The sequence below is a fragment of the Bacillus sp. FSL W8-0102 genome (assembly GCF_038007225.1).
Taxonomy (GTDB): Bacteria; Bacillota; Bacilli; order Bacillales; family DSM-4216; genus Bacillus_O; species Bacillus_O smithii.
Genome location: NZ_JBBOWT010000001.1, coordinates 2,429,631 through 2,487,301 on the forward strand (window position 1 = coordinate 2,429,631; position 57,671 = coordinate 2,487,301).

At 40.6% G+C, this 57,671-nt stretch carries 48 protein-coding genes and 10 pseudogenes (2 of these 58 cut by a window edge); 19 read left to right on the forward strand and 39 right to left on the reverse strand.

The genetic code is table 11. The annotated features are described in order from the left end of the window. From N1I87_RS11625 to N1I87_RS11655, 7 genes and pseudogenes are all read right to left on the reverse strand, one after another. A protein-coding gene (locus N1I87_RS11625; RefSeq protein WP_270584767.1) for an IS110 family transposase crosses the window boundary here: on the reverse strand, window positions 1–110 show its 5' end (the start). The gene continues 1,174 nt to the left of window position 1, outside the view; only the first 110 of its 1,284 coding nucleotides appear in the window; the start codon lies at window positions 108–110; its stop codon lies off the left edge, out of view. Window positions 111–424: 314 nt separating this feature from the next. Then, on the reverse strand, window positions 425–976 hold the full coding sequence (locus N1I87_RS11630; RefSeq protein ID WP_340397187.1) for a peroxiredoxin: 552 nt from the start codon (window positions 974–976) through the stop codon (window positions 425–427). Window positions 977–1,343: 367 nt separating this feature from the next. Continuing rightward, window positions 1,344–2,658 (reverse strand): annotated as a pseudogene (gene ltrA, locus N1I87_RS11635) (group II intron reverse transcriptase/maturase). Window positions 2,659–3,349: 691 nt separating this feature from the next. Then, complete coding sequence (locus N1I87_RS11640; RefSeq protein ID WP_340396510.1) at window positions 3,350–4,075, reverse strand: ABC transporter permease; 726 nt, start codon at window positions 4,073–4,075, stop codon at window positions 3,350–3,352. After that, on the reverse strand, window positions 4,059–4,928 hold the full coding sequence (locus N1I87_RS11645) for an ABC transporter ATP-binding protein (RefSeq protein WP_340396509.1): 870 nt from the start codon (window positions 4,926–4,928) through the stop codon (window positions 4,059–4,061). Before N1I87_RS11645 ends, N1I87_RS11640 begins: the two co-directional genes overlap by 17 nt. A 413-nt stretch (window positions 4,929–5,341) precedes the next feature. After that, a pseudogene (locus N1I87_RS11650) lies at window positions 5,342–6,612 on the reverse strand (IS110 family transposase). A gap of 124 nt (window positions 6,613–6,736) precedes the next feature. Next, a pseudogene (locus N1I87_RS11655) lies at window positions 6,737–6,814 on the reverse strand (DUF2178 domain-containing protein); the annotation flags it as partial. Window positions 6,815–6,934: 120 nt separating this feature from the next. Between N1I87_RS11655 and N1I87_RS11660 the strand changes: the two are divergent. From N1I87_RS11660 to N1I87_RS11690, 7 genes and pseudogenes are all read left to right on the forward strand, one after another. Then, window positions 6,935–8,116 (forward strand): IS701 family transposase, encoded by a 1,182-nt coding sequence (locus tag N1I87_RS11660; protein WP_040037972.1) that lies wholly within the window; start codon window positions 6,935–6,937, stop codon window positions 8,114–8,116. 25 nt (window positions 8,117–8,141) lie between these two features. Then, window positions 8,142–10,652 (forward strand): type 2 lanthipeptide synthetase LanM, encoded by a 2,511-nt coding sequence (lanM, locus tag N1I87_RS11665; RefSeq protein ID WP_341101871.1) that lies wholly within the window; start codon window positions 8,142–8,144, stop codon window positions 10,650–10,652. Then, entirely contained in the window at window positions 10,640–11,746 is a 1,107-nt protein-coding gene (locus N1I87_RS11670) for a medium chain dehydrogenase/reductase family protein (protein ID WP_340396161.1), read from the forward strand. Before lanM (N1I87_RS11665) ends, N1I87_RS11670 begins: the two co-directional genes overlap by 13 nt. Window positions 11,747–11,878: 132 nt before the next feature. Continuing rightward, window positions 11,879–13,156: pseudogene (locus tag N1I87_RS11675) on the forward strand (IS110 family transposase). A 600-nt stretch (window positions 13,157–13,756) separates the two neighbouring features. Continuing rightward, on the forward strand, window positions 13,757–14,197 hold the full coding sequence (locus tag N1I87_RS11680) for a transposase (RefSeq protein WP_340396505.1): 441 nt from the start codon (window positions 13,757–13,759) through the stop codon (window positions 14,195–14,197). A 15-nt stretch (window positions 14,198–14,212) separates the two neighbouring features. Then, window positions 14,213–14,449 carry a transposase gene (locus N1I87_RS11685; RefSeq protein ID WP_341101876.1) on the forward strand — a complete coding sequence of 79 codons (237 nt, stop codon included), beginning with the start codon at window positions 14,213–14,215 and terminating at the stop codon, window positions 14,447–14,449. Window positions 14,450–14,508: 59 nt separating this feature from the next. Next, entirely contained in the window at window positions 14,509–14,787 is a 279-nt protein-coding gene (locus N1I87_RS11690) for a hypothetical protein (RefSeq protein WP_341101879.1), read from the forward strand. Between the two features lie 358 nt (window positions 14,788–15,145). Here the strand turns inward: N1I87_RS11690 and N1I87_RS11695 are convergent. The 4 genes and pseudogenes from N1I87_RS11695 to N1I87_RS11710 all read right to left on the reverse strand — a co-directional run. Further along, window positions 15,146–15,325: pseudogene (locus N1I87_RS11695) on the reverse strand (IS1634 family transposase); the annotation flags it as partial. A gap of 113 nt (window positions 15,326–15,438) precedes the next feature. After that, complete coding sequence (locus N1I87_RS11700) at window positions 15,439–16,998, reverse strand: IS1182 family transposase (protein ID WP_270584763.1); 1,560 nt, start codon at window positions 16,996–16,998, stop codon at window positions 15,439–15,441. 289 nt (window positions 16,999–17,287) lie between these two features. Beyond that, window positions 17,288–18,772, reverse strand: a pseudogene (locus tag N1I87_RS11705) (IS1634 family transposase); the annotation flags it as partial. A 304-nt stretch (window positions 18,773–19,076) separates the two neighbouring features. Continuing rightward, window positions 19,077–20,109, reverse strand: a pseudogene (locus tag N1I87_RS11710) (transposase); the annotation flags it as partial. Window positions 20,110–20,426: 317 nt separating this feature from the next. On the opposite strand from N1I87_RS11710, the gene N1I87_RS11715 reads away from it, so the two are divergent. Next, window positions 20,427–20,666 carry a helix-turn-helix transcriptional regulator gene (locus N1I87_RS11715; protein ID WP_340396508.1) on the forward strand — a complete coding sequence of 80 codons (240 nt, stop codon included), beginning with the start codon at window positions 20,427–20,429 and terminating at the stop codon, window positions 20,664–20,666. Further along, entirely contained in the window at window positions 20,656–20,958 is a 303-nt protein-coding gene (locus N1I87_RS11720) for a DUF2178 domain-containing protein (protein WP_341101882.1), read from the forward strand. The genes N1I87_RS11715 and N1I87_RS11720 overlap by 11 nt, the downstream gene beginning before the upstream one ends. Before the next feature lie 41 nt (window positions 20,959–20,999). Here the strand turns inward: N1I87_RS11720 and N1I87_RS11725 are convergent, their stop codons facing one another. The 11 genes and pseudogenes from N1I87_RS11725 to N1I87_RS11775 all read right to left on the reverse strand — a co-directional run bounded on the left by N1I87_RS11725 (window position 21,000) and on the right by N1I87_RS11775 (window position 32,662). Continuing rightward, window positions 21,000–22,181 carry an IS701 family transposase gene (locus tag N1I87_RS11725; RefSeq protein WP_040037972.1) on the reverse strand — a complete coding sequence of 394 codons (1,182 nt, stop codon included), beginning with the start codon at window positions 22,179–22,181 and terminating at the stop codon, window positions 21,000–21,002. A gap of 97 nt (window positions 22,182–22,278) precedes the next feature. Next, window positions 22,279–22,629 carry a hypothetical protein gene (locus tag N1I87_RS11730; protein WP_341101885.1) on the reverse strand — a complete coding sequence of 117 codons (351 nt, stop codon included), beginning with the start codon at window positions 22,627–22,629 and terminating at the stop codon, window positions 22,279–22,281. Next, window positions 22,610–24,790, reverse strand: a complete 2,181-nt coding sequence (locus tag N1I87_RS11735; RefSeq protein WP_340396163.1) for a peptidase domain-containing ABC transporter — start codon at window positions 24,788–24,790, stop codon at window positions 22,610–22,612. Before N1I87_RS11735 ends, N1I87_RS11730 begins: the two co-directional genes overlap by 20 nt. Further along, on the reverse strand, window positions 24,787–27,717 hold the full coding sequence (gene lanM / locus N1I87_RS11740) for a type 2 lanthipeptide synthetase LanM (protein WP_340396164.1): 2,931 nt from the start codon (window positions 27,715–27,717) through the stop codon (window positions 24,787–24,789). Before lanM (N1I87_RS11740) ends, N1I87_RS11735 begins: the two co-directional genes overlap by 4 nt. A 392-nt stretch (window positions 27,718–28,109) precedes the next feature. After that, window positions 28,110–29,390, reverse strand: a pseudogene (locus tag N1I87_RS11745) (IS110 family transposase). Between the two features lie 106 nt (window positions 29,391–29,496). Further along, a complete protein-coding gene (locus tag N1I87_RS11750; protein WP_340396165.1) occupies window positions 29,497–29,694 on the reverse strand; it encodes a class II lanthipeptide, LchA2/BrtA2 family in 198 nt (65 codons plus the stop codon). A gap of 60 nt (window positions 29,695–29,754) precedes the next feature. Further along, on the reverse strand, window positions 29,755–29,952 hold the full coding sequence (locus N1I87_RS11755; protein ID WP_340396166.1) for a plantaricin C family lantibiotic: 198 nt from the start codon (window positions 29,950–29,952) through the stop codon (window positions 29,755–29,757). 240 nt (window positions 29,953–30,192) lie between these two features. Continuing rightward, entirely contained in the window at window positions 30,193–30,459 is a 267-nt protein-coding gene (locus tag N1I87_RS11760; RefSeq protein WP_340396167.1) for a hypothetical protein, read from the reverse strand. 29 nt (window positions 30,460–30,488) lie between these two features. Further along, window positions 30,489–31,289, reverse strand: coding sequence for an erythromycin esterase family protein (locus N1I87_RS11765; RefSeq protein WP_340396168.1), 801 nt, complete (start codon window positions 31,287–31,289; stop codon window positions 30,489–30,491). A gap of 407 nt (window positions 31,290–31,696) precedes the next feature. Then, window positions 31,697–31,972 carry a hypothetical protein gene (locus N1I87_RS11770; protein WP_340396169.1) on the reverse strand — a complete coding sequence of 92 codons (276 nt, stop codon included), beginning with the start codon at window positions 31,970–31,972 and terminating at the stop codon, window positions 31,697–31,699. Window positions 31,973–32,227: 255 nt separating this feature from the next. Further along, window positions 32,228–32,662, reverse strand: coding sequence for a hypothetical protein (locus N1I87_RS11775; RefSeq protein ID WP_340396170.1), 435 nt, complete (start codon window positions 32,660–32,662; stop codon window positions 32,228–32,230). A 133-nt stretch (window positions 32,663–32,795) separates the two neighbouring features. On the opposite strand from N1I87_RS11775, the gene N1I87_RS11780 reads away from it, so the two are divergent. Further along, window positions 32,796–33,464 carry a helix-turn-helix domain-containing protein gene (locus N1I87_RS11780; protein ID WP_341101893.1) on the forward strand — a complete coding sequence of 223 codons (669 nt, stop codon included), beginning with the start codon at window positions 32,796–32,798 and terminating at the stop codon, window positions 33,462–33,464. Between the two features lie 99 nt (window positions 33,465–33,563). Here the strand turns inward: N1I87_RS11780 and N1I87_RS11785 are convergent, their stop codons facing one another. The 9 genes from N1I87_RS11785 to N1I87_RS11825 form a co-directional block, all read right to left on the reverse strand. Continuing rightward, the gene (locus N1I87_RS11785; RefSeq protein ID WP_341101896.1) at window positions 33,564–34,694 is read right to left on the reverse strand and encodes an N-acetyldiaminopimelate deacetylase; all 1,131 of its coding nucleotides are present in this window, start codon (window positions 34,692–34,694) and stop codon (window positions 33,564–33,566) included. A 114-nt stretch (window positions 34,695–34,808) separates the two neighbouring features. Continuing rightward, complete coding sequence (gene dapD, locus N1I87_RS11790; protein WP_327797571.1) at window positions 34,809–35,519, reverse strand: 2,3,4,5-tetrahydropyridine-2,6-dicarboxylate N-acetyltransferase; 711 nt, start codon at window positions 35,517–35,519, stop codon at window positions 34,809–34,811. A gap of 139 nt (window positions 35,520–35,658) precedes the next feature. Next, entirely contained in the window at window positions 35,659–36,549 is an 891-nt protein-coding gene (locus N1I87_RS11795; protein WP_003354395.1) for a LysR family transcriptional regulator, read from the reverse strand. Between the two features lie 44 nt (window positions 36,550–36,593). Continuing rightward, on the reverse strand, window positions 36,594–38,084 hold the full coding sequence (locus N1I87_RS11800; RefSeq protein WP_003354394.1) for an MDR family MFS transporter: 1,491 nt from the start codon (window positions 38,082–38,084) through the stop codon (window positions 36,594–36,596). A gap of 134 nt (window positions 38,085–38,218) precedes the next feature. After that, entirely contained in the window at window positions 38,219–38,665 is a 447-nt protein-coding gene (cbpB, locus tag N1I87_RS11805) for a cyclic-di-AMP-binding protein CbpB (RefSeq protein WP_327803223.1), read from the reverse strand. A gap of 474 nt (window positions 38,666–39,139) precedes the next feature. After that, complete coding sequence (locus N1I87_RS11810; protein ID WP_327797574.1) at window positions 39,140–39,391, reverse strand: YkuJ family protein; 252 nt, start codon at window positions 39,389–39,391, stop codon at window positions 39,140–39,142. Window positions 39,392–39,773: 382 nt separating this feature from the next. Then, on the reverse strand, window positions 39,774–40,013 hold the full coding sequence (locus N1I87_RS11815; protein ID WP_003354389.1) for a hypothetical protein: 240 nt from the start codon (window positions 40,011–40,013) through the stop codon (window positions 39,774–39,776). Window positions 40,014–40,085: 72 nt separating this feature from the next. Further along, window positions 40,086–41,297, reverse strand: coding sequence for an EAL domain-containing protein (locus N1I87_RS11820; RefSeq protein WP_341101900.1), 1,212 nt, complete (start codon window positions 41,295–41,297; stop codon window positions 40,086–40,088). 384 nt (window positions 41,298–41,681) lie between these two features. Then, window positions 41,682–41,897, reverse strand: coding sequence for a hypothetical protein (locus N1I87_RS11825; protein WP_340404812.1), 216 nt, complete (start codon window positions 41,895–41,897; stop codon window positions 41,682–41,684). Between the two features lie 283 nt (window positions 41,898–42,180). On the opposite strand from N1I87_RS11825, the gene N1I87_RS11830 reads away from it, so the two are divergent. Further along, the gene (locus N1I87_RS11830) at window positions 42,181–43,047 is read left to right on the forward strand and encodes a metallophosphoesterase (protein WP_445285715.1); all 867 of its coding nucleotides are present in this window, start codon (window positions 42,181–42,183) and stop codon (window positions 43,045–43,047) included. Between the two features lie 82 nt (window positions 43,048–43,129). Here N1I87_RS11830 and N1I87_RS11835 read toward each other — a convergent pair whose 3' ends face one another. Together N1I87_RS11835 and N1I87_RS11840 are read right to left on the reverse strand one after the other, a co-directional pair. Beyond that, window positions 43,130–43,498, reverse strand: coding sequence for a hypothetical protein (locus tag N1I87_RS11835; protein ID WP_341101906.1), 369 nt, complete (start codon window positions 43,496–43,498; stop codon window positions 43,130–43,132). Window positions 43,499–43,579: 81 nt separating this feature from the next. Beyond that, entirely contained in the window at window positions 43,580–44,938 is a 1,359-nt protein-coding gene (locus N1I87_RS11840; RefSeq protein ID WP_341101908.1) for a YeiH family protein, read from the reverse strand. A gap of 469 nt (window positions 44,939–45,407) precedes the next feature. Between N1I87_RS11840 and ssuE the strand changes: the two genes are divergently transcribed. The 5 genes from ssuE to ssuD all read left to right on the forward strand — a co-directional run bounded on the left by ssuE (window position 45,408) and on the right by ssuD (window position 49,943). Further along, a complete protein-coding gene (gene ssuE / locus N1I87_RS11845) occupies window positions 45,408–45,902 on the forward strand; it encodes an NADPH-dependent FMN reductase (protein ID WP_341101910.1) in 495 nt (164 codons plus the stop codon). A 192-nt stretch (window positions 45,903–46,094) separates the two neighbouring features. Beyond that, on the forward strand, window positions 46,095–46,850 hold the full coding sequence (locus N1I87_RS11850; RefSeq protein ID WP_048623053.1) for an ABC transporter ATP-binding protein: 756 nt from the start codon (window positions 46,095–46,097) through the stop codon (window positions 46,848–46,850). Window positions 46,851–46,880: 30 nt separating this feature from the next. After that, the gene (locus tag N1I87_RS11855; RefSeq protein ID WP_328201902.1) at window positions 46,881–47,870 is read left to right on the forward strand and encodes an aliphatic sulfonate ABC transporter substrate-binding protein; all 990 of its coding nucleotides are present in this window, start codon (window positions 46,881–46,883) and stop codon (window positions 47,868–47,870) included. 26 nt (window positions 47,871–47,896) lie between these two features. Next, window positions 47,897–48,742 carry an ABC transporter permease gene (locus tag N1I87_RS11860; protein ID WP_445285716.1) on the forward strand — a complete coding sequence of 282 codons (846 nt, stop codon included), beginning with the start codon at window positions 47,897–47,899 and terminating at the stop codon, window positions 48,740–48,742. 61 nt (window positions 48,743–48,803) lie between these two features. Next, a complete protein-coding gene (gene ssuD / locus N1I87_RS11865; protein WP_341101916.1) occupies window positions 48,804–49,943 on the forward strand; it encodes an FMNH2-dependent alkanesulfonate monooxygenase in 1,140 nt (379 codons plus the stop codon). A 145-nt stretch (window positions 49,944–50,088) separates the two neighbouring features. Here the strand turns inward: ssuD and bioC are convergent, their stop codons facing one another. The 3 genes and pseudogenes from bioC to N1I87_RS11880 all read right to left on the reverse strand — a co-directional run. Beyond that, the gene (gene bioC, locus N1I87_RS11870) at window positions 50,089–50,910 is read right to left on the reverse strand and encodes a malonyl-ACP O-methyltransferase BioC (protein WP_341101920.1); all 822 of its coding nucleotides are present in this window, start codon (window positions 50,908–50,910) and stop codon (window positions 50,089–50,091) included. Beyond that, window positions 50,907–51,632, reverse strand: coding sequence for an alpha/beta fold hydrolase (locus N1I87_RS11875; RefSeq protein ID WP_003354378.1), 726 nt, complete (start codon window positions 51,630–51,632; stop codon window positions 50,907–50,909). Before N1I87_RS11875 ends, bioC begins: the two co-directional genes overlap by 4 nt. Then, window positions 51,629–51,883, reverse strand: a pseudogene (locus N1I87_RS11880) (aminotransferase class I/II-fold pyridoxal phosphate-dependent enzyme); the annotation flags it as partial. The pseudogene N1I87_RS11880 and the gene N1I87_RS11875, both read right to left, overlap by 4 nt. 125 nt (window positions 51,884–52,008) lie before the next feature. Here N1I87_RS11880 and N1I87_RS11885 point away from each other — a divergent pair. Beyond that, window positions 52,009–53,190: an IS701 family transposase gene (locus N1I87_RS11885; protein WP_040037972.1), complete on the forward strand. Its 1,182-nt coding sequence runs from the start codon at window positions 52,009–52,011 to the stop codon at window positions 53,188–53,190. Window positions 53,191–53,256: 66 nt separating this feature from the next. Here N1I87_RS11885 and N1I87_RS11890 read toward each other — a convergent pair. Further along, window positions 53,257–54,180: pseudogene (locus N1I87_RS11890) on the reverse strand (aminotransferase class I/II-fold pyridoxal phosphate-dependent enzyme); the annotation flags it as partial. Between the two features lie 427 nt (window positions 54,181–54,607). Here N1I87_RS11890 and N1I87_RS11895 point away from each other — a divergent pair. After that, the gene (locus tag N1I87_RS11895) at window positions 54,608–55,075 is read left to right on the forward strand and encodes a YkyB family protein (RefSeq protein WP_341101924.1); all 468 of its coding nucleotides are present in this window, start codon (window positions 54,608–54,610) and stop codon (window positions 55,073–55,075) included. A gap of 343 nt (window positions 55,076–55,418) precedes the next feature. Here the strand turns inward: N1I87_RS11895 and N1I87_RS11900 are convergent, their stop codons facing one another. Together N1I87_RS11900 and corA are read right to left on the reverse strand one after the other, a co-directional pair. Next, a complete protein-coding gene (locus N1I87_RS11900) occupies window positions 55,419–56,324 on the reverse strand; it encodes a chemotaxis protein (protein WP_270583472.1) in 906 nt (301 codons plus the stop codon). A 61-nt stretch (window positions 56,325–56,385) separates the two neighbouring features. Beyond that, on the reverse strand, window positions 56,386–57,378 hold the full coding sequence (gene corA, locus N1I87_RS11905; RefSeq protein ID WP_270583471.1) for a magnesium/cobalt transporter CorA: 993 nt from the start codon (window positions 57,376–57,378) through the stop codon (window positions 56,386–56,388). 112 nt (window positions 57,379–57,490) lie between these two features. Here corA and N1I87_RS11910 point away from each other — a divergent pair, with 112 nt between their 5' ends. Then, on the forward strand, window positions 57,491–57,671 hold the beginning of the coding sequence (locus N1I87_RS11910) for an aminotransferase A (RefSeq protein ID WP_341101928.1). The gene runs 980 nt beyond the window's last position; 181 of the gene's 1,161 nt are visible here — the first part of the coding sequence; its start codon is at window positions 57,491–57,493; its stop codon lies beyond the right edge, outside the window.

Below are 57,671 nucleotides of genomic sequence, written 5' to 3' on the forward strand. Positions count from 1 at the left end.
CCTCGATCATCCTGAGCTCGAGCGACGTGTTTGTCTTTGGCGATATCAATGCCTACAATTAATGTTGATGGTGTAATTTGCGAGATTTTACGATTTTGCGTATAATTCATCTTGAGTCCTCCTTGGTAATTATTAATTCGGGGTCAATGCATTGACACCCTGTACTATACCAAGAGGGCTCTTTTTGTTTCAAACCTCAAATTTCTTCATTACAGGAATAGCTCCTTATTCATTTTGAAAAAAGGCCTAACGACTTCGGTTAGGCCTCCTTCCAATCACGATCCTGCTTCCCATTTGCAAATCATTCCTCTTACTTAGAAACCGGCTGTCGTTTCCAATCTACCGGAAGAATTCAAGCTAGAAAGGTGTTCAGACGAATGGGGAAAGCTGGATTAACTCTCTTATTAGTAGTTAAAAGCTAAGCTTATTTTACTTCCAAAGTAGCTTGACCTGGTTTCCAGTTTGCAGGGCACAATCCACCAGTTTGAAGTGCTTGAAGCACACGGAGTACTTCATCGACGTCACGGCCGATATTGTTATGATGAACTACTTGATATTGAAGTTCACCTTCAGGATTGATGATGAAGAGACCACGAAGAGCGACACCTTCTTCTTCGATTAGAACACCATAATCACGAGCTACTTTTTGGTTATGGTCAGCTGCAAGTGGGTATTTGATTTCTCCAATTCCATTTTCGGAACGGTCAGTATTAATCCAAGCTAAGTGAGTATGGACAGTATCAGTAGAAGCACCGATTACAACAGCATCCAGATCTTCAAATTCATCATAGCGGTCAGAAATGGCTGTAATTTCTGTTGGGCAAACAAATGTGAAGTCCATTGGGTAGAAGAATAAAACAGTCCATTTACCGTTTTTCATGTTTTCTTCCAAGCTAACTTTTCCAAATTCTTTGTTTGGCAATACTGCTTCCATTTCAAAACGCGGAGCTTGCTTCCCTACTAATCGTTCTGCCATGATACAGATCCCTCCATTTGATTTTAATATATTGTTTATTGAGAAAGTAACGGGGATATTCTCAATTACTTTCTCCTGATTACACTTGTCATTATAATAAATAATACATTGCTAGTCAATTAAAATAAGTATAAAAAAGAAATAATTTTAATCGGAAGAAATTCTCCTTTTTTATTGTGTCCCATTAAAAGGAAAACTACTCCATGAACGATTGGAATTGATTACTATTTTCACTTTAAGTTTATCATGTTTTTTTAGCGGAACAAAATATTATGCCTTTCATTACAAAAGAAGCTTTTTTAACCATTATGATATGGAAGCACTTCTATTTAAACTTGAAAATGGAATGTTAAAAATACGCCTTCATTTAATCAAGTAGGAGGGGGTGACTAACCCCCGACCTCTCACACCACCGTACGTACCGTTCGGTATACGGCGGTTCAATTAAGTTTGACGTAGTGCTTGATATCTTTCGAATAGACCAATAGGAGTTGTCGAGGGTTTTATGTAGAATGGGACTGCAGGCAATCCGCCAGTATTTCTTGCGTGTATTGCCCCATTCGAATGCTTTATGACTTGGAACACCTAATCCTTTGAGTTTCCGAACTCTTGTTTTCGGGGTTTTCCATTCTTTCCATAAACACATCCGAAGCCTTCGTCTAATCCATTCATCAAATTCTTTGAACTTACTTGGTGTTTCTGCCAAGGCAAAATATCCGCACCACCCCATTAAATATTTGTTCAGTTTCTCAATCCTTTTCTCCATTGGATACGGTTTCGACCTTGATGTGATTTCACGGATCTTGTTCTTCAAACGTTTCACACTTTCGTTCGCAATCCGTACCTTTGGAGTCTTATTGAGTGTGAAGCTGAAACCGAGAAACTTCCGTTTCCAAGGACGGTCTACCGCCGATTTCTCTTTATTTACCTTGAGCTTTAACTCCTCCTCTATAAAGTTCGTAATGGAGTTCATGACACGAACTCCTGCTTTCTTTGTTTTCACATAGATGTTACAGTCATCCGCATACCGGACAAACTTATGTCCACGTTTCTCAAGCTCCTTATCCAATTCATGAAGCATGATGTTTGATAAAAGTGGACTAAGCGGACCACCTTGTGGCGTTCCCATGTCCGTTTCCATTACTACTCCATTGATCATCACGCCTGATTGAAGATACCGGCGGATTAACTTCAGTAGAATTCGATCTTTGATCGTTTTCGCCAAGATCCCCATCAGTTTGTCGTGATTCACCTTGTCAAAGAATTTCTCTAGGTCTATATCGACTACCCAACGATATCCTTCTTTGATATAACCCTTTGCTTCCCTACCGCATCATGTCCCCTTCTACCTGGGCGGAAACCATAGCTATGGTTCGAGAAGGTCGGATCAAAGATTTTCGTCAACACTTGGGCAATCGCTTGTTGAATGAAACGATCGGTCACGGTAGGAACCCTAGTAGCCTTACTCCGCCGTTCGGTTTCGGGATTTCGACTCGACGAACGGGTAAGGGCTTGAAGGTTCCCTCTCTCAACGACTGTCGAATGGATTCCCAATTTTCGTAGAGGTGTCTTCGTAGGTCTTTTACGGACATGCCATCTACTCCGTGACTTCCTTTATTCTGTTCGACTCGTTTCAGTGCCGCCAGGAGATTTTCCCGTAACCAAATCATTTCCATCAACATTGATATCCTCTCCACGTGAACGAATTCTTCTATTTGTGCCATCTTCTGCTCCACCCTCTTGAAGTCCCCCGTGGGATTCACCACTTCCTCTCTTCAAGTAAGTCCTATCGGATTGTCTGCTTCCACACAGAAGATGAACGCCTAGCGATTCGTTCTCCTTAATTGTTCAGTCCTTCCTCTTCCATCTCGAGCTTGAAAGAGTACTATGACTTCTGCTCACTTCTGACTGTTCAGCTATCTATCACTAGATAGGTTACCAAGGTTACTTGGCGTGCCAGCCAGACCTCCCCGGGTAAGAGTGTAATCTTTCCTTCCATCCATCTGCTTCATTTACTCTGTATCACCTTCGGCAGAAAGGGGTTTGTTTTGTTGTGCAAACTCACCCAGTGATACCTAGCCTCATATGAAGTTCGTGTTCCGAGAGACCTTAAAGTTTGCCGCTCGCTTCCTTCAGATTCCGCGTCACCACGGACACCCTCTCGTTAAGCTAACTGCTACTTCTGCCTTCGCAGCTCGGGACTTTCACCCTATAGATTACACCCATGCCGGGCGCACGCAAAGAAAGTCGAAGAGAAAGATTTCGCTCTTCGACTTTTCACCATGGGGAGAAGTTGAAAATTTGTTTAAAGTAGCCTGGCTTTCAGTAAAAAAAGGGGCGGTCTAGACTCTTTTAAAACTTTGCAACAAAATCTTATATTTCAATTTTTTTGCTCTTATTTAGAACGAGTACAAAAAGTACGATTAAGGTGAAACAACCAATGAAGTACTGTAGAAGCGAAAGTGGGTTTGAGCCAACCATAACTGGATAGAAGTAACCAGGAAAATTTTCGATTAAGCCTGAAAGAAATTCGTTATGAATATTCTCCAAAATATTTGCCAAAATATTAGGAAGAAAAAGTAGCATTGCTGTCAAAATTGCATAAACTGCACCACTCCGAACATCATATAATAATAAAATATATCCGAACAAGAAATAAGTCAGCACTAGAAGAAAGACATTAACAAAGAATCCTAGAAGGAAGGAAACCTTCAATTCTCCAGGCACTCCAAGTTGTTTTGTAACTAGAAGTAAACATATTCCCAATGCTACATAAAGTAAACTCACAAATAATGCAATAACGACATTGGCCAATACATAGTTTTTTCTGTTTTGTTTTGAGTTGTTAATCAACGAGATTGTCTTAGATGAGTAATCCCTATTGACAAAGTAAAGTGGGTGTAATACCGCCGCGAACATCCCCAACATACAATAAAAATTGGAGACATGTTTAATGTAAAACGGCGTAGTTTCTGTTAAGATAAAGTAACTCATAATTAATGCTGGTCCGATGGCTCCTAACACTCCAACAGCCAAATGGCCCTTTTTAAATAGTTCTTTTAAATTGTAACTAACATATTTTTTAATATTTAATTTCATGATATTCACCTCTGAATTTGCTCATATAGACATTACGAAGCGTTTTTTTCTCAGCAGTAAAATCAATTAACCTTATTCCCAACCGATTCAAAAATTGAAAAATATCAGAATTCTCTGCTGTCGTTTCAATTTGAATTGTTCTTTCACTTGAGTGGATGATACTTCCGAACTCTTGATACTCGATGAATGTTGCTAAATCAGTAGGATTATCAAAAACTAATTTTAGAATATACGGACTCCTCTTACTAATTTGTTGTTCTCCGAGAATAGTGCCTTTTTCTAAACACAAGACTCGATCACAGATTGTTTCAATATCTTCTAGCTTATGGCTGGAAATCAAGACACCGACATTCCACTCATTAGCTATTTTTCTTAATTGCTGTAATACTTCAAGGGATGTTTCTATGTCCATACTGTTTGTTGGTTCATCCAATACAACGTAACTTGGTTTATTCAATAGACTTATAACAATTCCTAATTTCTGCCGCATTCCCAAAGAATATTCTTTCACCTTTTTATTCAATACATCAAATAATTGTAGACCCTTTAGAAGTTCCTCGTATTCGCTAAGTTTGAATTTATTTCCATAGATTTCCGAAAAATAGGATAGATGCGCTAACCCGGTTTTATTACTGAATAGTTTGGGTTCCTCAATCAAATATCCGACATGATTATTGTCTTCAACAGATCCATCAAATGTCTGAATTGTTTGAGCAATGATCTTCATAAGTGTACTTTTTCCAGCACCATTACTTCCAACTAAACCAACGATTTCTCCTTGTTTAAAATCAAAAGATATCTCTTTTAAAACTACAGAGCCACTATATTTTTTGGTAATTGAATTTACACGCATTTTCCAATCCTCCCTCTAGAAATAAATGATTTTCTCCAACATTCTCGTTCATTCTCACAATTTCATGGTCATTTGTTCGAAGTTTCCTCATGGGCCTTGGCAAGAACCCCCTCTTTCGGAATTTTCCGATGCATTGGAGGGCGGCTATCTAAAACTCCTCTAGAGGAGTTTTCAGAATATTTTTTGATCGCGCGTTTTCTTTCTCCACACGATTCATGGCCGCTTACCCTCCCATGTCTCGCGGGTTCATTTCCTCACATTCCTGCGTTCGGCGTGTCCATGAGGTGGAGGCCGAAAATGCTCCTATGCGGGGTCTATGCCCTAATGGAATTAATACGGTTCGGCTCTGCGCTTCGATTGTGTTCCCATGTCCTTAGGGGTCGAACGACTTTGTTGTGACTTGCCTTTTAACTTTAGGCGGCTTCCTGCATCGAGAGTTGAGGCATGTCTTGAAGCAATTTTTCACAGTCAAACTGGAAACGTTTGGTGGCCATGGCATAAAACACACGAATCAGTTTACAGCTTAGGGCGATGAGCGATTCTTGTTTTTTGAGCGGGTGATCCAGCCGCGTCGTGTAGTACTGGTGCAGGGCTTTAAAGGCCGGGTTATGCACCACTAGCGGACGAACAACAAGGTATAAGGCTTTACGCAGTCTTTTTCGCCCACGCTTGGTGATTTTAGTCTGCCCTTTGAATTTCCCGGATTGATGCAAGGTTAAGGTCAGCCTAGCAAGGTTTTGGATTTGACGCGGGTGCTCATAACCCGCGATGTCTCCAATCTCACAGAAGAAGGTCGCCACAGTCAGCACACTGACACCCTTCATTGCGATCATTTCTTTGGCTCCTGGAATCGGTTTGACCAACTGCTCAATCTCTTCATCGATGTCGGCAATACTTTCTTGAAGGTGCTCATACTGTTTCAATAGACTTTGGAATTCGCGTTTGGCCATTTGTGTTCCGACGGTCAATCCGACCGAACGCTCGGCGGCTTGTCGCAGTTCGTTTGCCTTTTTGATGCCAACGCCCCGCTTGACGATCAGTTTCCACTGCTCGCCGACATGGCTGTGATCTCGTCCGGCAGTGGAAAATGGGTGAGTGTATACAATGCTGTTTTGCCATCCAAGTCTTTAAAAACGGTACGGAATTCTGGAAAATAACGATCCAGCCAGTTGTCAATTCGCCCCTCGGTGATTTGCAGATCATTGGACAGCTGATCGCGAATTTTAAGGCCTTCGCGCAGTTCGGCATAGACGCCTTCCTGCAAGCTTGGTACGGCGTATCGGCCGTCTTTGATCATTTGGGCGATGACGTAGGCATCTTTCGTATCCGTTTTGGTGGGTGAGTTGTCATCCAGCTCTTTGGCTTTTTTTACATACATCTGATTCACGACGACGAACGGGATTTCCTTGGCTCTCGCGTAATACGCAAGATTGAACCAGTAGTGTCCGGTCGGTTCGCAACCGAGGATGACATGTGTTTTTTTATAGGCTTCCTGATTCTCGGACACCCATGCCAACAGTTGCTCAAAACCGGTTATGTTGTTTTCAAAGATCAGTCGCTTGCCAAATTCATAGTCGCGGTCATCAACGACCCTGGCAACGTGTTTTTCCTTTGCAATGTCAATTCCGACAACCAATGTTTCCGGTGTGATTTGCTTCAACTTCTTATTGCGGTTATAATTCATTTCGAGTCCTCCTTGGTTTTCTAATTTCGGAGTCGATACATTGACATCCTGTACTATACCAAGAAGGCTCATTTTTGTTCAAACCTCAAATTTCTTCATTACAGGAATGCTCCTATTTAGTTCTTTAGTTTAAAAAATCTTTTTTATATCGAACGGCTAGATAGATTGCTGATGCGAAGAATGCAAGAGAATATTTAAATAACTATAGATGAGCAAATTCGCTAACATAAATTTACAACCAAACAAAAAAAGAGACATGAACCCGATTCCTTGATTAGAATAGATGTGTCACCAAAACTATTCACAAGGAGGTTCATGTCTCATGAATAGATTAGCACATCATCAAGGAATCCACAAGTTTTTCACGATGTTGGGGTTGGCACTTTATTTTTCAAAACCTGTCATGAAGCATCTCGTTCATATCGTGGATGCGCTGACCACCAAAGGATTTGCGGGAACATTGACCGATCTTCATCATTGGAGCTTTCATCCGAACCACCGCACGACACTCAGCCATTTTTTCACGAAAAGCCCTTGGGATGAAGAGACGCTGCTTCGCAAACTTCAACAGTGGATGCTTCGTCGTGTCGAACGCATCGCCAAACAGGAGAATCAACCCCTTTTTGTTTCGATCGATGATACGATTTGCCAAAAAACCAAGCCTTCGTCACAGGCAACGCACGCCATTCAAGGGTGTGATTGGCACTATTCTCACACAGAGAAAAAGTCGATCTGGGGACATTCTCTCGTTTGGCTCATGGTTCATACGATGACCCAGGCTTTTCCCTTTGCGTTCCGCCTCTACGACAAGGCGGCTGGGAAAAGCAAGGGGGAACTCGCGATCGAGATGCTTTCTTCTTTGGATGTACACCGTCCTGTTTATGTGCTGATGGACTCTTGGTATCCATCGCAAACGCTCGTGGAAGCTTGTCTGAAAAAGGGATTCCACGTAATCGCAATGCTCAAGGCCAATCGGCTTCTTTATCCAAAAGGCATTGCGGTTCAGGTGAGGGAGTTTGCCCGCTACATCGAACCGAAAGACACTCACCTCGTCACGGTGGGAGAAGAGCGTTATCGGGTTTATCGCTACGAAGGCTCTCTCAAAGGTCTCGATGATGCCGTGGTGCTGCTCGCTTGGAAAGCCGATCAGCCGATGACATCGGAACATCTTCACTGCGTCTTGAGCACCGACCGGGATCTAAGCGATGAAGAGATCTTGCGCTACTATGCCCAGCGTTGGTCGATCGAATGTTTTTTCCGTCAAGCGAAAGACCAGCTGAAACTCGATGGATACCGCGTTCGCGGACGTCGGGCGGTGAAACGCTACTGGATCTTGGTGCAGCTTGCTTACGTGTACAGCATGTTCGAGTCGAACAGCGATTTTTCTGATGGGCTCGATCTTCTGCGCAAGAGAAAAGGACATAGCCTCGTGGAGTTCATTTACCGTGCAGCGAAACAAAATATTCCCATTGATACCGTGAAAAAACAGCTCCACGTGGCATAAGGGGTACCCTGTTTGTCTCTTTTACATGGTAATTATTGTAATTAAAATTGCTCAACTACAGTTTTTAAGAAAAATGGTCACACAAACAGTGAAAAATACTTGTTCTTTTATCGAAGATGTGTGCGTCAATTTTAGCAGAGATGCTACTTTACTCTTATCAGAAGGTTTAATTAGCAGAGGATCAAAATTACAAACTATTACGCCTCTTGAATCCGATCCTCACAATGGTTCAAAAGTTGTTCTTTGCTTTGAATTTAAACCGTCGAAAAAGATTCTATATAAGCCTCGGTCTTTAGAGATTGATGTTTTAATAGATAGACTTTTTTCTGATATTCTAAAATTTGATTCTTTACAGAACCATTCACCAGTTGCCCAAACAGTTAATCGGGGTGAGTACGGTTGGCAGGCGTTTGTGCAGCGTACACCCATAAGCCAATCAGAGGCCGGCAGTGCTTATTATAATCTCGGTTTATGTGCGGCGGTGTTTAGCTGTCTTGGATCAACAGATTTACATGATGAAAATATCATTTTTAATGGGGTATTTCCTAATTTTGTAGATTTAGAAACTAGTTTACAACCAGCATACGATCGTACATGTAATTCACTCGATGGATTAATGGGAGAAATGCTTTCCTATTCAATTGCTAATACGTCAATAATTCCAGCTAAACTACCGACGATTCCGCGCAAGGTATTGATTGGCGCTATTAATACACCCTATCCACAAAAAACTAATGAAATGGTTTTTTCATTGAAAAATCCAGGAACTGATGCTGTGGATATAGCCAGGGAAAAGCTTACTGTTACTCGAACAACTGTACCAATCATGTTAACTAGTAATCAAGCACCCGATCCACTTCCATTTCAAGAGGATTTTCTCAACGGTTACTCAGATGGGTATGAAAAGATGATGGACAAACGAGAGCAAATTTATTCTATATTTACTGATATTCAATGTTTAATTAGAGTAATTAATAGACCTACAGTTCAGTATTACTTTATGCTTGATGCATGCCTATTTCCAGAAAATTTAGTTGACGATGCCACAATAAATCAAGTGCTAAAATATCTAAAACCACCTAAGTTGATTAGAGATTCTGAAATAGCCAAGAGTATATTAGAAGAAGAAATCCGTTCCATAAAAAATGGAGATATTCCATATTTTTCTATAAAAGCAAATGATAAACGTTTATATTCAGGGGACTTTATTTCAAATGAGATATTTGATGTGTCACCGGAAAATAATGTAATAAGACGGTTAGAGAACCTTTCACAAAAAAGATTATTACTTGATAAACGCTTTATTGCAGAAGGATATTCTGATATTAGAATACATGAGGCAGAGCATAAAAAAGTAGATGATTTGGGATATCAATCTCCTCTCTTTTCAAACGTCTTGCGAAAGGTGACAAAAGATAATCCTAATCCTTTGATTGAATTAATAAGTTCTTTGTCAATTACTACCAAAATAGATAATCCTGAAACTGGATGGATTGGAGGAGTGTATGGAGATATCCCTATATCCTATGACTCTAGTTCTCTTATTTCGCTTCATGATACTGGGGGTATTCTATTCCTCTTGGAGCACCTGACAGAGTATGAAAAAATAGCTAATCGTTCCAAGTACACTAATCTTTATAATCAGGCCAAACGAGGTTTAAAATCCCTTTGTAGTGCATTTTCTTCACAATTAGAATCTGCACCAATATCAATAATTTCAGGATCTAGTTCCTTGGATTTTATATTTAACCATAATAGGAATAGAGTAAAAGAAATAGAACAAGTTGTGTCTCAAATTCAATCAGAGAATATTCCGCGTGGCGATGTATTTATTGGTCCGATAGGTATAGGTCTCATGTTAGCATCATTTTCGGATACGCCGTATCGGGTTCTAAAAAATTTAGAACATAAAATTTGCAATGAAAGCCCATCGAGTATGTTATCTAGTGATGGAATTGCACATGGCAATTTAGGAGTTATATGGGCACAATTTAGATTATCTTATGCTTTAAAAAATATTGAAGGATGTAAGTATTTTTTTAAAAAGGCTTCACAAATATCTTTTCCAAATACTGTTAATACTGCGGGTTGGTGTAACGGAAATGCTGGCTTGTTAATGGTTCTAGCTGAAATGGCAAGAGCATTAAACGAACAATTAAATCTCTATGAAATAGCGAAGAAATCAACAGCATTACCAGAAAATGGACCTATAGATTTATCTATATGTCATGGGGCTACTGGGGTACTTCAATCTCTACTATTTGCATATGAAGCTACCGGGGATTCGTGGTATCTATCACTTGCAAATCAGTATTGGGAAACTGTATTGGATTTAGCTAATAATCATGGATTTTATACTGGAGAAAAGAATAGAGACTATCTTCTGGGATACTTTCTCGGTTGGAGTGGAGTAGCTGATTCTGCTCTCCTGTTAAAGATGTATAATAATGGTGACTCTGCTTGGTTTCCACTTAATCTAAGCTCTGTATCATATCAACGAAGTATATATAAGGAGGATCTTGAGTGCGCTCATTAGTGGCAATTAATCCGAGTAAGAAGAAGTCAACGGATTATATAGAACTAGGAATTGTTAAGTTTGGACAAGTAGATATACTGTTTGGAACAGTTGAATTAGAACAGCCTTTTTTCGATACTGAAAATCCGAAGAATCATGAATATGTATTAGTAAAAGTGACAGCTTTTTCATGCAATTACCGTGATAAAGCCATATTACTTGAAAACTACAATTCAATCAAGGGTTCTGATCGATTGTTTGTTCCTTTTGGATCAGAATTTAGCGCAATTATTGTTGCCGTCGGTAGGGACGTACATGAATTTAAGGTCGGAGATCGTGTTATGTCTAATTGTTCATACCCTGATAGCGGAAAACAAGGAATTTTACCCGGTGTAGCTACAAATTTTGCATCGTTGGGTTGGTTGCGTCTCCATAAGAATAAGATCATAAAAGTACCAAAAAGCCTAAGTGATAGTGAAGCCGCCTGTTTTTCTTTGGGATCCCAAACCGCGTCAGCGATGATAAGACGCTCTGGAATACTTACGAATGGTGGGAATCCGTTAGTATTAAGTGCACGGTCAAACACATCACTGTTTATTATTCAACAGTTACTCTCTCATGGCATCACTCCTCTTTGTTTATCAACGTCAGAGTGGAGTGATGAAGAAATACAAAAAGTATATCCTAGCCGCGTAGAATTAGTAAGTAACGCTATTAATAGTACATCAAATGATATCGTCAAGCAGAAGATTACTTATGTTTTTGATCCGTTTTTCGATATGAATATCGGCTATGCATTATATTACTTACAAACTGGTGGGACATATGTTACTTGTGGTTTACGAGATCAACATCCACTATTGTCCAGTGACACACCAAGTGATACGGGGCCTGTGGTCAGAGGAGCATTAGAAATGAGTATTGTTAAGAATGTTTCTATTTTGGGAAATTGCCTAGGTTCAAAAGAAGATTTAGAAAGAGCAATTCAGCTACAAAATAGAACGGGGACAAGAATAATCATCGATAAGGAATATCAACTAGAAGAAGGTGTAGATTTTGTACAACGCTCTTTTTTTGATTCCTCCCGATTTGGCAAATGTGTTCTGATTCTTTAAAAATAACTTGTTATAGGAGCATTCCTGTTAGAAGGTTTTCGGGGACTTGAACAAAAAGAGCCCTCTTGGTATGATGCGGGGTGTCAATCTGCTAGTATTGACCCCTAATTTGTTAACCAAGGAGGACTCCATATGAATTGTATAGAAAATCAAAAAATTAATCAAGTCACTGAAAAAACCTTGTCGTCGGTATCGACATTGCGAAGCGTACACATTTCGCTTGTTTTGTGGATGATCGTGGTCGTGTGCTTCAAAAATCATTCTCTGTATCCCAATCTCGGGATGGATTTGAGTCCTTCTATCAACGAATATTAAGGGCCATGAAGGATCATGACAAAACAGAAGTCTTAGTTGGAATAGAACCAACACGTCATTATTGGCTCAATCTCGCTTATTTCTTGGAAGAGCGTGGGATACCCCTCGTTATAACAAATCCAATGCATGTCAAACGTTCTAAGGAATTAGATGACAATCTTCAAACGAAGAATGACCGTAAAGACGCATTAGTGATCGCAAGACTCTTAAAAGATGGACGCTTTAGCTATCCGCGTATTTTAAAAGAAAAAGAAGCTGAACTCCGAGTAGGATCTACTTTTCGAGGGAAATTGACAGAGGAGCTAGGTTCGGTCAAAAACATGATGATCCGATGGTTGGATCGCTATTTTCCTGAGTTCACTCAAGTTTTTCCGTCATTCGGAAAGATGGCCTTGGCCGTACTTGAATGTACTCCATTCCCGAGTGATCTTCACCAGAAACAACCTGATGAGGTATTGGACATTTACCGAAAGGTAGAGGGGTTAAAATCTCCTCAAAGACCAAAAGCGACACAACTCATTCAAGTCGCGGTTCAATCAATTGGAGTAACAGAAGGACGTGAGATGGCCCGTTTTGAAATCGCCACACTCGTTCGTCGTTACCACCAGTTAGAACAAGAAATCGAAAGCATTACTCAGACATTAGTTGAACTTGTCAAAACATCTGTAGAATATGAATGGCTTACAACAGTTCAAGGATTAGGGGATACGACCATTGTCGATCTTTTAGCTGAAATCGGAAGCTTTTCACACTATAAAGGATCCACGCCAACTAATAAAACTCGCGGGATTAACATTACGTGAAAATTCCTCTGGTCAGCATCAAGGTCAAAAGCGTATTTCCAAACGGGGAAGAAGAAAGCTACGTTCCCTCCTTTTCCGAGTGATGATGCCGATGATTCGCCATAATGAAGCCTTTAAAAAGCTACATGAGTATTACACAAACCGTAAGGTGAATCCGTTACGCAAGAAGCAATCCATTGTGGTTCTATGCGGAAAGCTATTAAAAGTGTTACATGGAATCTGTACCAAGCACAAAGTGTTCGACGCACAGCGAATGATGAAGGATATCCCTAGTCTCGCAGAGGCTATGTAAAGTTCTACATCTTCTTAACAGACCTAGACAACAGGATGACACGGAGAAGCTGGCATTATTTTTTCCCATTCGACCTTGAGTCCCTTAAGGAGCTTCGCTAGCCTCTGTCTTATGACTAGACCGAACGAAGGAATGTAGGCACACAGATGCCAAGAGACATGGGAGGGTACGTCATCATAAGTTACGCAGAGATCCATTGTGCATCACATCATTCTCTAGCACTACTTACCATTATTACCCAGTAGTGACCGCGTAGCGTACCCATAGGATGGAATAGTTTCACATAATATAAAAATATTGTTAGTATGCGTGTCGAAAATTATTTTTTTGACACCCCACCAACGGGTTAAACCGTTGATATATCAACATTTATAGAGGGAGGGATTTCTCGTATTAACAATAAAATGGATTTTACTAATTTTTTTATCTACAGGAATTGGTACATTTGTAAACCAGATAATGGAGAATATAAATATAAACATTTGGGTATCTAGAGGTACTGGTTGTCTCGTTTCAGTAATCGTCGCGCTTCTTTTATACAAATATTTCATTATTGTAAATTAGCTCTTTATCCTAGTCTATGTTAGGGGCTTGCGTGCCATGTGGAATACCCTGCTTGCCGGTATCATCTTTCAACATGACAGCGACGCCAAGCTACTTCGCGAACTGTCCCGAAACGGACAGCTGCAGGCGATGTCTGGTTTCAAAGGAAAGGCCCCCACCCCTTGGGCGTTTAGTCGATTCTTGAAACGCGTGTTGGATGAGGCATCGGAAGTGGAGGCGATTTTTGATCAATTAGTCGAGCATGCCAAAAACCTCCTGCCGGATTTCGGCAAACGACTGGCCATGGACAGTAAAGGCATCGATTCCTTTGCCTCAAGAAAGAACAAAAATGAAAAAACAGACGGTCGTCGGGATCTCGATGCCGACTACGGGAAGAAAGTGTATCACGGGATGAAAGAAGACGGGTCTAGGTGGGAAAAAGTCGTCACGTGGTTTGGCTACAAACTGCATTTAGTGGTCGATGCCGTCTATGAATGACCGGTAATGTATTCCGTGACAAAAGCATCCGAATCCGACGTCAACGAAGGGCATCGCTTACTGGAGCAAATGGAAGAGCGGCAGACTGAGATCCTAAAACAAACTGACATTCTCACCGCTGACCGCGCCTATGACGATACCAAGTTGATCGTTAAATGTTGGGACGAATATGGCATTAAACCCGTGATCGACATTCGAAACATGTGGCAAGACGGAGAGCAGACTCGCATGCTGCGTGACTTGAGAATGTGACGTATAACTACAAGGGTCAAGTGTATTGCTACTGTCCTGTCACAGGAAAAGAGCGGGAAATGGCCTGCGGCAGGTATGAAAAAGACCGGAATACCTTGAAGAAACGGTGTCCGGCCAAACAGTATGGCATCACATGTGAAGGTCAAGCCCAGTGTCCGGTTGCCCAAGGTATCCGGATCCCCCTTTCGGAAGATCACCGCATTTTCACCCCTATTGATCGCGCCAGTTATAAGTGGAAAAGGGAATATAATAAGCGCACCGCGGTCGAACGTGTGAACAGCCGTCTGGATGTCATGTTTGGCTTTGAACGGCACACGATTCGCGGCCTCAAAAAATGAAGACAAGATGTGGATTGGCCCTTTGTGTCATGTTGGCCATGGCTGTTGGGCGAGTGAAGGAAAAACAGCAAGATAAACTGCGCAGCCTCGTAGCAGCAGCCTAATGCATCTCATAGAAGGGTTTATCTACATGTGGAGAAAGAGAAACGAGACGGAATCCACAAGTGGACATGTGGATAAAAGGCCCGTCTGTCCTTTTTGACCCTTATAGTTACGTAAAACATGAGACAGGGGCAAAATTATTACAAAAAAATGGCTGCATCGAACCCGAGTTCGACAGTCACTAGGCAAACAAAATGCCTCTCGCCCCTTGATACAAAAGGGATCGGAGGCATTTGGGCACACTTCGGGCGTGTATCTAGGTGCGAGGGTGGATGCCTAGAATCTTTGGAGGAGGTTCCAGCCCTAGAGCCGCAAGGAATAGCGCTTGTTTGGCCGTCAGTTCGGTTCGTTGATAAAGGTCGCCGTTTTTTGAAGAAAAATGTCCAAGCATGAGACGCTCGCATTCGTCTCTTACTTTCGGCCACGATTCATGAGAGGCTGACCCAAAAGGTCGATAAAATCGACTTTTTAGGGCTCAGCCTTTTTCTTTAGAATGATTTATTGGATATTATTGGTTGTAATTCGTGCACAGAAGATCATTCCCCTGTTTTATTCCCTCACTTTTTGTTGTTTTTCAGTGTATGTTGCCCACTTTTTCAAATTGTGGGCAACACAAATAAGACCCCATTCCACCGTTGTTTTGGAAAGGCCTCTTAATGTAAATCGTTGGAAGTGGCTGTTGTGCTTAATTTGAGCAAATACTGGCTCCACTTCTATTTTTCGTTGTCTATACTTCTTTTTCGCTTCCTCCGAGGTTAATCTTTCACGGACTTCTTGGCGCTGCTTCTGATTCTTCATGGAAACACTGATGCTTTTTGTGTTCTTTCCTTTTGCACAAGAAGATTGAAAAGGGCATCCATAGCAGTCTGTGCACATGTAAGTTCGTTTCACCGATTCATACCCATTTTCTGATTTCCGTTTTCTTTCGTAACTAAAGGTAAGTCGTTTATTATTTGCACAGATCCATTCGTCTAATTCCTCGTCATAAGTCATGTTCTCCAATTTACCGATTTGATTTTTCCAAGCTTTTGTTTGTTCCTTATCGAATGTGTTGTATTTAACCAGTGCTTCCATTTCTTCCTTTTCACAATAATCATAGTTTTCTTCGCTACCATAACCAGAATCGGCAATGAGTGTCTTTGGTTTTGGCCGATTATACTTTTTCATTAATTCAAAGTGAGGAATTAGGCAGCCGGGATCTCCGGCACGTTGATGTAGACTGAACCCTGTGATAAATTGTCCTTCCGTTCCGATTTGTACATTGTAACCAGCCTTTAATTGACCGTTCTTCATGTGGTCTTCTTTCATGCGCATGAAAGTGGCATCTTTATCCGTTTTTGAATAGCTGTTTCGGTCGCCAAATGTTGCTTTTTGTTCTTCATATTTTTGCTTTCTGGGCAAAAGATCCTTTTCCAATTGTCGTTTTGCTTTTTTCAGGGTTCGATTTGTAGGTTCCTGTTCTAATTTTTTCTCTACCTTTTTGATGGTCTCTTGGATTTTCTCGGAGGTAACAGGAGCTGCCTCCAATTTTTCTTGAAAATCCATTTCTTTTTCAGCTTGCTCATCTTCTTTCATTACTTCCTCAATCGATAAGACGATCTGTTTGTATTTCTCATCCAGCTTTGTATCGAACTTTTCGGTCGCCTTCCTCCAAACAAAAGTATATCGATTAGCGTTAGCTTCAATTTTCGTTCCATCAAAATAATAATCTTCAAGCTTTACTAACCCCTCCTGGCATAAAAGATCCACAATTCCGAAGAAGGTTTCATAAATGACATCCTTCATACGATTGGAGCGAAATCGATTGATTGTACGAAAATCAGGTTTTTGGTTTCCCGAAAGCCACATAAAATAAATGTTTTCTCCCAGTTGTTTAGCAATTTGCCGGGAAGAATAAATTCGATTGACGTAGGCATAAAGGATAATTTTTAACATCATTTTGGGATGGTAAGGCGGGCGGCCGCCACCAGGATGAAGAGAAAGAAGGATGTTTGGATTCATCTTTTCTACTGCCAAATCCACAATTCGGCAAAGATGATGTTCGGGGATTAGAACTTCTATATCCATTGGTAGAACTAATTGTCCTGTCGTGGTATAATTTATGTACATAAGAAAATCGTTCCTTTCCGGTAGATTGGTTGTAGTGACTAAATTATACCAAAAAAGAACGATTTTCTTTATTTTTTTGTACAGAGTTTCAAGATTAATTTTTCACTCTGTTGATTGGAGTGGAAGGCGCGAAGACTCCTGCGGGAGTACGGGACAGGGGAGACCCCGCAGGAGCGTAAGCGACGAGGAGGCTCCCCGGCACGCCCGCGGAAAGCGAAGCGCCTGGAACGGAAATCAACAGACCAGGTTCAAAGAACCATTCACAAAAAATGGGTGTCCCTAAAAGCTATACTTTTGGGACACCCTCCAGCAAGAGAGCCAGCCAACTGAGCAGCACATGCGCCCGGATACGGTCTTCCAAGCGATGATACATGGGGCGCAGCTCGAGTGTTGATTTCAACGTCCGAAAGGCCTGCTCGATATCCACCAGTTGCTTATACCCAAGCGCGACATCCTCGGCAGACAAGGTGTCATCGGAGGTTCGGATGAGATATTTGCCATCGTACTTTTCCGCTTCACGAACCGCTTGCTTGTCGATGCGAAGCGTTCCATCCTTCAATTGACGCAAGTATTTTCCGTAGGACGGATGGGAACGCAGCCGGCAGGTGGCCTTATGATGAGCTTCATTGGGGAGTTGGCGAAGCCCCTCCAACTCCTCTTTCAGCGATTCGAGCAGCTTTTCCCGTTCCTTGCGTTGGCGTTCGGCTTCGCTGGGATTGTACACGAGAACATAGCGCTGACGCGCTTCTCCGTCGCCCACGATGATTTCTTTAATATGCAAGTTCTCGCGAACTTGTTGGTAGCGCCCGCGACGGTTTAGGGCCTCTTCGACGGCGGCCTTGCCGGACCGCATTTTTTCGCCGACAATGTAGTGTCCCCCGGCCTGTTGCAAGATTCGCAAATTCTCTTCAGACGAAAATCCGCGGTCCATCACGCTGATCACACGCCCAAGCTTCCAGCCAATCAAGTCTTGTTTCACCTGTTTGATGACCGTCATATCCATCGTATTGCCAGGCCATACCCAAGCGCGAATGGGGACTCCTTCCCGGGTAACGGCCAGTCCAATGACGATTTGGACCAAATCGGGACGCTTATCTTTGGAAAACCCCTGCTTTCGAAGCGATTCTCCTTCTGGTGTTTCGGATGGATCCACTTCGAAGTACGACGAAGTCGTATCAAAGTAAATCAAATCGACTTCCAGGTTCAATAAATCGGCCACGGCATGGAACACTTGGCGTTCCAATTCCGGCTGCACAGCCAGCAGCTCATCCATCGCCCGGTACAACTGGTGGCCGGCGACTTGGGGAAGATGAGGGATATGCACGTCTTTCTCCACCCACTCCTCCATCGCCAACTTGCTTGACGGATGAAGGGCACGATTCGCCACCATGGCAAAAATCAGCCGTTCCAACGGAATCTGATGATGTCGGGAGGCAAACAAGGAGTGGAGAATCTCTCCCAATCCCAGTTGTCTCCAGAGCTGATCCAAAAGCCAAGCGCCACCAAGGCGTTTGCTTGATTGAAACTGAAAGTCATCCGACACTTCTCCTGTCAACGTCTCGATTTCCCAAGCCTGCTCAGGAGAAAGGAATCGCGAAATGCTTTTGGCCAGACGCTCCAAGACAGCGCGATCCACCTCGTCTTCGCGCCCAAACGAATAAATCACCTTCGCTTTCGCATATTTGGCCTTCGGATCCCATTCGTTGTGAGCAAGCTGGAGATACGCCACGGTCGTTCCATCTTTGTTTTTGCGTGTTACTCGCCGTATGTACATGCCTATATTATAACCGATATTCAGCTGTTTTAAAAGTTAAAATAAACAAGTCGTGTGCCTATGAAATTCAGTGTTTTTTTCTAGGATCCGCATCGCGAAATCTTTGATATAACAGCATTTTGGCCATTTTCATTTGCCTAAAATGGCCTCAAAACTGTCGAACTCGGGTCGAAAAAGAATGGTCATTTTTGGCCGCACTTTTTGAGTCCAAAAGTAGAAAAAAGAGGACATCGCAAAAGCTCGCGATCGAAAGATCTTCCTACCGCTTGCGTTGTCTCTCCGGATCGTTCGTTTGACGTTTCTAGGCAGGTGTATCTTCCAGTATCAGATTGCGGAGCGACACCAAGGGAATAGTACCTTGCTCGCACAGTGCTTGCAGATAATCGGTCGTTCCATAGGCCTTATCGGTAGAGAGCGTACGAATCTGGATTTGTGGATGGGCAAAGCGAATCGCGGCCAGTTGCTGCAAACTCGTCTCGCGTTCAGCCGTCCCGGACGCGATGCTCGCTTGCGTAGACAAAATGACGCCGGACTGGACATCCGTTACATGGTGCACCAAATACCGCAAATGCGCTTCCTGACCATTGCTCTTTTTGTACAAGCGGGAATCCGGATCCATCACACTGCGATTCGTTTTGTTCGAGAACGTTTTGCCATGAAAATCTTCATGCATCGCCTCGTCTTCCAACTGTTGCTTTTTTCACGCGGATGGTGCGGACGGCGGGTTGTCATCGTCAGACTTAGGATTGTCACCTTCAGGTTGCCCGTCTTCTCGGTCGTGCGGTCAGGTAATCTTCGATCGACTCCACCGGGGCCAGGGTGATTTCTTTCAAGCTGTGGATGGACGCGTTAGCCCGTACCTGGGTGCCGTCGACGCATACGTGCACATCGGACTGAACCAATCCGGCAGCAATGCACTGGTCGACGACATGTTTCATGAGCCTATCGAAAATGCCGTGTTTTCGCTATAATTTCCGGGTCTTCACCAAGGTCGTCCGATCCGGCAGGGACGGCCGCGATGGTTCCGGGCGCAGGACGGATTCGAAGTCCAATCCGCAAAACCACAAATAGCCCGCATGCATGGGCGGCAGCTGATACAATTCGCGTTCGGAGTGATTGAACAGGTAGGAAAGTAGCATCAGTCGAACCATCCGCTCCGGGTCAGCGGCCGGGCGGCCGGTACGTTCCGTATACAGCGGCGCCACCCAATCATGAACGATGGAAAAATCAAGCGCTTCGTTGATTTGACGCAGGATATGCTTTTTTGGCACAAGTTCATCCATGTCCACAAATTGAAACATCTGAGGCTGGATGGCCGATGGCTTATGAGCTTTCATATTCCATCACTCTTTCAATTCATTGTTACCGTATAATTCGGCAACACCGTGGGAAAAAACTGCTTAGGCGGACTTTTTCACCGGACTTTTAAATGCTTGATATAATTGATTTCGCATTGCCAGCATCCTTTCAATTTCTCCTCTCTGTTTTGATGACACTAAAACAGTAGAGGGTTTTGTTGGGGCCGGCAAGCCTTTTTATTTTGTGCAGACTCTGTACTTTTTCTCTGCAATTCTGTGTACTTCTATTTTGTCATATAAAGTTTACTTTACTTTTGTAAAAGTTAGTTTATAATTTGATTAAAGAGGTGATGGTCATGAAGAAGGATTTTGGTGATTCGATATCAAATATGGTTTATGAATTCCGTGTACTTGCCAGAATGTCTCAGCAAGAATTAGCAGAGAAAGTCGGGGTTTCCAAACAAACCATCTACGTAATGGAAAAAGGAAATTATGTTCCGACTCTGCTGTTAGCTTTTCGAATTGCCAATTTTTTTAATGTTGATGTAAACGATATTTTTACTTATGTGAAAGGAGATGATCAAAATGAAAATTGAGTCTATATCAGAAATATCAAATAAAATCTTTTATCCCTTAAAAACTTGGGCGGAAGAATCAACTGGTAATTGGAATATGCTTATTGGTATCGGTATTGTATTGCTTTTAGTCGGAGGGATTCTGACATACGTATTTCAAAAAAAAATGGGTAAGGCTGACGAAAGAACAAATCAAATAAATTTAAAAAGTGCCCTCATAATGTTAGGTGGAGTAGTTTTTTGCGACGTGATTTTCCCGAAAGAATATATGTGGCAAATTTTCTTCTTATTTACTGTAGTTGAGCAATTTTAATTACAATAATTACCATGTAAAAGAGACAAACAGGGTACCCCTTATGCCACGTGGAGCTGTTTTTTCACGGTATCAATGGGAATATTTTGTTTCGCTGCACGGTAAATGAACTCCACGAGGCTATGTCCTTTTCTCTTGCGCAGAAGATCGAGCCCATCAGAAAAATCGCTGTTCGACTCGAACATGCTGTACACGTAAGCAAGCTGCACCAAGATCCAGTAGCGTTTCACCGCCCGACGTCCGCGAACGCGGTATCCATCGAGTTTCAGCTGGTCTTTCGCTTGACGGAAAAAACATTCGATCGACCAACGCTGGGCATAGTAGCGCAAGATCTCTTCATCGCTTAGATCCCGGTCGGTGCTCAAGACGCAGTGAAGATGTTCCGATGTCATCGGCTGATCGGCTTTCCAAGCGAGCAGCACCACGGCATCATCGAGACCTTTGAGAGAGCCTTCGTAGCGATAAACCCGATAACGCTCTTCTCCCACCGTGACGAGGTGAGTGTCTTTCGGTTCGATGTAGCGGGCAAACTCCCTCACCTGAACCGCAATGCCTTTTGGATAAAGAAGCCGATTGGCCTTGAGCATTGCGATTACGTGGAATCCCTTTTTCAGACAAGCTTCCACGAGCGTTTGCGATGGATACCAAGAGTCCATCAGCACATAAACAGGACGGTGTACATCCAAAGAAGAAAGCATCTCGATCGCGAGTTCCCCCTTGCTTTTCCCAGCCGCCTTGTCGTAGAGGCGGAACGCAAAGGGAAAAGCCTGGGTCATCGTATGAACCATGAGCCAAACGAGAGAATGTCCCCAGATCGACTTTTTCTCTGTGTGAGAATAGTGCCAATCACACCCTTGAATGGCGTGCGTTGCCTGTGACGAAGGCTTGGTTTTTTGGCAAATCGTATCATCGATCGAAACAAAAAGGGGTTGATTCTCCTGTTTGGCGATGCGTTCGACACGACGAAGCATCCACTGTTGAAGTTTGCGAAGCAGCGTCTCTTCATCCCAAGGGCTTTTCGTGAAAAAATGGCTGAGTGTCGTGCGGTGGTTCGGATGAAAGCTCCAATGATGAAGATCGGTCAATGTTCCCGCAAATCCTTTGGTGGTCAGCGCATCCACGATATGAACGAGATGCTTCATGACAGGTTTTGAAAAATAAAGTGCCAACCCCAACATCGTGAAAAACTTGTGGATTCCTTGATGATGTGCTAATCTATTCATGAGACATGAACCTCCTTGTGAATAGTTTTGGTGACACATCTATTCTAATCAAGGAATCGGGTTCATGTCTCTTTTTTTGTTTGGTTGTAAATTTATGTTAGCGAATTTGCTCATCTATAGTTAAAAAATCATATTTTGTAAACCAATTGCATATGAGTTCCTTATCGATTGAACTGACATATCGATCAAATGCTTTTGATGATAAAGGATCAACAGGATAAGATAAACTTTCTCGATATTTGTGAAATTCATATACAAAAGTTTTTTGACACAGTCTCCACACATGATATTCCAATAATGCATGTAAACAATTCATAGATGCTATCTCAGCATGTGATACAACATCTTGCCGGGAAAGAAGTTCTTTTATCTTATATTTAGTATGTTCTATTTCATCCGAAAAGAAACTAGCCACTGCATGAACTAGTTTATCTACTACCAATTGCATTTTCAACTCTCTCCTTTTCAAGCTCCGCACCAAACAATTTTGCATACAAGCCACCTTTATTAATTAATTCCTCATGAAGTCCACTTTCTACAATGCATCCATTTTCAAGAACTACAATACGATCAGCATTTAGAATAGTCTCTAAACGATGTGCTATAACAACTTTTGTACACTTAAGTTTTGATAATGTATCATAAACATATGATTGTGAAATATTATCAAGTGATGAAGTCGCTTCATCCATTATCAGTAATTTGGGTGTTTGAAGTAAAACTCTCGCTATATGAATACGTTGTCTTTGTCCTCCAGATAGGTTTGCTCCCGTTTCTGATATTACTGTATTGTAACCCATAGGAAGCTTATTAATAAAGTCCAGAAATTCCAACGAATCACAAATCTCCCGTATTTCTGCTTCTGTACGCTTACTGCCAAGTTTGAGATTTTCCATTATAGTTCGATTGTGCAAATGTGCTTCTTGAGGAATATAGCTAATTGAGTCTCTTAATGTATCAAGATTATATTCATGATACTCAATTCCTCCAAAATATATAGAACCACTAGTAGGTTCAAATAAACTAGCTATTATCTTCCCAAGCGTAGTCTTCCCGGATCCGGATACCCCAACAAGAGCAATCGTTTCCCCATCAGAAATATTCAAATTAATATTTTTAATGGCCGGAATACTATCGGACGTATAACTAAAACTAACATTTTTAATAGAAACTGATCCTGAAGCCATTTCCTTTGAATCCTTACGAGAATATTCTATAGGATATTCAAATATATCCTCAGCTAACACAATATACCGCTCTGCCACCTGAACTTCCGATACAATTGTAAATACTGAATTCACATAGACGAACAATAATGACACAATCGACTGAACCGCAATTGCTTGCCCGAGTGTCATGAGACCTAGTTCTGCCATATATATACCTGTAACAAGAATAATTAAAGGAGCAAATACTTGTATTCCGGATAATATCGATCCTATTATTCCTTGCTGGATACGCATTCTGTGGCTTGTTGCATTTAAGAATTTTTTGAATCGTTGTTCCCAGTCATTGATATAGGACTGAACATAGCCTCCTAGTTTTACGCTATTTATTGAAACTATAGCATCTAACTGTATGCTTTGTGCGTTAGTTCCCTCATGTAGTTCTTTATCTGTTGCAGAACTTACGTAAGACTGAGTAATAATCAAAAAGGCAAAAGTTGATAAAGTAAACAACAGTATCATTATTCCGAGCAATGGTGATATCCAAAAAACATAGACTAATATTGATATACCGCTTATCAAATCAAGACATGCCTGTACTAGTGTTGTTCCCAAAACATCCTGTATTCGTGTAAGGGAGTTAAGACGATAAATAATTTCTCCAGGCGCCCTTACTGTAAAATACTTCGCTGGGAGTGATAAAACACGTGTAAAAGCACCACTCAGAATATGCCATCTAAAACGATAAATTATCTTTATTGTGAAGTATGTTCTGAGAAAATTTAGAATTACCATAATAATTAATGCTATGATGATAGATCCGAGTATTGTAGCAAAAGAAATAGCATCACCAAACCCATTGTCAATTATTAGCTGTGTAAATATGGGAATCGCTAATGTTATTCCAACTAAAATAATACTCATTAAAGCTATTTTTAAATATAGACCTATCATATTAGATGGCCAAATATGCTTTTTTTTCCATCTAGAAAGATTGCTAACACTGCGTTTCTTGAAATCTATTCCAGGTTCAGCAACTATTACATACTCTTGGAAGTTTTCTAGAAATTCCGATTGGGATATTGTTATCCGACCTATCGATGGGTCCATGATTATCACTTCATGTTCATTATATGATTCAACACAAACAAAATGATATCCTTTCCAAAAAGCTATGATTGGAAAATTTATTACCTTAAGTGCCCTCGGGTCTTTTATTTGATAAGTTTTTGCATTCATTCCAAAATGAGAGAGCAACTCTTTTAGTTGTTGTAATCCTAGACCGTCTCTGCCCGGCTCTTTAACTTGTCTGAGCTCAGTAAGTGAAATTTGATAATCATAAGCCTCCAGAATTGTTTTAACACAACATAGCCCACATTCTGATTGTGCTAATTGTAAAGATGGCGTGAGTCTTCTTTTTTTAATTTTAGAAAATATTTTCATGTTACATTAAGCGTTAAAGGGGAAATTTTAATTTTAGGATCAAGAGATTTACAAAGGTGCAATAGTGCACCAGCTCGACCCGCCATCAATCCTGGGCTTAACGGATAGCGACCTTTCCCGTTTTTAAAGAAACTAAAAATGTATTCTGGAGAGCAGAAAGTTGTTTTTATTTCTAGAAGAATTTCAGATGTTTTTTCTGGAAATGATTCACTCACATATTGAAGCGCCTCTACTATTCCCAGGCTTCCGTGACAAAATACCGGAACACGTGAGATAGGGATCCTTTTTAGCTGATCAATTATATTTAGCACTGATTCTCGAGGCAAAACTTTTGATTTGTATGCTTCGTAATAGGCTATTAATAGTCCTGCTAAACCATTACACCAAGATGATGATACATGCTCATCACCGGCATCTTTATATATCACTATGATTCCATTATTATTTGTGTACTTGTTACAAATAATCGAATCAATCTCTTCAATCACTCTTTTTATCTCGCTGTTTTCTTGTTTTTGATTGACTAAAGCAAAAAACCAAAGTAATTGACCATATCCATGAGCCAATCCTGAAGTTGTTTTAGCATCACTATCATTTATTCTTGAATATGCCAATGAGAGACTTTTATTGATAATTTCATCGCTTAATTTGAAATCTTCCTGTATTCGGTATCTCATAACAATCGAACCGCTTTTTCCCGTAATCATATCGAAAAAATTATTTTCTTCTTTTTCCAATGAACGATGCAATATTGGCCAAGAATTAACAGCTATGTCTTTCCATCTTTCGTTTCCGAGGATATCCCCTGCTGCAAATAATGTCCACAGTAAACCTGAAACTCCAGAAAATGCACCAATTCCAGAAAGAAGGACATTTCTAAGTTCGTAACTTCTTTCTTCAAGAATTTTTGCTGATTTTTCAAAAACATCGTAAGAAGCTTTTATTGCAATATCGTCCGACAAAAGTTTACCGGCCACTGCTAATGCAAGTGCTGGACCAACTCTTCCGTTATATAAATCGTATCCTAAAACTCCTGGCGTCCAGCCTTGACTCCCAAATCGTGCAACAGGACCAATCCAGGTTTTAGGTAAATGTTCATAGCGATCATCCAAAAGTGATTCAGTTAATGATTTTGAGAACCAAGAAATTATTTCCTTATGCTTTAAAACATTGTTATCTTTTACTGTGTTCAGTCTTTCTAATCTAGGTCTTTCTTCCTCAATGGATTTTTCTAATTTTAACTTTCCATCAGCATGTGGATCTGCTAACTTAGCAACAAAAGCTAGACGTATTAGATTGATTTGTTTAGTCAAGTCTGTTTTTGTGAGATTCTTCATCTTCATAATAAATTGTGATTCGGTACTTGTTGAAATAGAAGAAACAACTTCATCTCCACATAAAACCTCTGTTCCTTTAAAATTGACGGAAAAGTATGGTATATCCCCATTCCAAAGTTGTTTACATTCAGATAGAACCACATTGACATCACTTGTCATACTCAGTATTCCAATGCGCGACAATAAAGCATGTGCCGTGTCTATATTCCTAGATGGCTCCGCATCTGTTAAGATACGTAAAATTTGTTCATATCTGTAAGTCATGTTATGAATATAGCGAAGTTTAGCATTACTAAATGACTTTATAACTGCGTCAATAAACAAATCCTTTTGATGAAATATTTGTATGAAAAAATCAGTGAAACCATCAATTATTTGGTCACATCTTTTATGTATCAACGATTCTAAATCGGAATCAGTCGATAGATCACTATCAATACTTTGATGTTTCCAGACAACTTTTATATCTGGAGAAAAACCATCTATTATATCGAAGGTTTTAAAAGGACTTACACTATTCTGATTACGAATACCAGTGAACCCGACATCAACTGAGTCATTACTTGATTTTTTACCTAATGTTATTGGAAGTATACCTGTACCATATACTGATTTCTCCAATGCATGATACGCGCTTCTTTTAGACTCAGGAATTCCAGTCCTAATGCGAGAGGGATGAAACAAAGTTTCCAAATCTATTGGAAGTGGCCCCTCATTTGTCCATAATATATTACTGTAGTGCATATCTGAAGCATTTAAAAAATACATTAGACATGCTAATCTACCTGCTTGATACATATCCTTCTTTTCTTCATTGGTTTCTCCAAACGATGTAAAACCATAATTACCAAAATCAACAACAGTCAGAGAAGGCATCTTTGGAGAAATAAATTTGTTAATCTCTCGAATAAGATTAGTATATCCAAGTTCTCCGGAGACTGACCTTGGTTTAAAAACAAGCTTTTCTCCTTGTTCAAAGGTAATAATTGCGACTGAAGACCCGTTATTATGTGTGTCTCCTCCTGACTCTACAGAAACAATACGGCTAGTGCACGGAATGTTGAATTTTCCTTCTATTTCCAGACGATGTTTTTGAGTCAACAGAATAGTATCTTTGATTGCAAGTGCCCTATTTTCTAATAGATTATTGCATCTTCCCCATGCAATTGAGTAAATACCAGCAAATTCTTCAAATTTTGTATCCATTAATTTTTGGGTATAGTAATCATAAATATTTTTTGAATTCATAGACCCCTTAGGTATTGTTTTAATATGTTCAGCAAAACATCTAATTAGGTAGGAGAAAGCTATCTGTGAGAACAGCTCACAGATAGCATTTTTGAATGATTCCGGCTCAAAGAGATACTTGTCCATCTTTGAGTCCCAGAATTTCTCCCAGATGTTTCTTGCAATCATCCTACAAGGGTTATGATAGGGATAAAGTTCCCGGTCCTTAAAAGTCTCCACATTCTTTAGATTATCTGGAGAATATAAAGGAAAATCATAAATATATTGGAGAAGTGGTGCAATGTGTTCATCGAAATCCGACTTTTCAAGTTCCGGATAAAACTCTTTCCTATAGATAACCATAAATATTCTATCTCTCCCTCTATAAATGTTGATATATCAACGGTTGTAGCCGTTTCAGGAGTGTCAAAAAAATTTTTTTCGACAAAGTTCCTAACATTATTTCTTAAATATGTGTATATCTTACATTAGGTGGGTACGCTTCGCGGTCACTACTGGTTAAATTTGATTGTAGTGAGGGAAGCGTATGGGATGCACCTTGGATCTCTGCATCGCTGATGATGACGAACCCTCCCATGTCTCTGGGCATCCTTGTGCCTACATTCCTTCGTTCGGTCTAGTCATCAGGCAGAGGCCAGCTAAGCTCCTTTAGGAACTCAAGGTCGAATGGATGATATCGTGCCAGCTTCTCCGTGTCATCCTAGTTGTCTAGGCAATCGCAAGGCATGTAGGCATCAAGCCACCGTTTCGAGACCAAAGATGTCCTGCATCATTCGCTTCGCATCGAACGCCTGGTGCTTCGTACACACAGCGTGCAGTACCTTCAGTAAATTCCCACATAACACCACAATGGATTGCTTCTTGCGCAACGGATGATCGGGCCGTGTCGTGTAATATTCATGTAACTGTCGAAACGCTTCGTTGTGGCGGATCATCGGCATCATCACGCGGAAGAGGAGGGCGCGCAACCGCCTTCTTCCACGCTTCGAGATCCGTTTTTGCCCTTTGTGTTGGCCGGAGGAGTTTTCCCGTAAGGTCAGTCCCGCAAGTTTCAATAATTGGCGCGGATCCTGATAGTGGGAAAAACTCCCGATTTCCGATAACAGTTCCACGATAGTCACATCCCCTAAGCCCGGAACCGTTTTGAGCCATTCGTATTCCACGGATGTTTGCACAAGTTCCGTCAGTTGCTGGGTCAGTGACTCGATTTCTTCCTCCAATTGGAGGTACCGGCGGACAAGTGTGGCGATTTCGATACGGGCCATCTGTTGTCCTTCCGTTACGCCAATAGAGTGTTAGGTCAGTTCCATCAGCTTCTTCGCTTTCGGCTTTTGTGGCGATTGTAACCCCTCGCTTTGCCGATAAAGGGTGAGAACCTCTTCGATCTCTTTCCCTGCTAAATCCGACGGAAACGGCGTCTGTTCCAGCGCAGCGAGCGCCATTTTCCCAAACGACGGAAAGACTTGCGTAAATTCCGGAAAATACCGATCGAGCCAGCAGCGAATCATCTGATTTCGAACCGCCCCCTGCTCTTCCACGAGTTTGGATCGAAACGTCGCCCCTGTGCGCAGTTCGGCCTCCATCCCTTTCAGAATACGCGGATAGCTGAATCGGCCGTCTTTCACTAACCGGGCAATGACGAGCGCGTCTTTCGCATCATGTTTGGTTTGAAGATTGTCGTCTAGCTCTTTGGAGCGCTTCACGTGCATCGGGTTTGTCATCACGAGAGGAATGCCCCTCTCGTCAAGAAAGTAAGCGAGATTGAGCCAATAATGTCCCGTTGGCTCGATGCCAAGGATCACTTCCGTTTTTTCAAATTCCTCCATCGCTTTCACGATGCACTGGTACAACCATTCCAACCCTTCTCTGGATTGCGGAACGGGAAACGATTTTTTTAGCACCCTCCCTCGCTCATCCACAAAGCAGGCATAATGCTTCTTTTTCGCGATATCCATGCCAATGACAAGCGTTTGATCGGTGACTTGATTAATCTTCTTGTTTGAGATAGAATTCATGTATAGTCCTCCTTGGTATCCAAATTAGGGGTCAATTCGTGCGATTGACAACCCCAAATCATACCAAGAGGGCTTCCCCGAAAAAACTACTAACAGGAATGCTCCTTTAACAAGCGCGAGTACAAGCAGTAGTTGGACAAGTATTAGTTGAAATAAATCCCGTAATTACCGAAATAACTATTGTTGGTGTTCCTCCACCAACAACTTCATCATCAGTTAATGCAATCATATCTGATTCCAAATATTTTCCAAGTTCCAGTTCAATTTCTGAACTATTTTTAGAAATAGACTTATTATCGTTCATTGTCATATCCCCTTCTCACAAAATATTTTTTGACCATTATTCCATAAAAGCATTTCTAAATTATTTACACCAATTCATGCATTCATGAGTGACTGTACACCAGTTACCCTTATTTCCCCAGTAATCACTAAGGGAAAATGTATTTGTAGTGCATGCTCCAAATACATCATCATCAAATTCTTGATCCACAACTTCTTCAAACCAAGTAACTTGTTCATGTTGCACCTCTTTTTGTAATTTACTGATTTCGATTTTCATATTATCCCTCCTTTCCGTTACATGGTAAAAGCAAACATCATAAAGTTAAATATAACCATTTATGACATAATTGGTAAAATATTAACTTTATGATAATCTAAAGTTTAATTCATTTTCTGATAAATTACAACAATATTAACAATTTTTTTACAATTGACAACAATTATTATAGGTATTTAAATCTTATCTCTGCACATCTTTCAGATGTTCGATCCTAGTTATATCACATTCTTTAGAGCTTCAAATACTTGGGGGGTTTGTTTTGGAACAGGTGATAAGACCGTCGTAGCAGGAACTTGGCTTAATTATGCTCAAATCCTTACCTTCATCCATTGTATATATGTATTTAAAAAGCCATTGATTCTCTGGTACCTTGCTTTGTTTAGATATGTCCAGGAAACTGACAACATGACCCGTTTTCTGCATCCTGAACTCTATGCTGTCTTGCTCTGGCTGTTGTACTTCATATACATGACGAGTATTCTCTGCGGCATAGCCACTATACATGAACAGTCCAATTGAATAAGAATTCTGCTTCAATTCAGACGGTACATATGAAAATGTTGATTTGAATCCAACATTCCTTTAATCCTCTTGGCAATATGACTATTATGTGCACAAATAATAATCTTCTCCCCTGCAAACATTTCCTGAACCAACCAAACAATATTATCGGCCATCATTTTGTTTCGAATCTTTATGGCCTTCATAAAGTTAGCCGTCATCATGTCTACAAGCTGCCCCCGATTTTGCAGCACTCTTTCGACAAGCAACAGTGTTTTCTGATCAAACTCCCCTTGTAAATGAGCATAATTTTGCTTTAATAGAAGCAAAAAGTTTTTGTAGTTTGCTTGCAGTTCTTTATACTTCACTTTTCTCTCCTTTTTCGACATGGTGTTGCGTCGAGAATGGGCATATTGATACAGCATGTCCTGTTCCAACTCCTGTATTTGATTGCCGTACACTTCTCCAATATATGAAAAAATGGAAACCAGAGCCTCGCTCGTTATACTTTCCTTAGAAGATGGTTGAATATCAAAGCCTGTAAAAATAAAAGGCGAGTTGTATGACTGCATATCTTTTAACCATGTAAAGAACTCCACCATTTCGTCTGTGTGCCACACTTTAAATAGAGATTGCTTCACAAGCTGTTCCGCATTTACATCCATTTGCTGCATTGAAGAAAAGGTGCAGTCACCAAGATTACTCTCAAATGCTAGAACTCGGAAATCCAATTCTTGATATAAATACTTTATAAGTTTTATTTTAATCTTTGTATGCTCTTTAACCCCGTGGCCATTCTCTCCTAAGAGGATTACTTTTTTGTCTTTCAGCAACGACTTCAGAAAATCCAGTTCAGAATAATTAATCGAATTGCAGTAAGTCTATATGTTGTACTTTCTCATGTAGCCAGTCAATTTCACCCTGCATATCCTTTTTATAACCAAACATCATCATCCTCCTATAAATTTAATGACATGATTTACCTAAGTTACCTATGGGCTTTCCCTAAACAACTAGAATACGAGAGTTTAAAGCCTACATATTCGAGACTAACATACAAAATTTATATTAATATGTATATTTTAACAATTGGAAAAACAGACATAAGAAACTCTCATGTCTGTTTTGGAGACATATTAATCAATCCAGGTACCCCAAATCTTTACTGTATTAACTATATAAGCGTATAAATTCTTTGCTTTTAATCTGAGCTTTGCACTAGCAGAGTTTAGGTCAAAGCTTAAACTAAACTCACCGACCCCATACCTTGTCCCAAAGCCAATAGTGGCACTGCCAGAGCCAACAACAGAATACTGTACTCCGCACCTTCCGCCAGAATAAACTGGTTGTTGGTTTCCTGAAAGAGATGCATCCGCCCTTCTGCTATATATTTGTATTGTAGCGGCGGAATTGTAGTGTTATAAGAAGAATAATCCGCTGATGCCCCATTCGGTACTACTGCTATACACGTAGCCAATGCTCCTGAAATAAGTAATGATTTCATTTTCCTTCTCACTATCATTTCACCTCCGTTCTATGAGATTAGAATAATCTATCTATTAATTTCCAGAAAAAGGAAATAATTAAGAGATGTCTCGATTTTTGTAAATATTTAAAATTTTTCAAACTATATCCTTTATCTTTATGATAGATTATTAGAGAAGGACTGGTTGGTGTAACCGTCAAGTAAAATTGACACTTTTTGCTCATTAATTTTGAACAGTTTCATCGCTGAAAATGAAAATTCTATGCTTCATGCGATAGCTGTTGTTTATTGCTTTAACAAATTCAGCTCATTTTTATCTGGGTATTTTGAACCAAAAAAATATGAATAAAATCCCCAGGCCGTTTGCACATCCTCGAATGAGACATTAAGTAACTTCGCTTGTTGCTTGAAGCTGCTATAAACTTCTGCTCTTTCTAATACTAACAACATAATTCTTGGCAATAAGGAGAAAGGAGTAGCATCCAAAACTTCCTTTCCCGTTCTTACAAATCCTCCATCAACTTGCCTAATAAGTCCATACCGTAAAAGGAAATTTAACTTTTTACACGTTCCCGTATATGAAAGTCCATATATTTCAGAAATTTTCTTTTTGGATAATCTACAAATCTGCTTATTATCCTCATACTCTTTCAGAATATCGAGCAACTTCCTATATCCGCTTACAGTTTCTCGTATCCTTTTAATAGGTTCTCTATACAATAAAAACACCCACTTTTTCTGATTTTAAAATTGTCCTGTAAATGACCTATAATTGTCCTGTTTCTTACCTTAAACACTGATAAGCTTAGATATATAATGAAGTCAAATAAAGGAAAAAGGGGAGAATATACAAATGCACATAGGGTTAAAAATTAAAGAACTAAGAAAGTTAAAACTATGGACCCAAGCACAATTGGCAGAAATTTCTGGTGTCAGTGAAAGAACTGTAAGAAGGTTAGAATCCACTGGAACAGCAGAGAGTGCAACCTTATTATCTATTTTAAATGCTTTAGACACTAATTTGGAAGAACTTGAAAACATGTTTAATGAGGACGAATCTATAAAAAAAGAAAGCAAAGAAAAGTATGCTGACGTTTGTTTCCTCAAAAGAATTGAAAATGGTCGGGAGCTTGTTAGAATTTTCTCAAATGCTCATCAGTTTGGATATGACTATCATGACTGTCACACAGAAGAACAAGTTGAACTTACTCAAGTTTTTTTGTCTACGGTAGCAGATGTATTAGACATTTGGGACATGATAGAAATTAGTCAGAGATTTGAATTGGAGAATGAATTGACAAGACAAATAAAACAGTTAGATGATCTAGGCCTATGGGTATTTGGAGTTCGACAAATTAATAAAGACATCAACTGGATTACAGCAATTGTTGAGATTTATTCAAAAGATAACCCTATGATTCAAAAAGTAAAATTCGATAAAAACTTGGTGCAAAAAAAACAAATAAAATGTATGACATCGTTTTATCTTAGCTGTGATATATCCCCAAACAAACCGAAATAGAGTTTAATGGATATTTTATATAGAAAAAGGCGGCGCTGCCAATACCAGACGCACGCCCTGTTGTAATCCATTCCATTCGTTTTTATGATCCGTCGAATTTCATTCGCGGTTTGACAAACTGGCCAAGTAAGAGGTGACAGCTTGAATACCGGTTTCAATCGCCTTTTCATCAGGATTTAACTTAGAATGGTGAAGTCCATAAGGCGAACCAACTCCCAACCAAAACATAAACCCGGGAATTTCTTTCAGCATGTAGCCAAAATCTTCACCCGTCATCGCTTCACGGCAAGGAACAAATGTGATATCCTCTTGCTTTTCCAAGAAACGAATAAAATCTCGGGTCAGCTCAGGATCATTGTTCACTTGATAATAACGACAACCATAATCTATCGATGCCTCGCAATCAAACGCTATCTCGATGCCATGCAGAATCGCTTCAATCCGTTCTTTTACCTTTTCCATCGCTTCCGGGGAAAGGGTGCGAATGGTTCCTTCCAATCGAGCCGTTTCAGCAATAGCGTTTTGAACGGTGCCGGCAGTCATTTTCCCTATAGTAACGACTGCGCTGTCAAGTGGATCTACATTTCTGGATACGATCGATTGCAGCTGTGTGACCAGATGGGCTGACGCTATCACCATATCCTTTGTTTTATGAGGATAGGCAGCATGCCCCCCTTTTCCTTTTAAATCAATATACAATTCCGACGTATTGGCAAATAGCAGTCCTTCTTTAAGTGCAATCGTACCGGCCGGATATTCTGGGGCTATATGAAGGGCAAAAATCATGTCGGGTCTCCACTTTTTCATTTGTTCGCTCTCCATCATCGGCAAAGCCCCGCCCGGTCCTTCTTCAGCAGGCTGAAACAGAAAAACAAGATCATCACGGACAGGATGATGAACGAAATGCGTTAACACACCAAGGGCAATACTCATATGAACGTCATGACCGCAAGCATGCATACGCCCTGGATGTGTGGATCGGAAGGGCAAACCCGTTTCTTCCTCGATGGGGAGCCCGTCCATATCTGTTCGATAGCCAATCGTTTTTTCAGGTTTTAGTCCTTTTATTTTTACAAAAATTCCGGTTCTCCATGTTTCTATTTCCATTCGCTCTTGCGGTAATGTTTGAAGATAATCAAGCAAATATTTCTGCGTTTTCACTTCTTGAAAGCCAAGCTCGGGAATTTGGTGTAAATCACGGCGTATTTGAATAAACTGGCTGATAGCCATACGATTTCTCCCTTTCTTTCCTTTTTCCGTAAACGGCGGAACGTAGAAAGTTCATCCGCCCATTTATTGCAAACTACAAACAAGCGTGGATGCTGGCATCCACGCTGATTCACATTATAAATTCCGAAGTTCCTGCATAATTTCTGTTTTGGATTTTGTCTTTTCATCAATTTCTTTGATCACTCTTGCAGGAGCACCGGCCACCACCGTATTAGGCGGAACATCTTTTGTTACGATCGCACCGGCTGCTACGACCGAACCTTTTCCGACAGTTACACCCTCCAAAATCACCGCATTAGCGCCAACAAGCACATCATCTTCAATAATGACAGGTTTTGCAGAAGGAGGCTCAATGACGCCTGCAAGAACGGCACCTGCTCCTATATGGCAGTTTTTCCCGACAGTCGCACGTCCTCCAAGAACCGCATTCATATCAATCATCGTTCCTTCGCCGATAACGGAGCCAATATTAATGACGGCACCCATCATGATGACGGCCCCATCGCCGATTTCCACTTGATCGCGGATAATGGCACCAGGTTCGATACGTGCATTGATTCCTTTTAAATCAATTAGAGGCAAAGCAGAATTGCGGCGATCATTTTCGATTACATAATCCTCAATGCGATCTTCATTATTTTGAATCGCTTGTGAAATTTCCGCCCATTCGCCGAACACTACACCTGTATTTCCGTTAATAAAGGTTTTGGCAGAAGGACCAAAGTCGATTCCATCTAAATTTCCTTTTATATAAACTTTTACTGGTGTAGATTTTTTGCTGTTGCTGATAAATGAAATGATCTCATGTGCGTCCAACATTTTCATAAAAAAACTCTTCCTCCTTGTCCATATTTGGCAAACCACTCAATATGTATTTTTTGCAGCGGTTGAACACAAACCGCCGTAAAAGCAGATGAACGTTTGATACTACTTTAGCAAAGGAAAGTCCTTAGTACAAGAGATTTTATTCAAAACTTGTCGACTGCTCTGCCAAATAATCATTGACTACTTCCACAAAAGCCTCCACCTGTCTGAGTTCAAAGGCGGAATCATATCCCATTAGCCAAGTATCTCTCGCCATTGGCAGCCCATGTTCATCGTGAAGAGGAATTTTATAAAAATCTGATTCCCACTGATGAAGCGTGATCGCAGGGAGAATCGCATAGCCGATCCCGTTAAACGTCATCTGCTTGCACGTTTCGATTTGATCGACAATAATCGTTCGTTTTGGGGCCATTTGAAACTGACGATGCCACCAATTCTGGATTTCTTGATAATAGTTGGAGTCGCTTTTAAATTGGATAAACGGCCTGTCGGTTTCCAATACTTCTTCGACTCGGCGAATTTCCTTGTCAACCAGGTAAAGCCTGTCCTTGAATAAATGAATTTTTCGGCTTTTCCAATCGGGTGTACCGCGAAGGATGCCTATATGCACTTCTCCTTCATAAAGCGCCTTCGCTATTTCGCTGCTCCATCCCGTCATCAATGAAATCTTGGCATGAGGATACTTTTCGACAAATTGCTTTAATACTTTCGGAAGCCAATTTTGCCCTACAATGGAGGCACAGGCAATTTTTAGCGTACCATGTACTTCCGATTCAAATGAATGGATTTTTTCCAGCACTTTTTCTTTTCGTTCCAGAATTTCGTTTGCAAAATCCACCACCAATTCCCCGGCAGGTGTCAAAGTCAATCCTTTTGGGGAACGGTTGAACAACCTTGTTCCCCATTCTTTTTCAATGTTCTGCAAACGCTGAGAAAGAGCGGGCTGAGATACAAACAACCGTTCAGCCGCTTTTCGCATATTCATTTCTTGAGCCAGAACAGATAATAGTTGAAACTCCGAAAAAGACATGACCTATTTCCCTTCTGTTCGTTCTATTTTGCAAGAAATTCTCGCTATTCTTTTTTAGGCAAAAACATCACCAAAACAAAAGAGAGAAGACCGCAGAAAAAGACAAACAAAAATACAGTATGCAGGGAAGCGGACAAACCGTTTCTCAGAACGGAGACTAAACTAGACGGAATCCCTCTATTCCCGCTGTTGCCGAGCAAAGAATTAATTGAATTGATAGAAGCATGTTGAGAATCTGTACGGTGTTCCAAATAACGCTGGAGGCGGCTGTTTAAAATTCCCCCAAGCAAAGCAGCACCGACTGTATTTCCAAGATTTCTCATAAACATATTGGTAGCTGTGGCGATCCCTCTTTGCTGCCATTCAACCGTGCTTTGAATGGATACAATGAAAGCGGTGGATGTTAATCCCATCCCCACTCCGACGAAAAACGAAGAGACAGCCGCCCATAACGGACCTGAGGACGATTTCATGAAAACAAAAAGCAATCCACCGATAACAAGAAAGATCCCTCCGAGCAGCGAAGTATATCGGTACCCAATTTTTAATAATAATCTTCCGGATACGGTAGAAGCAATCGGCCAACCAATGGACATGGCCGTCAAGGCAAATCCGGCAATGGTGGCATTTTCTCCCATCACACCTTGTACATACGTTGGAAGAAAAGAACTAATGCCGATCAGCATCACTCCCGTTATAAAGGAAACCACATTCGCAATAGCAATAGAAGGGACCTTCCAAATGGCAAACGGAACGAGAGGCTCTTTTGCCCGCTTTTCCTGCCAAATAAATAAGCCCAAAAAAAGGACTATTCCAAACCATATTCCGACGCTGGCATTTGAACGCCACCCAATATTCACTCCGCCTTCCACTAACAAAAACATAAAAGAGGAGATAGCGATTGTAAAGAAAATCGCCCCTAAGTAATCAATTTCGGCATTTTTCTTCTCTAAATGTTCATGAAAAAACAGCCAAATGCCAAGAAGCGATAGCACTCCCAAAGGTATGTTCATCCAAAAAACAAAATGCCAGCTGACATATTCCACCAATATTCCGCCGACAGCGGGACCGACAATGGCCGAAATACCCCAAACACTAGATAAATATCCTTGTACTTTTGCTCTTTCTTCTTTCGTATAAATATCGCCAATAATCGTATTCGCTATTGGCATGACAGCTCCTGCTCCAATACCTTGAATAAAGCGATACAAAATAAGCTGTCCCATCGACTGAGCAAACCCACACAAAGTCGATCCAATTAAAAATAAAATGATTCCTATCGAAATGATTGGTTTACGGCCTAACAGATCGGATAATTTCCCATAAATAAGAACAGTGACCGAATTCATAAGCAGATAAGCAGAAAACACCCAGCCATAGAGGGAAAATCCTCCAAGATCAGAGACAATGTCAGGCATTGCCGTTGAGACGATCGTCGATTCAACAGCACCCATGAACATCGCCAGCATAACAGCCGCAAGAACATAAGGCCGCTTTGTTTGCTTCAAACCGGAAACGGATGCTTCGCTATCCATCATCCACAACACCTCTTTTCAATCGCGAATTCCCATTCATTATTTCAATCTTCCTGAAATGAAAATGCAGCCCTATTAAACGGGGATTGGATATTTGCCAAAAAGAGAGATGCTCCCAATACCGGGAGCAGCCCTTAAAAATGATTTAATTGATCCACGTGGCGGTTTAATTGCTTTAAAATGATTCTCCTTGTTAAAATGCCTTCAAAATATCCACTGTCGTCCACCGCACAAAGAAAAGGATGATCAATCAATAATCCAAGCGCCTTTTTAAAGCGATCATCAGATTTTAACGTAGGAATTTTAGAATTATATACATCTTTTACCTTTAGCTGTTCGAGTCTTTCAAATTCAATCCGTTCAAGACCGAGGATTGCTTCTGTTATCATTGGAGAACTGATAAGCCCATGTAAACGAAATTGAGGATCCAGGACAGGAATTGCGGTATAACCGCTTTTTGTCAGAACTAGAAGAGCATGTTCCAAGCTGTTTTCTAACTGTACATGGGCTACTTTTTCAGAAGGAATTAAGAAATCCGAAATCTTTGTTTCTAAAAATTTTTCGCTTTGGAAAGAAATCATTCCATCTCCTCCAGATAAAATTACCGCTTTATGTAAGCGCTTGATTTCTTTTTACATTTTACCATATACCCGAATTTCTTGCTCCTAAAACACCTTGGAAAATATAAAAAAGGAATAAGCCCTTCTAAGTTCAGCAAACAAAGCACTTAAAGGACTTTATCAGTTCGTTGCCGAAAGAACCTGACGCTCTTGCCAAACAGCTATGACCGATCCGTCGGCTTTTTAGAAGATTGATCAGACAAAATTTTACGGATTTCCGTCAATTCCTTTCTTGTTCCTGCGAGCTCCGCAGACATCAGCAGCAAAAAGAAAAGTTGGATGATTAACAAAACAATGATAAAGGTCACCGGTTTCACCCGCACTCGTTATTTATATTTTGAATTTCTGTCATTATACCAGAAATTGATTCTTTTCTACAGTATTTTGACATGAAAAATCCCCTATTGAGACCAAATCCTCAACAAGGGAACTCGATTATTGCTGCCGTTCTTCCTGAAGTAAATCAAAAATTTCAATGGCGGTCATATCGATGTCATCAAACGGATACTTTTTGGATTTACCGTCTTGATCGAACACTTCTAACTCAAACGTATCTTTATTTGGGAAATATTTAACTTGGCAAATGGTTTTACCGTTCAGTTCAAACAGCCGTTGCTGGACCTCTCCTGTGTCGCTCCCTTCTTGCAATGACTTGAGTCGTTGAATAATGCCGAGCAATTGTGACATACGCTAGGATTCCCCTTTCTAAATAAATGGTCTACTTCCGCCCGTACAAATTAGTGTAGAAAAAAAGAAACAAGAGAAATATACCATACATCTTTTAAGCCGCCAACTATTTTATTTTTTTCAAATTTTTTTTAGCCTCTGCTAACATGAAGGAAGCATAAACATCTTCTTGTGTACAGTTTCAAAAAATGGAAACACATCTTGCAAAAGAAATACAAGATAAGCAAAGATAGAATCGATCCGAGCGAAAACTTTCCTTTTTTCCTATTGAAGAAATAGATGTAAAGAATAACATGTTCTGATATTGTCTACATGATTTTCCATCCACTAGTCACAATGGCCCGTTTTCTTTATTCATGATTCTGAACGAGGTCTGGTCCTTCTATAAATAACCATAAATGACCGCCTCATAAAATATATAAAAAAGCACAAGACCTGTTCCGATCACTACGGTCCATATAACAGGGTTTCGAATATAGGGATGATCTTGAACAGCTTTTGGGATCGCAGAATCGTATGTTCGTTTCAGTTTTTGCTCTTGTATGATCAGAATCGTGTATAAAAGAGATCCGGAAACCACTACAACGCCCGCCAATGTTAAAATCCACATAAAAAAACTCATATTCAGCACCTCTAGCCTTATATTGTGTATAGTTAATATGTCCAGGTGCTGAATGAGCTATTCGAACCTATTTTAATAAAGAAGACCATCATGCTCGTATAAATAATCGTACGTAATGTCCATAAATAAATATTCATGATCATTGACTGGATAGGAGAACGTGCGGATTATTTCCCCCGTTTCAAGATCAGAATACAAATCTGATAATAAACCGGTACGGTTTTTGCGCATGCGGAGAATGTTTTCCAGAAAGTAGGGACGCCAGCTCCAGTTTTTATTTAAATACTCCGGCTGTACAATCCACTCCCCATCCTTTTTCAACAAGTTCGGCGTCACTTCGAATCCGTTTTCATCACATATGTAGAAACGAAAACACATCGGATCAAAATAAGCAGCCAGTTCTTTGAGCAGTTCAATCCTCGAATCCGTTTGTTTCCTTAATTTCGGCAAAAGTGTTTGCAAATCGTTTTGTATGGATTCTGCCTGAAGATATACTTTTTCCAGCATGCGCTTTTCATGAAGAATAAATTCTTGGAATTTTCTCCTCAATTTCTCCTTAAGAACATCGCAAGGCAAAAAACCGGGTATCGGCTCTTGCAAGTAGCAGCCTTGATAATACCGGCCTCCATGTTTCCACGCATATTGAAGCTGAAATTCGATTTCAATTTTTTCAAAAAGCAGAGAAGCGCCGATTTTTCTTGCTAATATCGACAAAGAGTGAAGAATGTCTTTGTATGCCCGGTTTCCTGCATCATGTCGAAGAGCTTGCAAGCTGACTTTTAATATATCCGGATAAGAACCGGTAAACTTATGAATATTGACATTCTCTTCCCCAATATGATCAATCGCAATTTGTATGCCAAATGTTTTATAGTATTGTAAAAGATGTTCAAGATCACTCGTATATTTTTTTTCCGAAATCTCAAGCACAATTTTATGTAGATCAAGACCTGTTTCTTTGTACCCGAGCAATATATTGAGAAATTCTTCTTCTTTGTCCATCATCAGTAAATGCGCGTCCCTGTTGATAAACAGATGTCCTTCCGCTTCTTCCTCCATAAAACGATTGAGCGCCTGCCTTAAGATGTGATTATCCGCCTCTAACCGAAATTCATCCGGCACTTCCTCATCTTCAAAGAAATCTCCTAAACTTACCGGTCCATTTTCCCCTAAATATCTTCCCAACACCTCGTACCCAATGATGCTATGTTCATCTGCGCTAAAGATCGGTTGAAAGTAAGGAACTACTCTATCTAAATTCGCCATAATTTCCAATGCGTCCATAAACAAGCCCCCATCAGCAAAAAATCTTGTTTCCGTCTTTTATTTGTAACAGGCCAAACGGCTTTTCCTAGGCGCATATTCAGCAAAAGTATGAACATAGGGAAAAATTCCTTGTCCCGTTTCAAAAATGTGCTATATTCTGCTTTATTAGCCGGAAAAATCGCTCGATTCAAAATACTTGAGGTTGTCGAATCATTCAAAAGTTCGCTAATTCTACCAATCATCCGTTTCTTACGAACTTTCTCTTAACAAAAAATTTAAAAATCTCAATTATATTATATGAAAAAAAGCGGGTTCCCGCCAGAATGACCCCCAATGATCCTCGTCCTTTTTCATTATTTATAAAAAAACGCCGATAAGAGAAAAATTCCGCCGAAGCGGAATTTAGAGGTTTTCATTTATTAATCTTTCATTTAATTTATTTAATGTTTGAATGATCGTCTTCTTTTTATTATACCCTTTCATATTGATGGTATAGTCATGATACTGGGCGAACACCTGTCCCCAGCTTCCGGGAGCATCAAATCCATAGATAAACACCCGTATCATTCCTTTTTTAGAAGGAAGGAAAAACATTTCAAACCGATTTTCTTTTTGCACGGCTGCAGCCTCCTTTAAGCTGCCATCTTTTATTGTGCAGCTTCATCTATTCAAAAAGTAACACTTGAATCGAAAATAAGCAATACATTTGATTGCAAGTCCATAGAATAATAACAGAAACTTTTTGAATCAGTTTACTAGAAAGCAAATGATTCGTGTTTAGGAATGACAGCACTTGCTGCTGCATCATGAAATTTCCCGTTTCTTGAAAAGAAAAAACGCCAACCCACTTTTTATAAGTGGGTATCCCCCATGACAAGAATAGGTGTGGATCAACGTGAACATAAGAATATCGAGAAGAATGTTTCTCCAAAAGATGGCAGGCACTTTTTTGGCTTTTCTAGGGTTGTCCGGCGGAGGACTGGCCTACGCACATTATATAGAACCGAAACGGCTGGATATCCATGTGGAAGAATTTTACCATCCTCTCATTCCTCCGTCATTTGACGGAATGTCGATCGTTCTATTCAGCGATACTCATATTGGATTTCAATATACTTTGAATCAATTGCAAAAACATGTCGCCATCATCAACTCTTTGCAACCTGACATTGTATTCTTTACAGGCGATTTGTTAGACCACCCTGGTCAGTTTCCAAAAAAGCATGTTCTCCCTGACATTCTTGGGAAAATCAAAGCCCCTTTTGGAAAGTTCGCCGTTTACGGCAATCACGATCACGGAGGCTATGGAACAGAAATTTATAAAAACATCATGGAAAAATCGAGCTTTCAAATTCTCCGCAATGAAAGCAGAAAAATCACTATGATTAACCAACAACGCATCTACATCGCTGGAATTGACGATGCTATGCTCGGATCACCGAATCTTTATGAAACGATCAAAAAAATCCCAGAAAATCAATTTACGATTTTATTATCTCATGCACCTGATTTAGCGGATGAGGCTTCTCTTTTTCCTATTCAACTACAATTGAGCGGTCATAGCCATGGCGGACAAATCAAACTGCCTTTCATCGGGGCATTGATTACCCCACCCTTTGGAACAAAATATCCAGAAGGACGCTATGAACTGACAAAACACCACAGACTCACACTTTATGTGAATCGCGGATTAGGCACCACCCGTCTTCCATATCGTTTTTTCGCCGTTCCCGAGATTACAAAAATCGTTTTGAAATCAGTTCCTTGAAAATTTGGAATCTCGCTGTTTAGTTCGTTGAAAGACATTTTTGTTTATACTTTTCTTCCGAGTTTCGTAAAACGGAAAAGAATCACAGCATTCCCCATTTTCGTTCGTATTCCACTTTCAAATTATAATCGCCATTGGTGAAACCGTGTCTGGACAAGATATCGAGAGCTTCACTAAAATCAAAAGTATCGGTTTCCATAATGATTTGGTTCTTTTTTTCGTAAATCATCCAATGATCATGCGCTTCGTGCAAAATGTCCATCATGCAAGCAATCTTCTCCAATCGAAGCGATAAACGATCCTTCAATTCTCTCACATGTCGTGAATTCACTGGGTGAAAACGGGATGGTCTTTTAAGAGGTTTTATTTTGCGCGGAAACCAAATCTGTCGATCCCAAATTTCGAAAATAAAACAGATTTTTTGATTACAAATTAGTTGATTTTTATTCATTCAACAGTACTCCTTTAATATTCGTGTTGATCAGCAGAAAAAAGGTCTATGAAAGTTGAACTGTACATAGGCCTTTTTTCTTTATGATGATAAATTCGCCCAATAAGAGCCAAAGACAAGAATAGACAAAATATATCCCAAAACGACGTTCACCACGACCCCTGCACTGAAGGCGGCAAGCGGTTTCCAACCAACCGATGTTAATTCTTTGAAACGAGTTGTCAATCCAATCGACAGGAAACAAAAAGTAAAAGCCCATGTTCTCAGTTCTTTGATTGGTGCAATAATCTCTGTATTAATCACATCTGCCTGAACGGCCGAAGAGCCGGCCAAAAGGATGGTCAGGATGGCTGAGGCGCTGAAAAAACCAATCACAAACTTAGGAAATCGGCGCCATATTTCAGACGTATCCGCTTTTGCACCTTCTTTTCGCTTTTCCCACCAAGTGATTGAAATGAACGTAAGTATGAAGCACCAAACCCCTATAAAAATATCACGGCCGATGACCTTCATGAGTGTAAAGGCTACGAGCGCTTTATCGCCGAATGAGCTGGCGGCCGTTATTCCCGCCGCATCTGCAAATTCTGATGTTCCAATCCACGCTCCCGCTTGTCCTGCTGGTAATCCAAGCCATTTGATAATAAGCGAAAGAGCAAAAATCATAAATACTGCCCAAATCACAACAAGTGAAATCGAGACGGAAACATGTTCTTTTTTTGCTTTTATGGAACTTCCTACGGCAATCGAAGCCGAAACACCGCAAATGGAACCCCCTGCACCTAATGTGGCCGCAAATCGTTTATCCAATCCCAGCCATCTGGTTCCCACGAAATAAATGACAAGGAATGTTGCCACAGCAATGATCGTTGCCTGGAGAAAGGCAACAGGACCAGCCTTTATGATCAGTGTGAAAGGAAGCGTTGCCCCAAGAAACACAATCCCCACTTTCACGTAAAGTTCCGTCCTGAGCGCCGTTCCAAACCATTCGGGAATAGGTATTAAGTTGCCGATAATAAGCCCTAAAGCAAGTGCAACAAGAGGAGCTTCCAAATTATATTGCTGCGCCCATTCCCAAGAACTAAAAATATTGATTAAAACGCTGAGTATAAATAAAACGATAAATCCGGAAATAAAGTGACTCGTTTTTACTTGCAAAAAGAATGCAGCGATCGAAAATAAAACAATATAAATGGCCAACAACAGAATGATGGAACCGAAATGTTGACTTAACGCAGTCGTTAAAGTATGAATGTCTCCCCATTTTGGAATTTGGGCTGTTAATACTTTAATGGAAGACCCTGCCAACCAAAAGAATATAGCTATCACAACCAGAAAAAGTCCGATCCACACGGCCCACCAGTCTTCCTTTCGGATCAATTCAGCCCAGCCCCTTTGAACCGTCGGCAATGCCTTTTTTTCATTCAAGTTTGTCCCCAGCATCATCAACAACCCCTTTCTATATTGAATTGGATGTTCATTTAAAACATTGTTTGTCTTTGAAACGCCAAAATTTTTCTTTCCACCGCACCATAATTCAATTATGCCGATATGTTTACTATGATTAAAGACTAAAAAAAGAACATTTCGCTTTGCACATCACTTCCCTCGTTTTCCCAATAAATAAGTCTTCGTTTTTTAGAAAGAAGGACTTATGAATACGCTAAATGGTATATTCTTGCACTTTTTATCGGAAAGCTCCTTCCGCTTTTGGAAAAAGATAAAAGACAATGGTGGATTTATTCATCAAAATAACATGTCCGCGCAATAAAATCAACATAAAATTCAGAATAAACAAAAATAAAATTCATAGTTGACAGGTATGAATACATGGCATTAGAATGAGAGCAATCATAAATTTTGATTATTATTTTTTTTTGCAATTTTCAAATAGAAAGGGTGTGAAAAAGAATTGAAGCAGATTATCGTTTTATCAGGAAGCCCGACAACTTATTCACACACAGCGCTTGTATTGCAGCAAATCAGTGATTTGTTAGCTTATCGTGGATGTAATGTAAAAAAGGTGTCTGTAAGAGATGTTGAGCCTGAGACGATATTCAATGCACGTTTTGACGATCCACAAATCACTTCGATTGTCAATGATTTTCAAAACGCCGATGGAATCGTCATTGGATCGCCTGTCTACAAGGGATCCTATACGGGCGTGTTAAAAGCATTAATTGATCTATTTCCGGAAGATTCGTTCAAAGGGACACCGGTTCTGCCCGTCATGGTAGGCGGAAGCAGCCATCATATGCTCGCCATCGAGTATGCTTTAAAACCATTATTATCCGCTTTGAAAGGCGAATTATTGCAAGGGGTTTATTTGTTGGATAAACATGTGGATAAAACTTCCGCACCGTATGTCCGAAACATAGACATTTTACAACGTATCCAAAACAAATAGAGCAATTTATTGCGGAGATGGATAAAAATAGATCTTTTGTTCATGTCAAAAGCGAATAAACGCAATCTTTCCTTGCGAATTCATCCTGTTCGTTTCGTGATCACAACGTATCACGATTCGAAAGCGAGGTCATCGCTTTTTACGTCTGTTTGATCTTAAGTTAAAGGAAAGCCGAAGCTTGGAGGAACAAAAATGGATATAAAAATCAATATAAAAGACAAGTCATTTAAAACGAATCAAGGAAGTGTGCAAGTGCTGCATGATGTTTATTTGAATATAAAAAACGGTGAGTTTATTACGGTGATCGGTCCAAGCGGTTGTGGCAAAAGCACACTGCTGAAGATTATCGCCGGGCTGGATACGAATTACAACGGAGATGTTTTCCTCGGCCAACAGGCTGTTAAAAAGCCAAGTGTTGCCCAAGGTTTTGTTTTTCAAGAACATCGCTTGTTTCCATGGCTGACAGTCGAAGAAAATATTGCCGCTGATCTTTCTTTAAAGGATCCTGCTATTCGCGAAAAAGTACATGAATTAATCGACATCGTTCGATTAAAAGGGTTTGAAAAAGCCTATCCAAAGGAATTGTCAGGAGGCATGTCACAGCGGGTAGCCATCGCACGAGCTTTATTGAGAGATCCGGTCGTTTTATTGTTAGATGAACCATTTGGCGCCTTGGATGCATTTACAAGGCAACATTTGCAAGATGTCCTTTTACAAATATGGGCAAAAACAAAAAAGACTATGATTTTAGTGACGCATGATTTGGATGAATCGGTCTATCTTGGGAATAGAGTCGTCGTCATGAAATCAAAACCGGGAACGGTGCACCGCGAGATTCCCGTTGACTTGCCATTTCCTCGCCAAAGAACAGATTCATCATTTCAAAAAATGAGACAAACCGTCATGCAAGAATTTGAAACAGTCAATCATTTTTCATTATCAAAATAATGTCTGTCACAGCAGTCAAGGAGGAAGTTTATGAAAAAGGCATATCTATTCTTTATTTTCGGAATTATTTGGATAATAGCCGGATGCGGCAACAGCCAAGCAAGCGAAAGTGCAGATCAAAAAAATACTACGATCAATATAGGTATTCAACAAGATGTCGGCCCTCTCCTTTTAGCAAAAGAAAAAAAGCTGTTTGAAAAAGCTTTCCAAAAAGACCATGTTCAAGTGAAATGGACTGAATTTCAAAGCGGCCCGCCGCAAATAGAGGCCATTTCTTCCAACCATCTTGATTTTGCGGGAGTGGGCAATTCTCCTGTTATTTCAGCACAAGCCGCCGATATCGGTTTTAAAGAAATTTCCAATACCCGATTAGGATTAAAATCGGATGCGATACTTGTACCGAAAGGAAGCTCGATTAAAACCCTTAAAGATTTAAAAGGCAAAAAAATTGCTGTCGCCAAAGGAAGCAGCGGATTTAATTTATTATACCTGGCTTTACAGAAAGCAGGATTAAAAGATTCCGATGTGCAAATCATCCAGCTTCAACCGGATGAAGCACAGTCGGCTTTCAATGCAAAAAAGGTAGATGCTTGGTCGATTTGGGAGCCTTTTATATCTTATGAAACATTAAAACATGATGCTAGGATTTTAACGACCGAAAAGCAATTAAACAGTTTTTCGCCGAGTTTTATGCTCGTACGTTCCCAATTTGCAGAAGAACATCCGGATTTAACAGTGAAGTTCTTGAAAGTGTATGAACAGGCACGGCTTTGGGAAAAACAGCATTTCAACGAAGCCGTTGCGATCTATGCCAAGGCGAAGAATTTAGATAAAAAGGTTGTGGCCAGCGCATTGAAAAACAATCCATCCACCAACCTGCCGATCTCTAGCAAGATTATTCATGCTCAGCAAGAAACGGCTGATTTTCAATACAAGAAACATATCATCCAGAAAAAAATCGATACAAGCAAAGTAGTAGATAATCAATATATCAATCAAGCACTATCAAACAAAAAGTAGGTGAATAAAAAATGAGCAAAGCAGGAATGACAGCTGAAATACCGGTCTCCACGCCACGTCAATCTGAGAAGAAATGGAAATCTATTTCGCAATCTTCCGGAAAAAGAAGAAGGTATAGATTACTTTCCGGATTAATACTCCCTGTTATCATCATTATCATTTGGCAATTAATAGGGTCTCTCGGATGGGTGACGAAAACCGTATTGCCGACACCGTGGGAAATTATTTTGGCGGCTAAAAATTTAGCCGTCTCCGGGGTTTTGTTCACCAATATGAAAGTGAGCATTATTCGAGCCGCATGCGGATTTGTCATTGGCGGCGGATTGGGATTGGCTTTGGGAACTCTGGTAGGACTATCGGCAAAATCCGAAAGTTTATTAGATCCAACTTTACAAATGGTGCGGACTATTCCGCATTTGGCGATTACCCCGCTATTCATTCTGTGGTTTGGCTTGGGAGAGGAATCGAAAATTTTATTAATCGGATTAGGCGCATTTTTTCCTCTATACGTCAATACCTTTTTAGGCATTCGTAAAGTGGACGCAAAGCTTTTTGAAGTAGCGCGCATACTTGAATTCAGCAAATGGAAGCAAATCAAGCTGCTGATCGTGCCTTCCGCTCTTCCCAATATATTGTTGGGAATCCGTTTATCGCTAGGAGCCGCTTGGCTCTCACTAGTCGTAGCGGAACTGATGGGTTCTACGGCGGGCCTTGGCTATATGATGATGGACGCCAGACAATTTAGCAACACGGATATCGTATTTGTCGGCATCATCATTTTTGCCATTGTCGGAAAATTAACAGATTCATTGGTCAGGCTGATGGAAAAGCATTTTCTGAAATGGCAAGACACTTACAAAGGTGAAGTATAAGTTGAAATGGGCTTATTTAAGATGCATCATCCATAATCGTTCATTTAAAGGAGTGAAAAACATGGAAATATTTTGGTTTATTCCTTCTCACGGCGATGGAAGGTATTTGGGAACGACAAAAGGCGGACGTGCAGGAACTTATCATTATTTCAAACAAATTGCTCAAGCTGCCGATCAGCTGGGATATAAAGGAGTGCTGATTCCGACGGGTAAATCGTGCGAAGATCCTTGGTTGTTGGCTTCATCACTAGCCGTCGAAACCGAACGATTGAAATTTCTTGTTGCCGTAAGGCCGGGATTAATGTCCCCAACACTCGCGGCCAGAATGACGGCTACGCTTGATAGAATTTCCAAAGGTCGATTGTTGATAAACGTCGTAGCCGGAGGCGATCCGGTAGAATTAGCCGGAGACGGACTGTTCATAAGTCATGATCAAAGATACGAAGCGACAGATGAATTTTTAACGATCTGGGAAAAATTATTAAAAGGCGAAACGGTCACGTTTGACGGACAACATCTAAAGATTGATAGTGGCGAACTTCTTTTTCCACCCGTACAAAAACCATATCCGCCTGTCTTTTTTGGTGGATCGTCTGATGCCGGAAAAAAAGTGGCGGCTAAACACGCCGATGTATATTTAACGTGGGGAGAACCACCAGAGCAAGCGGCCAAGAAAATCGAAGAAGTCAAGAAATTGGCAGAAGAACAAGGCAGAACAGTTGAGTTTGGCATCCGATTGCATGTAATTGTGCGGGAAACGGATAAAGAAGCATGGGAAGCGGCAGACAAACTGATACACTATGTCGATGAAAAAGCCGTTCAAACAGCAGATCAAGTCCTTTCACGGTATGACTCGGTCGGACAGAAACGAATGAGTGTTTTGCATCGCGGGGCAAACAAAAGCAGACAATCATTAGAAATAAGCCCTAATCTTTGGGCGGGGATCGGATTAGTAAGAGGAGGCGCCGGCACAGCCTTAGTAGGGGATCCCGAAACAGTTGCAAAAAGAATGTTGGAATATCAACAAGCAGGATTTAATCGTTTTATATTATCCGGATACCCCCATTTGGAAGAAGCGTATCGGGTGGCTGAATTGTTATTTCCATTGTTGCCTTGGGAACAACAAAATAATGAAAATGAATTCTTTCATTACGGTGAAATTATCGGAAATAATATATCGCCGAAATTTATCAAAGTATAACAAAGTAAGGGTCACCTCCTGTCCGTATAAGCGGCAGGAGGTGTTCGTTTTCGAAAAAGCCATCAGATAGAATGAAAACAGAACAAAAATGACAGAGATAAAGGATCTGAGTATGTGATTTTAAACCTCTTTCCCCTCTATCAAATCATCGTTTTAACGCAACTTCTATGAATAAGCAATGATAAGTAGCTGTTATAAAGCCATTTTCTTGAAAATCACGCTCATAGATTTTTATCATTTCTTTTAATATCGAAGGTCGTTGGAAAAATGGCCCTTGATTGCTATTCGTGGCCCCTATTTTTTTCAAAGAAGTGAAAAAGTCTCTCACAGAAAGGAATCGTTCTTTTTCAATGGTCTCTATTCCGACGATGTTCGAATGTGGATGAACCAATCGAATCGTACGATCGCATAATTCTAATAATTCCTTTAATGAGTAAAACGGCTGCCCAAGTCTGGCATTCGTATAGATTTGCCATTTTTGCAACGCTCGAGAAAAAGAAGTGTGAAGTTCATGGAATGTTTCGGCTCCAAATGTTGAAAAAAGAATCCTTCCATTATTCTTTAACGAATGGCTAAGACGAATCAGAGTATTCTCCATATCATTCAGCCATTGAAAGGTTGCATTGGAGATGATAAGATCATACCGTTCTTTTAGCCCCATTTCCTCAATATCACCGCAGAGAAAATGTACCCGTTCATCGTTGATCCGCTGTTTCGCGATTTCGATCATTCCCGGTGCAAAGTCAATTGCGGTTATCGTTGCTTCGGGAAATTGTTGCGACAGTTTCTTTGTCAAATATCCTGTACCACAGCCAATCTCCAGAATATGGATCGGAGCGAATTCACTTTCTTTCCCATCCAACTGCTTCAATAACTGAGTCCCCATTTTTTTCTGCACGCTTGCAAATTGATCATACGTTTTGGCATGGTCACTAAATCGTTTTTTCAGCAACGGTTTATCGATCATTGTTCTCCTCCTGCAAATAATTGAATCAACTGTGCACATTCGTCCGTTTTCGTTAAAAAAGGAGCATGTCCGGTTTTCGGCAATTTATAGAGAAGCGCCTTGCCACTTGTCTGTTCCACAATGTCTTCTGCAGCGGATAGCGGGCATATTGCATCTTTTTCCCCATGAATGAGCAATAATGGAGCCGAGAGATCTCTCACAGCAAAACGAACATCTGCTGACATTAAATAGTCAAGGCCTGCTTCTAAACTATTTGGTTTATCACAATGAAAGTGATCGATGAAATCGATCTCCTTCCCTTTTTCGTCTTCATAAAGCAACGAGTTTATAAAAGTAGAAATCGTTTGTCCGCGATTACGAATCAATTGCCTTTTCATTCGTTCCACTATCCGTCTATTCCATCCAGCGTGATAACGATCTCCTTGAATAAACCGACTCGTACCGCTGATGAGAACTATGCGCTCGATTTTTTCGGGAACAGAAAAAGCAAGTTCAAGAGCGATCAACGCTCCAAGCGACCAGCCCACGGGAACAAAAGAAGAAAGACCTTTTTCCTCTATGAACTGAAGCGCTTTTCGTTTAAAATCAGCTGCTTTATCAATCCCATCCCATTCCACTTTATAGATGGCAAAAGTCGATTTTAGCCTTTCTTCAAGAGGACCCCAAATCGTTCCTTTCATTCCCCATCCCGGAAGGAAGACTAGAGAATGCTGATGTTTCACGAAACCACCCCCAATTCTTTTCCAACGGCGGCCACTTGCTCAAGCGTCCAATCTAGTTCCTCTTTTGTGAATGTCGACATAAGGGAGAAACGGATTCGTGCTGTCCCCTCCGGAACCGTAGGAGGCCGAATGGCGACAGCAGCAACACCTTTCTCTTCCAATTTCTTACTAAAGAGAACCGTTAACTCATTGGAACCGATCATGATCGGAACGATTTGTGTCTCGCTTGTACCGATATCAAAACCTATTTCATATACTATAGATGAGCAAATTCGCTAACATAAATTTACAACCAAACAAAAAAAGAGACATGAACCCGATTCCTTGATTAGAATAGATGTGTCACCAAAACTATTCACAAGGAGGTTCATGTCTCATGAATAGATTAGCACATCATCAAGGAATCCACAAGTTTTTCACGATGTTGGGGTTGGCACTTTATTTTTCAAAACCTGTCATGAAGCATCTCGTTCATATCGTGGATGCGCTGACCACCAAAGGATTTGCGGGAACATTGACCGATCTTCATCATTGGAGCTTTCATCCGAACCACCGCACGACACTCAGCCATTTTTTCACGAAAAGCCCTTGGGATGAAGAGACGCTGCTTCGCAAACTTCAACAGTGGATGCTTCGTCGTGTCGAACGCATCGCCAAACAGGAGAATCAACCCCTTTTTGTTTCGATCGATGATACGATTTGCCAAAAAACCAAGCCTTCGTCACAGGCAACGCACGCCATTCAAGGGTGTGATTGGCACTATTCTCACACAGAGAAAAAGTCGATCTGGGGACATTCTCTCGTTTGGCTCATGGTTCATACGATGACCCAGGCTTTTCCCTTTGCGTTCCGCCTCTACGACAAGGCGGCTGGGAAAAGCAAGGGGGAACTCGCGATCGAGATGCTTTCTTCTTTGGATGTACACCGTCCTGTTTATGTGCTGATGGACTCTTGGTATCCATCGCAAACGCTCGTGGAAGCTTGTCTGAAAAAGGGATTCCACGTAATCGCAATGCTCAAGGCCAATCGGCTTCTTTATCCAAAAGGCATTGCGGTTCAGGTGAGGGAGTTTGCCCGCTACATCGAACCGAAAGACACTCACCTCGTCACGGTGGGAGAAGAGCGTTATCGGGTTTATCGCTACGAAGGCTCTCTCAAAGGTCTCGATGATGCCGTGGTGCTGCTCGCTTGGAAAGCCGATCAGCCGATGACATCGGAACATCTTCACTGCGTCTTGAGCACCGACCGGGATCTAAGCGATGAAGAGATCTTGCGCTACTATGCCCAGCGTTGGTCGATCGAATGTTTTTTCCGTCAAGCGAAAGACCAGCTGAAACTCGATGGATACCGCGTTCGCGGACGTCGGGCGGTGAAACGCTACTGGATCTTGGTGCAGCTTGCTTACGTGTACAGCATGTTCGAGTCGAACAGCGATTTTTCTGATGGGCTCGATCTTCTGCGCAAGAGAAAAGGACATAGCCTCGTGGAGTTCATTTACCGTGCAGCGAAACAAAATATTCCCATTGATACCGTGAAAAAACAGCTCCACGTGGCATAAGGGGTACCCTGTTTGTCTCTTTTACATGGTAATTATTGTAATTAAAATTGCTCAACTACAGTCATATAGTTTTTTTCGAAAATAATAACTATTCTCTTGCAACTTTTTCCGGCGTATCGTCTCTTGTTGGACAATGGAAATCGCTGCAAGGATCGATCCCAATGCAGCAGGCGGCAATGCGGTGGTAAAAATAAAGCTTCTCACTTTATTGATGAAATAGTCGATGATCCATTGTTTTCCGGTTGCGTAAGCTCCAAAAGACCCCAGAGCTTTGCTGAAAGTCCCCATTTGAACATCTACCTGCTGTTCAATACCTAATAAATGAAGGAGCCCTTCTCCTCTTTCTCCGTAAATACCACTGCTATGAGCTTCATCGACCATCAAAATAGCCCCGTATTTTTCTTTTAATTCAACGAGCCCTTTTAATGGAGCAATATCCCCATCCATACTGAAAACAGAATCAGTAACGATCAGTTTTTTCTTATGAACGGGCGCTTTTTTTAAAAGAGATTCTAAATGATCAAGATCTTGATGTTGATACCGTTTCATTTCCGCTCGGCTAAGAATCGTTCCATCGATGATGCTGGCGTGATTCCATTTATCGCTGAAGACGATATCATGGCGACCGACGAGTGCAGAAATAATGCCAACATTGGCTGTATACCCGCTGTTGAAAATAAGTGCGGCTTTTGTCCCTTTCCACTTCGCTAATTCCGATTCGACTTTTTCATAAAGTGAATAGTTGCCAACCATTAATCGAGAAGCTGTCGATCCGGCACCGTATTGCTGGGCAGCGCGCACGCTTGCTTGAATGAGCCGATCATCGCCAGCCAATCCAAGATAATTGTTCGATGAAAAATTAAGAAGCCTGCGACCATCTTTCAAAACGTATGAGTTCTTCAGAAAATCAATAGAATGCAAATGGCGTTTTTGCTTTTTATCCTCTATCTGCCGCAGTTCCTCTTTCATTTGTTTCTCCCATAAGTACATGAAAAATATCTCACCTCTTTTGTTAACTAATTTTATAAAAAGTTAACATTTTTGAGATAATCGTATCATAACGGAAAATTTTAGACAATCTAAAAACGATCTTCTTTCGCGGCAAGCGGCAATGCCTGGTCCTTATGTTGATAAAGAACAGAGATTGGAGCATGTATGATGAGTTAAAAACCAATCTTCTCATCGAACAAAAAGGAGTTTATAATATTTGGAATATACAGAGAAAAAATGGATATCCCCTTTTAGTTTTATCGGTTTAGCCGTTTCAGAAAAATTAAAAAATATAAAATTGAACTCCCATAAGAGAGTTTTTATTCCATTTTTATGAAAAAACTTTCTTTATCTTTTTCCTTCCCCTTTCCATCAGGCCTAAAAAAGGATATAATATGGTAAAAATGCTTCGAAAGGAGTTATCACGTTGAACAGCCAAAATGAATTGCCCTCGCTTCCTCCTACAACTACGAACCTCTCAAAAGCAATATTTACGGTGAATCGCCATGCTAAAACAGCCACCAATCCAAAATACTTATATTCACTGAAAAAGAAAGCGTTGCTGAAAATGATTCAAGAAGGAAAAGCTAAAAAAGTAGGGCTGCACTTTTCTCAAAATCCTAAATACAGTCAGCAACAGTCTGATGTGCTCGTAACATGTGGAGAATACTCATTTCATATACCTGCCTCTAAAGATGACTTTCAACTTTTGCCGCATTTAGGTCATCTTGACCAGCATACTCATAATCCAAAATGTCATATGAGCCTGTTCCAAGCGAAAAAATTGCTTCAGAATTATACTGGTTTTGAAGAAAATGAAACACGTCCGTCAGGCGGACGAAAAAAATATCGAAAACCCGTTTTTAAACCTCTAGGAGAGTCATTTTTTTCCTAATGGCCACATCAACTAAAGAGGTTGGACCTTTGACCCGTTTTGCGGGTTCGCACGCTCCAGCCGCTTAACGTACGATTGTCGGCTGGAGTTTTACGCCATCAAATAGTTCACATAAATTACTGCATTGTTTGTGAGCCTCCCATCCACCCTTTCATTCCAATCACGGCACTTTATGGACCGATATTCTCACCCCTTTTGCCATACCGTTCAAATTCATTCGATTGAGACGATTCCTTTTTATTGAAAGCACTCTCTAAAGTTTCACCGTAAAAGTGAATCGGCGATCCGTTACACATTTTTATGTCCGGAATAACAAAAAAGCACCTCACTCGGTGCCTTATCGCTATAAAATATACTCGTCAATTTTTTTGATCAATTCATTGATTTCTGGTTTGCTGACTTGTTCATCAGCTCCCACCATTTCTCCTTTGTGCCGTAATTCATTGGTGATCAATGAGGAAAAAATAATGACAGGCAGCTTTTTCAGACTTGGATTATCTTTTATCCGCTTGGTCAAATGATGTCCGTCCATTTGCGGCATCTCGATATCGGTAATCACCAATTGTACTTTTTCTGCAATATCAGATTCTTCTTCTATGAGAGATTCCAAGTAGGAAAGAGCCTCTTGACCATTTTCAAAGAAATCAATATTTACATATCCCGCTTCTCCCAACGTCTCTTCCAATAATTTTCTCAACAGCGGCGAATCTTCCGCCACGATTATTTTCTTGTTCGATCTCTCCCGTTTACCAAGTTTTTTCACTTGTTCGACTTGAATACCGGAAGTCGGGTTAATATCGACCATTATTTTTTCAAAATCCAAAAGCAAAAGCATTTCTCCGTTCATTTTAATGACGCCGATGATTTCACTGCTTTTCCCTTGATAAATTTCGGAAGGCTTTTCAATGCTTTGCCATGAAATCCGGTGGATTTTAGAAACGTTGTTGACACGGAAAACAGCTTTTTGGCGGTTAAACTCCGTTACGATGAATTTATCATTCTCTTTCGGCCGAGAGTTTTCAAACCCTAGCACTCTCATCATGTCGATTACCGGCAGTATTTCCCCGCGCAATTCGATAATTCCTTCAACATGAGGATGTGAATGAGGTATAAACGTGACGGGAACCGGCAATATAATTTCTCTCACTTTTATCACATTAATGCCGTATTTGTTTCCGTTCACTTCAAACTCTACGATTTCCAGTTCATTTGTCCCACTTTCTAACAGAACTGTCGTATTTTTGTCCATAGTGGCAACCCCTCCCAATTACCTTAACTATACCATGAAAATGATAGGCAAAAAAGACTATCTATTTTGAACTATGACGATTCCGTCGATTTTTTTTATTCCCGATTTTCAGCCATCCAATTTTGACAAAAACCAAAAACATAAAGAAGGCTATACATGCCATCCCTATTAACACCATATAATAAGCGTATTTAATATGAAGTTCCGGCATATAATCAAAATTCATTCCATATATTCCTACGATAAAGGTTAACGGCATAAAAATCGTCGTAATAATCGTCAGCGTCATCATAATGTTATTGGTCTTATTGGAATTAAAAGACATATAGTTATCACGGATATCGGCAGAAAATTCCCGATAGGATTCCAGCATTTCTGATAACTTCAACAAATGGTCATAAATATCATGAAAATAAAATCGCTGATCTTCAATAAATGAGACATTTTCTGAATTTAAAAGCCTGTAAAGAAGATCTCTCATCGGCAAAATGGAGCGCCGGAGCTTGGACATGTCGTGGCGGATATCAAATATTTTATCCAGCAATTCATTAACAGCCTCTCTATCGCTGTTTTCTTCGATTTGGTTGAGGGCATCTTCAATATGGAAGACAGGCTGAAAATAATCGTCTACGATCTGGTCAATAATACTGTGGAGAACAAAAATCGGACCCTTTTTCAAACCTTCTTCTTTTTTTATACGCACCCACGAGTTATTAATGGCCCTGTTCGGCTGTTTATGATAGGTGACAAGCATATGGCTGTTCATAAACACTTCTACTTCGTCTGTAGCCAAAGTTGTTTGCTGGATGGAGTGCAAAAGAAAAAATAAATAATTTTTGTAGAAATCCACTTTGGGCCTTTCAATCAATTCGTCTAAACAGTCCTCCACAGCCAATGGATGGAAATGAAAAAAATCACGTAAAAGGGAATTTTCCTGATCGGTTGGCTCCGAAAAATCCACCCAATACCAAACCGTATGTTCATTGTTAAGATCACGAAGCGGAACATCATATACGATTTGGTTATCTTTATCAACAGCGCATGTTCTGATCATAATCTCTCATTCAACCGCCTTTAAATGATGAAGTTTTTTGATTCTTTCCTTTTTAAGAGACTCTATAGACATTATAATGATAACAAAAGGAAAGAAAGGTTAGTGAAAAACATTGGAACAATATCTGAACGAAAACGTCAAAAATATTCAAATCTCTGGAATTAGAAAGTTTTTTAATATGGTGAGCGGAATAGAAGGGATGATCTCCTTAACCATTGGCCAACCGGATTTTCCTACACCGGATCATATAAAAAAAGCGGGAATGAATGCCATTCAAGAAAATTTTACCGTTT

Coding starts and splice junctions, on each gene's coding strand:
- N1I87_RS11850 (WP_048623053.1), top strand. CDS start 46,095: ATGGATATAAAAATCAATATAAAAGACAAGTCATTTAAAACGAATCAA.
- N1I87_RS11900 (WP_270583472.1), bottom strand. CDS start 56,324: ATGGACAAAAATACGACAGTTCTGTTAGAAAGTGGGACAAATGAACTG.
- N1I87_RS11690 (WP_341101879.1), top strand. CDS start 14,509: ATGGCCTGCGGCAGGTATGAAAAAGACCGGAATACCTTGAAGAAACGG.
- N1I87_RS11680 (WP_340396505.1), top strand. CDS start 13,757: ATGTGGAATACCCTGCTTGCCGGTATCATCTTTCAACATGACAGCGAC.
- lanM (WP_340396164.1), bottom strand. CDS start 27,717: ATGGTTATCTATAGGAAAGAGTTTTATCCGGAACTTGAAAAGTCGGAT.
- N1I87_RS11810 (WP_327797574.1), bottom strand. CDS start 39,391: ATGTCACAATTGCTCGGCATTATTCAACGACTCAAGTCATTGCAAGAA.
- N1I87_RS11815 (WP_003354389.1), bottom strand. CDS start 40,013: ATGAGTTTTTTTATGTGGATTTTAACATTGGCGGGCGTTGTAGTGGTT.
- N1I87_RS11640 (WP_340396510.1), bottom strand. CDS start 4,075: ATGAAATTAAATATTAAAAAATATGTTAGTTACAATTTAAAAGAACTA.
- lanM (WP_341101871.1), top strand. CDS start 8,142: ATGGTAATTATTGTAATTAAAATTGCTCAACTACAGTTTTTAAGAAAA.
- N1I87_RS11780 (WP_341101893.1), top strand. CDS start 32,796: ATGCACATAGGGTTAAAAATTAAAGAACTAAGAAAGTTAAAACTATGG.
- N1I87_RS11795 (WP_003354395.1), bottom strand. CDS start 36,549: ATGTCTTTTTCGGAGTTTCAACTATTATCTGTTCTGGCTCAAGAAATG.
- N1I87_RS11755 (WP_340396166.1), bottom strand. CDS start 29,952: ATGAAAATCGAAATCAGTAAATTACAAAAAGAGGTGCAACATGAACAA.
- N1I87_RS11835 (WP_341101906.1), bottom strand. CDS start 43,498: ATGAATAAAAATCAACTAATTTGTAATCAAAAAATCTGTTTTATTTTC.
- N1I87_RS11840 (WP_341101908.1), bottom strand. CDS start 44,938: ATGCTGGGGACAAACTTGAATGAAAAAAAGGCATTGCCGACGGTTCAA.
- N1I87_RS11645 (WP_340396509.1), bottom strand. CDS start 4,928: ATGCGTGTAAATTCAATTACCAAAAAATATAGTGGCTCTGTAGTTTTA.
- corA (WP_270583471.1), bottom strand. CDS start 57,378: ATGATCAGAACATGCGCTGTTGATAAAGATAACCAAATCGTATATGAT.
- N1I87_RS11630 (WP_340397187.1), bottom strand. CDS start 976: ATGGCAGAACGATTAGTAGGGAAGCAAGCTCCGCGTTTTGAAATGGAA.
- N1I87_RS11660 (WP_040037972.1), top strand. CDS start 6,935: ATGAATAGATTAGCACATCATCAAGGAATCCACAAGTTTTTCACGATG.
- N1I87_RS11800 (WP_003354394.1), bottom strand. CDS start 38,084: ATGGATAGCGAAGCATCCGTTTCCGGTTTGAAGCAAACAAAGCGGCCT.
- cbpB (WP_327803223.1), bottom strand. CDS start 38,665: ATGATTTCTTTCCAAAGCGAAAAATTTTTAGAAACAAAGATTTCGGAT.
- bioC (WP_341101920.1), bottom strand. CDS start 50,910: ATGATCGATAAACCGTTGCTGAAAAAACGATTTAGTGACCATGCCAAA.
- N1I87_RS11860 (WP_445285716.1), top strand. CDS start 47,897: ATGACAGCTGAAATACCGGTCTCCACGCCACGTCAATCTGAGAAGAAA.
- N1I87_RS11725 (WP_040037972.1), bottom strand. CDS start 22,181: ATGAATAGATTAGCACATCATCAAGGAATCCACAAGTTTTTCACGATG.
- N1I87_RS11785 (WP_341101896.1), bottom strand. CDS start 34,694: ATGGCTATCAGCCAGTTTATTCAAATACGCCGTGATTTACACCAAATT.
- N1I87_RS11750 (WP_340396165.1), bottom strand. CDS start 29,694: ATGAACGATAATAAGTCTATTTCTAAAAATAGTTCAGAAATTGAACTG.
- ssuD (WP_341101916.1), top strand. CDS start 48,804: ATGGAAATATTTTGGTTTATTCCTTCTCACGGCGATGGAAGGTATTTG.
- N1I87_RS11820 (WP_341101900.1), bottom strand. CDS start 41,297: ATGGACGCATTGGAAATTATGGCGAATTTAGATAGAGTAGTTCCTTAC.
- N1I87_RS11735 (WP_340396163.1), bottom strand. CDS start 24,790: ATGAAAATATTTTCTAAAATTAAAAAAAGAAGACTCACGCCATCTTTA.
- dapD (WP_327797571.1), bottom strand. CDS start 35,519: ATGAAAATGTTGGACGCACATGAGATCATTTCATTTATCAGCAACAGC.
- N1I87_RS11885 (WP_040037972.1), top strand. CDS start 52,009: ATGAATAGATTAGCACATCATCAAGGAATCCACAAGTTTTTCACGATG.
- N1I87_RS11855 (WP_328201902.1), top strand. CDS start 46,881: ATGAAAAAGGCATATCTATTCTTTATTTTCGGAATTATTTGGATAATA.
- N1I87_RS11720 (WP_341101882.1), top strand. CDS start 20,656: ATGAAAATTGAGTCTATATCAGAAATATCAAATAAAATCTTTTATCCC.
- N1I87_RS11700 (WP_270584763.1), bottom strand. CDS start 16,998: ATGTACATAAATTATACCACGACAGGACAATTAGTTCTACCAATGGAT.
- N1I87_RS11730 (WP_341101885.1), bottom strand. CDS start 22,629: ATGCAATTGGTAGTAGATAAACTAGTTCATGCAGTGGCTAGTTTCTTT.
- N1I87_RS11715 (WP_340396508.1), top strand. CDS start 20,427: ATGAAGAAGGATTTTGGTGATTCGATATCAAATATGGTTTATGAATTC.
- N1I87_RS11760 (WP_340396167.1), bottom strand. CDS start 30,459: ATGTATAGTGGCTATGCCGCAGAGAATACTCGTCATGTATATGAAGTA.